Origin of the sequence: Marinobacter sp., from assembly GCF_048269445.1 — a bacterium.
Lineage (GTDB): Bacteria > Pseudomonadota > Gammaproteobacteria > Pseudomonadales > Oleiphilaceae > Marinobacter.
Genome location: NZ_JBLXIQ010000010.1, coordinates 1 through 57,671 on the forward strand (window position 1 = coordinate 1; position 57,671 = coordinate 57,671).

Sequence of the window (57,671 nt, forward strand, 5' to 3'; positions counted from 1 at the left end):
GTCCTGATATTTCATATCCGAAATACCTCGGCCAGCGCCCACACGAATTACTTGGTTAACTTTTTAAAGAGCGTTTGAGCCGTGGCTCAATCAAGGAGGCGTATTCTACATCGTTTCGCCACCTTGTCAACCGTTTGTTTTTCTCTGTTTTCCGTCTCCGGAAATCGCCGAAAAACACATCGGCTTACTGCTTAATCGAGGCGTGCATTCTACACTGAACCGCCTGACTGTCAACCGCTTTCCGAAGAAATTTAAAACCAGATTTCTTCAGTACTTTCAAACAGTTGCTATCTTTGGGAAGTCGCCGTAAATGGCTTGTCCCTCAGAAGTGGTGCGCATTCTACAGACGTCAGGAAAACTGTCAACGAGGTTTTTCAATTAATTGTCAGCGGTTTCGGTTTCCACCTACGCAATCGATCAGCCACTGACCAACCTGCCCAAAAAACACCCGAAAATCACCCTCTGACAAACGGAATCATTTGCCTGGAGCCAGCCCGCTTCCAGCGCACCGCGAGAAGAACCAGGATTACCAGGCCGTAAAACACCATTTCCCCCACATCGCTGCGAGCCTGCCAGATAAAATGCACCCAGGCGACAAATACCGTCGGATAAACCAGTTTGTGCAGTTGCTTCCAGTTCTTGCCCAGTCGCCGCATCATTCCCTTGGTTGATGTCAGCGCAAGAGGGATCATCATCAGGAAGGACAAGGCACCCATCACTATATAGGGCCGCTTGGTAAAGGTTGCCCACAAGTCAGTCCAGCCCAGAATAAACTGGAGAAAAGCCAGAACGTGAAGCGTCGCGTAAAAGAACGCGAACAGCCCCAGCATCCGCCGAATCCGGATCCAGCCAACCCACCCCGTCCAGCGTTTGAGCGGCGTCATACATAACGTAGCTATAAGCAGCTGAAATGCAGCAAGCCCCAGAGACTCCGTCACTTCCTGACCAGGGTCCGGCCCGAGAGATTGCACTGCAATACCGGACACCAGAAACAAAAGGGGCACACTGGCACATAAGGCAGCCAGGAGCCGGAAAGCCAGGAGGAATCGGGGATGCCCAAGCCAACGTGAAGCCAACATCTAATAGAACTTCCGGAGATCCATGCCTTTATAGAGATGGGCGACCTGCTCGCCATAACCGTTAAATTTGGCAGTTTCCATCCAGTTGGGAGAAAGCAGGCCTGACGGAAGCCGCCTTTCCTTCTTCTGGCTCCACCTGGGATGATCCACTTCGGGGTTAACATTGGCGTAAAAACCGTATTCCTGTGGGGCGATCATCTCCCAGGTTGTTTTTGGCCTCTCCTCCTCGAACCGGATCTTCACAATGGACTTGATGCTTTTAAAACCATACTTCCAGGGGACAACCAGTCGAATGGGCGCGCCATTCTGTTTCGGGAGGGTCTTTCCATAAAGGCCGACAGCCAGAAAGCTCAGCTCATTCATGGCCTCGTCCATCCGCAACCCTTCCTGGTAAGGCCAGTCGATTGTACTGAAGAGGGAGCGCTGCCCGCGCATCTGATCCGGATCATACAGAGTTTCGAAGTACACATACTTGGCGCGGGAGGTGGGCTGCAACCGCTTGAGGATGTCCGCCAGCGGCACACCAATCCAGGGTATGACCATCGACCAGGCCTCGACGCAGCGAAGACGGTAAACGCGCTCCTGGTAATTATGGGGCTTTAACAGATCCTCCAGGGCGTACTCACCCGGCTGCTCGCACTCTCCTTCAACAACCACTGACCAGGGATCGACAGACAGTTCGTCAGCATACCTAGCCGGATCCCCCTTACCCGTTCCGAACTCGTAGAAGTTATTGTATTGAGCGACATCCTTAAAGGGCGTCTTTTCTTCGCCTGTGGAATAGTCGGGCATCGGGACGAAGTTCAGCGACTCACCCTGGACAGGTAACTCGGCGGCAGACAGGAGTCCTGGCATCGAGAGCCCGGCCGCCACCGCAACGGTGCCAGACATGAACCGTCTTCGATTCAGATAAACCGGTTCGGGTGTAATCTCGGAATCAGGCAAAGCCCAGGTTGGGCGCTTCTTGATAAACATATTCAGTCTCCACTGGAGCGTCAGCCGTGTGAGGCGTTGACCGGAGACCGAGGTGGGAATTCCCCGGGCTTTCCCTTGAAAGCCCGGGAAGTCGAACTTTAGTCGTCAGCACCTTCTGCTTTTCGGGGTTTTCCACGAAACAGGGCGCGAACGGGGCCGGACAACGCGTATATCAGGAACCCGGTAAAGAGTACGGTGGCAGGATCAAGCGCGATCACCACAAGAATTAGCACTACCAAAAGAATAGCCGCAAACGGGACCCGGCCACGGAGATCCAGATCCTTGAAGCTACGAAAAAGAATATTGCTGACCATCATCAAACCAGCGCCTCCAACTACTACAATCGTCAGAAACGTGAGCCAGGCCGAAGGCTCGAACAGATGGAAACACCAGACAAGCCCGGCAACACAGGCTGCCGCAGCGGGACTAGGCAAGCCAACAAAGAACTTCTTGTCGACAGAGCCGATCTGGGTATTAAAACGCGCCAGGCGCAGCGCGGCGCCAGCCACATAAATAAAGGTAATGGCCCAGCCAACCTTATCGAGCCCATTCAGCGACCAGAAAAAAGCTACCAGACCCGGGGCGACACCGAAGGCCACCATGTCGGCCAGGCTATCGTACTCTTCTCCAAACTTGCTCTGAGTGTTGGTCATCCGGGCCACGCGACCATCCAGACCATCCAGAATCATCGAAACAAAAATGGCAATCGCGGCGTTATCAAAGACGCCGTTTGCAGCGGACACAATAGCGTAAAAGCCAGAAAACAGGGAAGCTGTCGTCAGCGCATTGGGAAGAAGGTAGATACCTTTACGCCGGACCGGCGCACCTTCCACAAGTTCTTCCTCTACCACTTCTCCGGCTTCAACTTCATAGTCCGGGTTCTGCTTATCGTCGGCAGATGTTCTTTCTTCAGTCATTCCCACTACTCCGGAAAGCATTTGGGCGAAGTATATACGAAAAACGCGGCCACCCGGGCCGCGTTTTCCAAACCAGGCGAGATTCTGCTCAGTTTTTGTCCTTGTCCACAATCTTGTTCGCGGAGATCCACGGCATCATGCCACGCAGCTTCTCACCGACAATCTCGATTTCGTGAGCAGCGTTCTGGCGACGACGTGCCGTCATGGACGGGTAGTTCAGAGCACCTTCTGAGATGAACATCTTGGCGTACTCACCGCTCTGAATGCGCTTCAGTGCGTTGCGCATGGCTTCGCGGGATTGCTCGTTGATGATTTCCGGGCCTGTTACATACTCACCATACTCCGCGTTATTGGAGATGGAGTAGTTCATGTTGGCGATGCCGCCTTCGTACATGAGATCAACGATCAGCTTAAGCTCGTGCAAACACTCGAAGTACGCCATTTCCGGCTCGTAGCCGCCATCCACAAGCGTTTCGAAAGCCGCTTTAACCAGCTCTACAGTACCGCCACACAGAACGGCCTGTTCGCCGAACAGATCGGTTTCGGTCTCGTCCTTGAACGTGGTTTCAATAATGCCGGTACGACCGCCACCAATGCCGCTGGCGTAGGACAAGGCCAGGTTCTTGGCATTGCCGGAGGAGTCCTGGAATATGGCGATCAGGTCAGGGATACCACCACCACGGGTGAACTCGGTACGGACCGTGTGGCCCGGAGCCTTCGGGGCGACCATAATGACATCCAGATCCTTGCGCGGCACGATCTGGTTGTAGTGAATGGCAAAGCCGTGAGCAAAGGCCAGGGTCGCGCCCTGCTTCAAGTTGGGCTCAATTTCAGCCTGGTACAGCTGGGACTGGAACTCATCCGGGGTCAGAACCATGACAACGTCGGCCGCCGCAACGGCGGAGGGCACATCGCTGGTCTTTAGACCGTAAGCTTCCGCCTTCGCAATGGAGGAAGAGCCCGGGCGCAAACCAACGGTCACATCAACACCGGACTCCTTCAGGTTGCACGCGTGGGCGTGGCCCTGCGAACCGAAACCGATGACGGCAACTTTCTTGCCCTGGATGATGGAAAGATCACAATCCTTATCGTAATAAACCTGCATAAGAAACCTCTGTTATATGTGATGGCCGCGAAGGGCCATGATGTTCAAACTCTGTTTGAAATTGTTAAAGGCTGAGCACCTTCTCGCCCCGGGCAATACCGGATACACCGGTACGCACCACTTCTAGAACACCCGAGGTGCCAATGGCCTGGATAAAGCCATCGAGCTTTTCGCTGTCGCCGGCCAGCTGGACAGTGTAAACGGAGCTGGTCACATCCACGATCTGGCCGCGGAAGATGTCCACCGTACGCTTGATTTCAGCACGCTGGGAACCGGTGGCCTTCAGCTTCACCAGCATCAGCTCACGTTCGATGTGGGCGCCCTCGGTCAGGTCGACCAGCTTTACTACCTCGATCAGCTTGTTCAGCTGCTTGGTAATCTGCTCAATCACCTTGTCCGAACCGGTGGTTGTCACCGTCAGACGGGACAGGGTCTCGTCCTCGGTCGGCGCCACGGTAAGGCTTTCGATGTTGTAGTTACGCTGGGAAAACAGGCCGACCACCCTTGAAAGTGCACCCGGCTCGTTTTCGAGCAAAACAGAAATGATTCGACGCATGATCACACCCTCTCCGTCTTGCTGAGCCACATATCCTTCATGGCGCCACGGGCAACCTGCATCGGGTACACGTGCTCAAACCGGTCAACATAGATATCCACAAACACCAGTTTGTCCTTCATGGCCAGCACTTCCTTGAGCTTGGCTTCCAGATCTTCCTTTTTGTCGATCCGAACGCCGACGTGGCCATAGGCTTCCGCCAGCTTGATGAAGTCTGGCAGGGATTCCATGTAGGACTGGGAGTGGCGGGACTCATAGTTCATATCCTGCCACTGTTTGACCATACCCAGGGCCTGATTGTTCAGGTTGATGATCTTGACTGGCAAATTGTACTGCTTGCAGGTCGACAGCTCCTGGATGTTCATCTGGATGCTGCCTTCACCGGTGATGCAGAGGACCTCATCGTCCGGGTGGGTCAGCTTGATACCCATGGCCGCAGGCAAGCCGAAGCCCATGGTGCCCAGGCCACCGGAATTGATCCAGCGGTTGGGCTTGTCGAACTTGTAATACTGGGCCGCAAACATCTGGTGCTGGCCGACGTCGGACGTGACAAAGGCCTCGCCGTTGGTCAGGCGACACAGCATTTCAATCACTTCCTGGGGCTTGATGACATCCGGGCTGGTCTCATAGCGCATACCATGGAAAGCCCGCCACTCATCGATCTGTTTCCACCAGGAAGCAATCGCATCGGCATCCGGCTTTTCCTTGCTCTCCTTGACCAGAGACAGCATTTCCTTGAGCACCGCATCCACCGGGCCAACGATTGGCACATCCGCATCAATGGTCTTGGAGATGGAAGCCGGGTCTATATCAACGTGGATAATCCGCGCACCCGGACAGAACTTCTCGGTAGCATTGGTGACACGGTCATCAAAGCGCGCGCCCACACAGAGAATCAGATCCGAATGGTGCATGGCCATATTCGCTTCGTAGGTGCCGTGCATGCCAAGCCAGCCAAGATGCTGCTTGTCGCTGGCCGGGTAGCAGCCGATGCCCATCAGCGTGTTGGTGATCGGATAGCCCAGCATTCTGACAAGCTCGGTTATCTGATCGGACGCTTTGCCAAGCACAACCCCACCGCCTGCGTAGATGATCGGACGCTTGGCGGCCAGCATCATATCGACGGCTTTCTTGATCTGGCCCGCATGGCCGCGAATGGCCGGATTGTACGAGCGCAGCTTGACCTTCTTGGGGTAAGAGTACTCATAACGCTCGTTCGGCGTGGTCATATCCTTCGGTATATCCACGACAACCGGCCCGGGGCGACCAGTAGCAGCAATGTAATACGCCTTGCGAATAATTTCCGGAATTTCCTCGGGATGACGAACGCTGAAGTTGTGCTTCACCACGGGGCGGGAAACGCCCATCATATCGGTTTCCTGGAAGGCGTCCTCGCCAATGAGGGTTGACGCAACCTGGCCGCACAAAACCACCATAGGGATGGAGTCCATGAATGCGGTGGCAATGCCGGTGATGGTGTTGGTGGCTCCAGGACCCGAGGTCACCAGGACAGTGCCCGGTTTTCCGGTCGCCCGCGCATAACCGTCGGCCATATGGACCGCCGCCTGCTCGTGCCTTACCAGAATGTGTTTGACTTCGTCCTGCCTGAACAGCGCATCATAAATATGAAGGGCTGCACCACCCGGATAGCCGTATATGTACTCGATACCCTCGTCTTTGAGAGACCGGATCAGCATATCGGCGCCAGACAATAACTCCACGATTTTCTACCCTCTTCTACGAGTGAATGAGCCGGGATTCATCCCGGTTGCCTGGATTCACGGTGTCCATGCTTCTTTTGAAAGCGGACCCGGCTCCTCCTCCACACCTTGAAAAGAGGTTGTCTCCTGGCCAGCCGCCCTCCTGAGGGTTGCGGAGAACGGCCAACAACGGGTTGCACGTAAGCAACAACCATCCCGCGACCAATGCGCGGCGCGTTCAGTGTGGTGTTTAACGGGGGATACTCGCTCGGGATTGCCTGCCGTATTGACCCCAGTCTTCAGGCAATCGGTAATTCTGACAGCGCTAAACTCCCTGTCAATAGCCGCTGCGGGTTTCTGTGCCTATACTGGCCGCAGGTCTGCCATACTTGGCGCAATTCCAGTGCAAAGATTTGAACCAGACAGAAGAAAATCCACAGCACTGATGGCATGATAGGCCCTGATCGAAAGTAAAAAACGGGCCCGGTTTATCCAGGTTGTCTGCCTGCCCGGGAGCAGTGAACATACGCGAGTAGAACCATGAACAGAAAAATCCTGACGCTGACCTTATTGCTGGCCGTAGTACCAGGAATCGCCATGAGCGCCTCTGTCTATAAATGGACCGACGAAAACGGGGTTACCCACTTTGGTGACCGGCAGCCCACAGGCGCCAAGTCCGAACGCGTGAATGTTCGTTCCGGCACCTCCTCGAATGCTTCCGGAAACAGACAGAGCCCGCAGGAGCGACTGCAGAACATGCAGGAACAGCAGGCGGGTGAAGCGGAACAGCGCCAGGAAACGGCCGTAGAGGAAGCCCGCCGGAAACAACGGGAGGCGAATTGCGCAACAGCCCGCTCAAACCTGGACGTGATCGACCGCAACGCCCGCATCCGGGTTGAGGATAATGGCGAGCAGCGCTACCTGTCCCAGGAAGAGATCGCCGAAAAACGGACAGAATTCGAGCGGATTGCGGAAGAAAACTGCGGCCCGAAAGCACAATAGGATCAAAAAAGGGTCAGATGAAAGCTTTCATCTGACCCTTTTCATTTACGCCTTGGTGAAATCCAGATGGTGATCATTCACCGTTCCAAGAATGACATCACCGGACACGAAGTCTCCTCTTAGCAGTCGCTGGGACAGCGGGTTCTCGATCATCCGCTGGATTGCCCGCTTAAGCGGCCGGGCGCCATAAACGGGGTCGTAACCAACTTCCGCGAGCAATTCCATGGCCGCCTCGTCCAGCTCCAATTTCATATTCTGCTCTTTCAGGCGGTTGCTCAGTGTCTCGATCTGAATCTTGGCTATGCCCTGGATCTGGCTTTCCGCCAGCGGATGGAACACCACCACTTCATCCACCCGGTTAATGAACTCAGGGCGGAAGTGCGTGCCAACAACTTCCAAGACTGCGGCCTTCATGGATTCGTAGTTCTCTTCCCCGGCCTTCTGCTGAATTATGTCCGATCCGAGGTTTGAGGTCATCACGATGACAGTGTTACGGAAATCCACTGTACGACCCTGGCCATCCGTCAGGCGCCCGTCGTCCAGAACCTGCAACAGGATATTGAAAACATCCGGGTGAGCTTTTTCCACCTCATCCAGTAGCAGCACTGAATAGGGACGACGGCGAACCGCCTCGGTCAGGTAGCCGCCTTCCTCATAACCCACATACCCCGGGGGCGCACCAATCAGGCGAGCTACGGAATGCTTCTCCATGAATTCGGACATATCAATCCGCACCATGGCTTCCTCGGTGTCAAAGAGAAACGATGCCAAGGCTTTACAAAGCTCGGTTTTACCCACACCGGTCGGGCCAAGAAACAGGAATGAGCCGTTGGGCCGGTTCGGGTCGGACAACCCCGCACGGGAGCGACGCACTGCGTTGGAAACCGACTCCACGGCTTCATCCTGGCCGATGACCCGACCGTGAAGCGCTTCTTCCATGCGCATCAGCTTATCCCGCTCACCCTCAAGCATCTTGGAGACTGGAATTCCGGTCCACTTGGACACGATCTCGGCGATCTCTTCCTCTGTGACCCGGTTCCGAAGCAGCGTCATTTCCATCATCTCGGCCTGGCTGGCCATATCCAGTTGACGCTCAAGCTCCGGAATCTGTCCGTACTGAAGCTCGGACATCTTGCCAAGATCCCCTGCCCGACGGGCGTTTTCCAGATCGATCCGGGCCTGCTCCAGGCGGCTCTTGATCTTTTGGGAGCCGTGGAGAGCCGCTTTTTCCGTATTCCAGACTTCTTCCAGGTCCGCGTACTCGCGCTCCACTCCTGTGATCACATCCGACAGCTCCGACAGGCGCTTTTTCGACGCCGGGTCAGTTTCCTTTTTGAGGGCCTCCCGCTCAATTTTCAGCTGAATCAAGCGCCGTTCAAGGCGATCCAGGGGCTCAGGCTTGGAATCCATTTCCATGCGAATCTGGGAAGCTGCTTCGTCAACCAGATCAATGGCCTTGTCCGGCAGCTGCCGGTCAGCAATGTAGCGGTGAGACAGTTTTGCGGCGGCAATAATGGCGCTATCAGTGACTTCAACACCGTGATGCACCTCGTAGCGCTCTTTCAGCCCCCGCAGTATTGCGATGGTGTCTTCCTCACTGGGCTCATTCACCAGTACCTTCTGGAACCGGCGCTCAAGCGCCGCGTCTTTCTCGATGTTCTCACGGTATTCGTTAAGGGTGGTGGCGCCCACGCAATGCAGCTCGCCCCTTGCCAAGGCAGGCTTGAGCATATTACCAGCGTCCATGGAGCCTTCGGCCTTACCGGCACCCACCACGGTGTGAATTTCGTCAATAAACAGGATGATCTGCCCTTCCTGTTTGGACAGCTCATTCAGCACAGCTTTTAACCGCTCTTCAAATTCGCCCCGGAATTTGGCACCGGCAATCAGCGAGCCCATATCCAGGGACAGGACTTTCTTGTCCTTGAGACCATCGGGCACCTCGCCATTAACGATGCGCTGGGCCAAACCCTCCACAATGGCGGTCTTACCCACGCCGGGCTCACCAATCAATACCGGGTTGTTCTTGCGGCGACGCTGCAGCACCTGAATTGTGCGGCGGATCTCATCATCACGGCCAATTACCGGATCCAGTTTGCCCGCTTCAGCACGCTCGGTCAGGTCGATGGTGTACTTGGACAACGCCTGGCGATTTTCTTCCGCGCCGGCATCGTTTACGGCTTCCCCGCCACGAACCTCGTTGATGGCCTTCTCCAGGGCAGCCTTGTCGACGCCCTGCTCTCGAAGGACCCGGCCCAGGGTTCCGCGGTCTTCCAGCGCCGCCAGCAACATCAGCTCACTGGAGATGAACTGGTCCTTGCGTTTCTGGGCCAGTTTGTCAGCAATATTGAACAGGCGCCCCATATCATTGGACATCGAGACATCACCCGCCGATCCCTGTACTTCCGGCAGGTTCTCAATTTCACGGGCAATCGCCTGGCGAACGCGTCCGGGCTCAGCACCCGCCTGTTTCAGTAGCGGCTTGATGGCGCTGCTGTCCTGGTCGAGGAGCGCCTGCATCAGGTGCACCGGTTCGATAAAGTTATGATCCTTGCCCACAGCCAGCGATTGGGCGTCCGCTAGAGCGGTTTGAAGCCGACTGGTCAGCTTGTCGATTCTCATGGTTTCAGTTCCCCGATTCGTCTTGCGAATGCTCTGGCGAGCCATGGTGGCTCAGTCAACACTCGAATTGCTTTGACCTTAAATGTAGGGGCAGACTGAGGGACTTCAAGCAGGCTAGCCAACAAACTGTCAGGAATTTGACGAGAGTCAGTCGGGGGACCGGTTGGCACAATTTCAGAGACGAACGATCAGCTCAGCCAGACCAGCGTTGCCATCCGACCGGTCTGGCGATCACGGCGGTAAGAGTAAAAGCGGGCGGCGTCCGTCACTGTGCAGAAGCCTCCTCCGTGTACCGCGTTTACGCCAGCGTTCTGAAGTCTCTGATAGGCCAATTGATAGATGTCGGCCATGAAATGACCAGGCCGCGCGCCGGCTTCCGCAAAGGCACTGCTGGCTCTCGGATCAACCGCCAGAAAAGCATCCCGCACTTCCGGGCCGACCTCAAACTGCCCAGGGCCAATCGCCGGGCCCATCCAGGCCAGCAGTTCCTCTGGCTGGACCGCCATGGCCTCGACCAGGTTTTCCAGAACCCCACCACACAAACTTCGCCAGCCCGCATGTGCGGCGCCTACAACCCGGCCATTCCGATCGGCCAGGATAACCGGCAGGCAGTCCGCCGTCAGAATAACGCAGGCGATGCCCAACTCCCGAGTAAAGCTGGCGTCGGCTTCGGGCAGGCGGTTGAGATTCCCGCGGGCGACTTCCACGACCCGGGTGCCATGAATCTGGCTTAACCAGGCAAGACTTCCCGGCCCCAACCCTGCTTGCCGCGCTAATTGCGATCGGTTTTCAAGAACATCGCCGCGCCTGTCCCCAACGTGATCACCCAGATTCAGGGAATCCCAGGGGGGCAGGCTTACGCCACCAATCCGGGTCGTACAGAATGCCCTGACACCGGCCTGTACCGGCCAGATCGGTTCAATCAAAGGCAACTCAGAATTCATTGCTTTGCATGTCTTTCACATGCTTTCTGAGTGCTGCCAGCAATTGCACCATATCCTCCGGCAGGGGCACTTCCCAACTCAGGATTTCTCCGGTCTGCGGGTGCTCCAGCGTAAGTTTCTGGGCATGGAGTGCCTGGCGGTTGAATGCTGAGAGTGCACCGCGCAATTCTTCGGTTGTTCCTTTGGGGAGCCGCAGGCGGCCACCATACATCGGATCACCAACCAGCGGGTGTTTGACATGGGCCATGTGTACCCTGATCTGGTGAGTACGGCCGCTTTCAAGTTTGCACCGGATAAGCGTGTGGGCGGCAAAGCGCTCGACCAGGCGATAATGGGTAACCGCAGGCTTGCCCGAAGCAACCACTGCCATTTTTTTGCGCTCCTGGGGGTGCCTGCCGATAGGCGCATCCACCGTTGAACCACCGGTCAGTGTGCCAACAACGACCGCTTCGTATTCCCGCCCCATGGTTCGGGTTTGCAACTGGTCCACCAGAGAGGTGTGGGCAATCAGACTGCGGGCAACAACCATGATGCCCGAGGTATCTTTATCGAGCCGATGCACGATACCTGCCCTGGGAAGGTTCTCCACCTCGGGGGCATAATTCAGTAGCGCATTGACCAGAGTGCCATCCGCGTGGCCGGCTGCGGGATGCACCACGAGTCCGGCGGGCTTGTTGATGACCAGAAGATGCTCGTCCTGGTAGACGATATCCAGGGAGATTTCCTCGGCCTGCCAGCTGACCTGAGCTTCCGGCTCGGCATCCAGCTCCAGGCGATCATCCAGCATCACCTTATCCCGAGGCTTTCGCGTCTCGCCATTCACGGTCAAGGCACCGCTTTTTATCCATGATTGCAGCCGCGAACGGGAGTGCTCGGGCATCAGCTCTGCCGCTGCCTGATCCAGGCGCCGGTCACTCAACGCCGGTGGTACAACAAAGCTGGCGACAATTCGATTTTCAGATGACATTAAGCCCCCAGGGCCTGTGTGTGTTACGTTTCGGTCAGATTCTTTGAAACAGCGGGGCGTTCCCTCTGCACACGGGGCAACTTCCCCGTTACAATGGCTGCCCTTGAATTAATCGACATTATACGGGATTCCGGCATGAGATCAGGTCTTCGTTTACTGCTACTTTCCACACTGGTTATTCTGATCAGTGCCTGCGCTTCCAACAAGCAGGAAGAAGTGCTTCCGGAGAAGACCTACTACGAGAATGCCCGCCAGGCGATGAACTCCGGGAATTTCAATGAAGCGGAGCAAAACCTGGACTCGTTAGAAACCTACTATCCGTTTGGCCGCTATGCCGAGCAGGCTCAGCTTGATCTTATCTATGCCCGTTACCAGAACCTGGACCTAGAGGGCGCCCGCGCAGCGGCCGACCGTTTTCTGCGCCTGAATCCGCAGAGCGACCACGCGGATTATGCCCTGTACATGCGCGGCCTTGCCTCCTATAACCTGGACCTCGGGCTTGCGGCCCGATACTTTCCGATCGACGTGGCGGCCCGGGATCCGGGTGAACAACTGCAGTCCTTCAGGGACTTCTCAGAGCTGCTCAACCGCTATCCGAACAGCCAATACGTGGCTGATGCCCGCCAGCGCATGATCGCGATTCGCAATCGCATGGCCGAACTGGAAATCAATGCAGCCCGTTACTATATCAAGCGCCAGGCCTTTGTAGCCGCCAACAACCGCGGTCGCTATGTGGTGGAGAACTATCCGTCATCACCCTCTGTGGAAGAAGCCTTGATCATCATGGCTGAAACCTATCAGTTCTTGGAGCTGAAAAAGGGCGCCCAGGACGCCATCGCACTGCTTCGCACCAACTTCCCGAACAGTGAAGCGTTTAACGCCAATGGCGAGTTTGAGGCAGGCCTGTTGAAGGGAGAGAATCGCTCACTCACCAATGTCGTCACCTTTGGCCTGATGGGCGACGAGTAACAGACTACTTACCGCTCTTCCAGCCATTGGTGATGGGGTAGCGACGGTCCTTACCAAATCCACGCTCGGTAATCCGCACGCCGATTGGCGCCTGACGCCGCTTGTATTCATTGATGTCCACCAGGCGGATAACGCGATCCACATCGGCCCGCGCAAAGCCCTCCGCAACGATGGCATCGGCACTGAAATCCCGCTCGACGTAAAGATTCAGGATCTGATCCAGTACATCGTAACCGGGCAAACTGTCCTCATCTTTCTGGTCTGGTGCCAGTTCTGCAGAGGGTGGCCGGGTGATAACCCGCTCCGGAATTGCGTGGGAGACAGTATTCCGGTATTTGGCCAACCGGAACACCAGGGTTTTCGGCACATCCTTGAGCACGTCAAAACCACCGGCCATATCGCCATAAAGGGTTGAATAGCCTACCGCCATCTCACTCTTGTTGCCGGTCGTCAGCACCAGCGACCCAAATTTGTTGGACAGGGACATCAGCAGCACACCGCGCAGGCGGGCCTGGAGATTTTCCTCGGTCGTATCCGGACGAGTACCTTCAAAGGGCCCCGCCAGGGTTTCCATAAAGGCCTCGTACATGGGCTCGATGGAGAACACGTCGTACTGCACTCCCAGCGCCACCGCCTCAGCCTCAGCATCTTCAAGACTCATGCTGGAGGTATAGCGAAAAGGCATCATCACCGCCCGGACCCGGTCCTTACCCAGGGCATCAACCGCCACCGCCAGAGTAACCGCTGAGTCAATGCCGCCAGACAACCCTAGGACCACCGATTTGAAGCCGTTCTTGTTCACGTAATCCCGTACGCCCGTCACCAGAGCGCCATACACATTAGCTTCCAGCGAGGGCTCTTCGGGTAAAGGCTGGGAAACCGGCTGGCAGTGGTGCTCACACAGAAAATCGACCGGATAAAGTCCTTCACCAAACTGGGGCGCTTCTGCCATCAGCACACCGGAGTGATCAAACACCATGGAGCCACCGTCGAAGACCAGCTCGTCCTGGCCACCTACCAGATTCACATACACGATGCTGACCAGGTTCTCCCGGGCCTTGCGCTCCAGCAACGACTTCCGGCGGGCCTGTTTGTCGATGTCGTAGGGCGATGCGTTCAGGTTCAGGATCATCCGGGCTCCGGCCGAGGCGCAATCTTCTACCGGCCCTTCTTTCCAGATGTCTTCACAAACGGTGATGCCAACCTGAGCGCCACGGATATTCAGGGTCAGAACCTCCGTACCTTCCGCGAAATACCGCTTTTCATCGAACACCTGGTAGTTGGGCGGGAACCGCTTGAAATACCGACCGGTGATTTCGCCACCATCGATAACCAGAGCCGCGTTGTACAGGAGTGCACCATGGCGCAGGGGCGCGCCAATAACAATCGCCGCCTCCAGATTTTCTGCCTGGAGGCGCTCAAGGGCTTCGTTAACCCGGACCTCAAGGCTCGGCCGCAACAGCAGATCCTCTGGTGGATACCCCGTCAGACAAAGTTCGGGAAAAACCACAATGTCCGCCTGGTGGTCCGATGCGGCTCGCCGAGCCGCATCAATCACAAGCTCCGTATTACCCGGTATATCACCGACCAGAAAATCCAGCTGGGCCATCACTACCCGCAATTTTCTGGCCGACACTCCGGTGGCGGATAGCTTTCCCGAAACGGACATAAATGGGCTCCTGTAACTCATTGCCATGAAAAGGCTATTATAACCCCGCAAGCGCGAGGATTTCTCCCGACCAACAGCGGATTCCTTTAAATCATGGCAGTAGATACACCGTTACGTTCAACCGACACTCTCAGCCCGGCACCCACCACGCCGTCCGGACTGCAGCAGGCCAAGCTGTTCAGGATCTACAACCACTATCGTCTTGTGGTCAGCCTGATGCTGGTGGCGCTGCTGTTTGTCGACCCGATCAATTTTGATATGCGGTTCCGACTACTCGACTACTATCAGGCCAGCGTTTCCGCATACCTTGCCCTGAATGCCTTTATTGCCCTGCTTCTGATAGCCGGCTTTCACCCCAGCCAACGGCACATCACGCTCTCGATTCTGCTGGACATCCTGATCATGCACGGACTGTTGCTCACCAGCACCGGCATAACCAACGGCCTGGCTAACCTCGTTATTGTTTCCGTGGCCGCGGGCAACATACTTACACCCAGCCGCATGGGAACCTTCTATGCCGCACTGGCCGCCATCTGCTCCCTTGGCATTTCGGGGTGGGCGGTTCTGGCACTGGGCGAATCCGCCGACGACATTGTCCGTGCCGGCTCTCTCGGAATTCTCTACTTTGCAGCGGCTATCGTGTTGCAGTACATCTCCCGACGGATGATGCGAAGTGAAGCCCTGGCCACCAGCCGGGCCCGCAGCATTGCCGAGCTTGAACAGATCAACCAGCAGATCATCCAGCGCATGCGCACCGGCATACTCGTATTGGACCGGTTCGGCCAGATCCGACTGGCCAACGCGGCGGCCGAGGAGCTCTTATACGGTATGCCCAAAGTCTCGGGCGCGGCGCATCAGTACACAACTGTGCTGCCCAAGGCACTCAAACTTGGCCTGGACGTCTGGCTGAAGGACCCCACACACCGTATCGAACCCTTTCAGCCCTCCCCCACATCTCCACTGTTGCAGGCAAACTTCACCCAGCTGGACCAGGAGCGAGGTGACCAGATTCTGGTTTTCATTGAGGATATGAGCAAAGTCACGCAACAGGCACAGCAGATGAAGCTGGCCTCGCTGGGACGATTAACAGCAGGTATCGCACACGAAATCCGCAACCCTCTGGGTGCGATCAGCCATGCGGCACAGCTGATGGAAGAAGCCCCGAACCTGGAGCCCGGCGACCGCCAGATGCTTGGAATCATAAGACGCCATTCACGCCGTGTGAATGGCATCATCGAGAATGTTCTGGACCTGTCCCGGCGCCGGGTAGCCAATGCGGATCTTATTGAGCTGGCGCCGTGGCTCCAGGAATTCAGGGAAGACTTCCTTCAGACACAGGACGACGACTGCACAGCTGCAAATATCATTCTGAAAATCGATCCGCAGCTGCCTCCGGCGCGGTTCGACAAGAGTCAGATTGAACAGGTGATGGTGAACCTTTGCGACAATGGTTTACGCTACAGTGAACAGCACTCTGGGCAGCGACAGATAGGAATACATGCTGGCGCAACCAATGATGGCAAGCGGGCCTATATCGATGTCCGTGACTTAGGCCCCGGAATTGCTCCGGAAAACCGAAGCTCGGTTTTCGAGCCGTTTTTCACGACAGACAAGGCCGGAACCGGGCTCGGACTTTATCTGGCCCGGGAACTGTGCGAGGCTAATCAGGCGCATCTTTCCCTCGTAGAAGATAACAAGCCCGGCTGCTGTTTCCGCATTACGTTCGCCCACCCGGGGCGAATGATCTGACCCGACGCCAGCGGATATCGGGCGTATGAATAACGACATGGAACCGACAACACAAGATGACCACATACACAGCGCTGATCGTTGACGACGAGCCGGACATTCGGGAACTGCTTGAAATCACCCTAACCCGGATGGGAATAAAAACAGTCACGGCACCCGATCTCACCAGCGCCCTGGCGTCGCTGGAACACAACAAACCGAACCTCTGCCTCACAGACATGAACCTGCCCGACGGCAATGGTATTGAATTGGTTCAATGGATACAGCAGCATGCTCCGGCCACCCCCGTGGCGGTCATTACTGCGTACGGCAATATGGATACCGCCATTGAGTCCCTTAAAGCCGGCGCCTTTGATTTCGTGTCCAAGCCGGTTGAACTTCCGCGCCTCCGGGAACTGGTCAACAGTGCCCTGAAACTGTCGGAACCCAAGGCAGATAAAGAAGACGCCGCAGACGAGCCCGGCCTGCTGCTCGGACAATCTCCCGAAATCCGAAAGCTGCGAAACCAGACCCGGAAACTGGCCCGGAGTCAGGCCCCGGTCTTTATCAGTGGTGAGTCCGGCAGTGGTAAGGAACTGGTCGCCCGCATGATCCACCTGCAAGGCCCTCGCCGCGAGGGGCCGTTCGTTGCTGTTAACTGCGGTGCGATTCCCTCGGAACTGATGGAAAGCGAATTCTTCGGACACAAGAAAGGCAGTTTTACCGGTGCGGTAGAAAACAAGGACGGCTTGTTCCGCTCTGCCAATGGAGGGACGCTGTTTCTCGATGAAGTCGCAGACCTACCGCTGGCCATGCAGGTGAAGCTGCTCCGTGCCATCCAGGAAAAAGCTGTCCGGCCCGTGGGCGATACCAAGGAAGTACCGGTGGATATCCGGGTGCTCAGCGCCACCCACAAAAACCTGCCAGAGCTGGTTCAGGAAGGCAGCTTCCGCCAGGATCTGTTCTACCGGATCAACGTTATCGAACTGGCTGTTCCGCCCTTGAGGGAGCGCGAGGACGACATTCCCCTGCTGGCCGGCCACATCCTTGACCGAATTGCAAAGGAGTATGAGTGTGATCCAGCCAGGTTAACTCCCGCTGCGATAGAGCGCCTCAAGAGCTATGACTTCCCCGGAAACGTTCGGGAACTGGAGAATGTTCTGGAGCGCGCCTTCACCCTGTGCGATGCCGACCAGATTGATGCCGATGACCTGCATCTCGGCAATGGTGTGCAGCACGCAGCATCACCCTCCCAGATCATTGCTGAGGGCCAGGCCGGCGAAGGTGAGAACTTCACCGTTCCGGATGGGGAGATCGATCTGGAGGGGTACCTGGAGAACATTGAGCGGCACGCCATAGAGAAGGCGCTGGAAGCGACCCGATGGAACAAGACGGCAGCGGCAAAGCGGTTGGGGATCAGTTTTCGGGCGTTGCGGTATCGGTTGAAGAAGTTGGAGATGGAGTAAAGTTAGCAGACATATAAAAAGACTGGTTCACAGAATATAAGTTCCATCCCTTTAAGATAATCTTACCGGATATCGCAGGACGTGAATCCGGTACTTCCCAAAAAGATAGAACATGGATGTTAACGATGAGTACTGCCAAATCACCTGCAGGTTTTACACTGCCGGAGCTTGTTATTACGGTCGCCGTGCTGGCCATTGCCACCGGTTTTGCTGTTCAGTCGTTCGGAGGTTGGATCGAGCGATCAAAGCACAGAACCCTTATTGAACACTATCACTCAATCTTCGCATTCGCCCGCTGGTCGGCGGCAAGTCAGCGTCAGCTGATCACCGTCTGTCCCCTCTCGTCACAGAACAAATGCATAGACGACTGGGAAAACACCATTTCGGTATTTGTTGATTCAGACAATAACAAACAACCTGACGAAGACACGGTAATCCGGGAATTCACGCCAGACTTCGGGGGTTTCCGGATACGCTCTCGCACAGCCGGGCGAGGCTACTTTCAGTTTAATCCCAGGGGTATGACTCATGGCGCAATGGGAAGCCTGATACTTTGTCCTTCGAATCCGGCAAGCGGCAACATGAGCTACATGGCGGTCAACATTGCCGGTCGTTTCCGGGCCGAGCACGACAAGGACGCGGATGGCATGATTAAGCTTTCATGGGGAGCGAAGGTTTTCTGCCCTGGTTAATTGTCGGACATAGACGAAAAAGCCGACCCTGAAGGCCGGCGTTTCAATCATTGCTGCAAGCATTACTGGAAGTTAGTTTTCCCAGGTATTATCACCAGCGCCAAAACCATCATTGTCGCGATCCCAGCGTCGCGCACCGGTGGAGTCAAGCTCCAGGTTTCCATCCCCCGCTTGCACTCCTTTCGGAGTGGCCCGCAGGGTGTAAGAGTTTGCATCCGCAGCCTCGATAGTCAGGTCATAATACTTCTGCCCCCCATCCAGTGGCGCCTCGTCCGGGTATATGGCCGGAGCGCCGGTATCCGAACCACCGACGGCTGCACTCTCATACGTGTTGTTGGAAGCATAATATCGCTCCATAGCACCCGAGAGCCCGGTTAACGCTCCTTGAGCATCAGAACGGCGAGTACGATCCGTGTACTCTACGTAACTGGGATAAGCGATTGCAGCGATGATTCCGATAATCGCCACCACAATCATCAGTTCGATAAGCGTAAAACCTGCCTGGGAACTCCTTGCCTTAACCAAGACTTACTCCTCGTACCAATAGGTTTCAACGACACCCTTAAGGGAGTCTACCGTCACACATTCCGCACCAACACACACCACATCGGTATCATCGACACGCATGCGCTGCGGGTCAGCCGGCAGACCAATCGTATTGAGTTCCACTTCCCGGTCGGGGCGGGTCAGCTCGTCGGCTGCGCCCACTCCGTCGTAATTGACGACAGCACGTCCATCAAGCACCGACAGGTGATACAGACGCGATGTACCGGCCGACGGAATACAGATGTTTGTACTTGGAGTTGGCTCGTACGTGGTGACAAACACCTCATTATTGATGGTCTGGCTTGTCGAGAGCACTTTTTCGCCACTGTTCGTCAGGCGGATATACCAGCCATCCTTCAAACCAATAGCCGCAGCAGCGTCGTTCTGCTCTTGCGATGTTCCCTGTTGAACCAGGTTGTCAGTGGCATCATAGAGATCCGCCTCGGTAATGGGCGTGTACAGCACGTTGCCTTGGTCGTCGACTGGCGGCGCGCTGACCTCAGGAATCCGCATCATGTAAATGCGGTCATCAATATTTTCGTCCAGAGGGTGAGCCTGAAAGCCCGACCCGATGACCAGACCAAGGAACCGCGTTCCGCCAAACTTTAAACCGAACAGGTCCGGCGCATGGTAGAAACGCCGATTGTTTGCGGTACTGTTATCCTCCGCCAGATCGGCGATTACACCACCGGTAACCAGGTCATCGGCAGCGTTGGAATTGGTAACATCAAACCGGAAAATCTGTCCGCCCATATCACCCACGTATATCTGGTTAATCTTACCATCACCGGTCAGGTCCAGAGCCTTGGGGGCAGAGGGGATACTGTATTTCAGATCAGCAAGCTCAAGGTTCGCGCCACTGCCTGTGGGGCCAGCCCACCAGAGACGGTCACCGGTTTCAGCATCCACGATGTACAAAGCCCGGCCGATATCGTCAACGGTGCGCGTTGTTGCATCGTCCTGGTCAGCATCGTATCCGCCGCCGAAGATCAACACATCGTGGATCTGGTTGCCAATTTCCACCTTGGTCTTGGAAGGTCTCGACCAGGTTTGGCCCAGCTCAGCAAAATCGGTATTGGCTTGCCCACCCTGAATCGACCAGAGAAAGTCTGGCTGATCAGGGTTGGTTACATCCAGTGCGTAGTAGTTGGAACCACCACGGCGCATACCCGAGTAGATATAAGCGAAATCGCCGTCGCCAGCACTGATACTGCCGTCATTGTTGTCATCGTGAACCCAGCTGAGGATAGACGAGTCCATGCCATACACTTTATTAGCGGTCTCGCTGTTTTCTTTTAAACCTGCCTGATTTTTCAGAAGGTCTCTGGGCATGAATGAGAAGTGCGTTTCCCCGGTCTCACCATCGATACCGTGGATAAAGCCCTGATTATCCCCAAAGAACACTGCGGTATCCGGTGAAGACTCACTGCCACCATAGACGATCAGGTGCGGTACGGAGTGGAGCGGGTCCGCGATAAACTTCCGTGAGTCGGTTGTTGATGCATCACCGTCCGAATCATTGAGGTCCTGACCCCGGGTCCAGTTAACCAAGGCGGAGAAATCTGCGTCGGACATGTTTGTGTCCCCGAAGAGAGCCTTGGTCAGATTATTATTACCTGTTGCGAGCGCATTGGCGCTATTCGTCAGCCCCCTGTTTGTGGCGAGATTCGAATAAACCTTGCGATCGGAGTTGGGGTCTGCATGCTGTGACGAGGCTCCGCCGTCGGTAACAACCTTGCCATCCTGGATATTGCCCCACCAGCTCTGGGCACTATCCTTGAAGAAACCGCTGTTCGGGTCGACGGCTGGCTGCCCGTCCTCGCCGACAATGACGGCCTCACTTTGCCCGGTAGTGGAATTCTCCTGGATAGCGAGTTTATACCGCTTAAGATTGCCCGGCCAACGGGCTCCTTTCGCCGGCTGGAACAGAGCAAAGTAGAGCGCATCAAGGTGGTTCAAGCGGTCAAAGGTGTTTACCGCAATGCCCGGAGCCACATAGGTTGCAGACGTCGCAAGGATGTCGTTAAAGGCAGTCTCAAACGCGGTTGCCAATGAAGCGGCGTCGTTAGCCTGAAAGTACTGTCCGCCGCCATTGGAAGCAGCGTCAGAAAGCAGCGTCTGATTGCTCTGGAAGCCCACAGTGTATGTGCGGATGGACTGCGGACCGTCCTGTTCCGTGCTCATGTCGTTATCAAACATGTACTCCGCAATTTCGTCGAGGCAGTTGCCGGAACACGAGCCGACGGTGCTCTCCATGGTGCTTTGATAGTTGGTATCCTGAGTGGGCTGGCCGTCCGTTAACAGAATGATGTTGTTTGGCTGGCACTGGTACTCGATCGGGCTGTCGTATTTGTTTCCATCCATAACATCGGCAACGCTGGAATGACGGATGAACGTATCACCTCCCTGAAAATACCTCATTGCCTCAAAAGTTGTCTCAGAAAGCGGCGTATTTCCGCCCGGCGAGAGCTCATTGATTGCGGTTTTCAATGGTGACCTGACGTCAGCAATCGGTTTGATTGCCGAGAGGAAATAACCACCATCGTTGCCACCAAAATACATCGCCCCGACATTGACGTCTTCCATATCATCCAGAAGATTGCCCATTACCGCCTGAACAACCTCCAGGCGATTGGAAGTTCCTTCCGCGATATTGCTCATGCTTCCGGACTTATCGAGAATAAACAGAATGTTGGGCTTGACGATCTTGTCAGCGTCTGTAAAGAAAATCTCGGTATCGTCAGCAACCGCTGTAGAGGTGCCAACCGTCAGGGACATGGAAAGCAGGCCCCACGCGAATCGTTTCATGAAGACCTTCATTGCAGCTCTCCTTCTTGCTGGACAGGATAAATGACCATCAACGCCATCCCACTATCCGAATCCACGAGTACGGTACCAGCCTGGCCAGAAACGCGCCGGTATCCATCTGCACCTACTTCACGCTTGCCAACCTGAACCTTGAATCCACGAGCTGGAAGCAGGCGTGGTTCAGGGCAGAGCTCGCAGCCTTCGGTAACCACACTGAATACGCGTGACGATGAATCTACCATCAACTCGACGGAAGCGGCCTCATAGGCCTCAATAGGGCTATCAATTAACCGCGCATCCTCAAGACTCGCCGCACTGACCGGAGTGATCGCCAAAACGAACACCACCAGTGGCAAACAAAGCATTTTCTTGATCATTTTTTCCTCCAGAGCTGGTCCCAAAACCAACTATCAGTAATATTCGATTCCCTTGAAGACCGTTGAAGTCGCACCTGTCCCCGCCATGGTTGCAGTGCCACTTAACTCATATCGATAACCATCCAGTGCCGTGGAGCTCTCGTTAGCATCCAGCGAGCTGCCGCTACCGGCTATGATTTCGCCGAGGTAACGGGCCTGGTAGGTACCAGCAACGCCGTTCCCGGCATCAACCGTGAAGTTAACCGAACTGCTCATATTGTCCGCGGATTGCATCGATTCTCTTAGCAAGCTCAAATCATTCCCGATTAACCGTTCCGTCAGCGCACTGGCGGAACTCTCGGCAGCCTGAAATGTCCGATTGGAGTTCTGGGCATTGACGGCCATACGCTCCTGCATCACTGACGTATTCATCCCCGCGACACCGATGAGCGTCAAGACCAACAAAACCACAAGACTTACGATCAGAACCGCGCCACGCTCCTGGCGACCTGTCTTCAATTCAGTCATAGCTTCTATCCTCTGGCATTCTATGCACCTAGCTTAATCCCTGTTTCTCAGCGTTACCGTACTGATGAAAGTCCGCCTCAATCGGGTGTCTTCCGGATGCGTCACCGGGCCGGCACCACTTGCTTCAGTAATCACCTCGCCTGGTAGCGCATAGCTCGATGTATCGTCCGTGTCCCGAACCTGGTCGGCGTCACTGATCAGCAAGCCGATTCTCAGCGCGACCACGCGAGACATATCGGTGACGTTGTCAGCGGTTTCGTAACGGATATTGTTGGTGGGCAGTATCTCGCCATACTGGATTTGCATGCTCTCGACCCCCTCCACCAGTTCGTCAACCTGGAAGCTGGGCCCGCCGGCAGCGAGCATGTTATTTGCTCCCCTATAAAGGGCCATTATGTCGTTACCCTGAATGTCATCACGCCCGGTATCGGCGACAAAATAAACGTTGGATGAGAACCTCATAATCCGGGCGCTTTCGTTGTACGCCTGCCCCAGATTGTTGCTGGAGTTCACGTTTTGGGCGTGCGCCCAGGTGCCGCTAGTTGGGTCGCTCGATATTCGAAAAAGATCCGCGTTCTCGCAATCCGAAATCAGAACAATGTCATTCTGGGTGAACGAATTAATCGCAGTGCCTGCCACCTGAATGTTGGCGTTTACCACGTTCATGTTTCCGGTCACCTCGACGTCAATGGTCTGGCCGCGCTGTATCGAAATCACATCGCTTCCAACGAGGGCATTGGCCTCAATCGGGGTCCCGTCAAACTCGGTGCCATTGGCCCAGTTGCCGTCGGCGACTTCCCAGCCTCTAAGGGTGGTGGAGAAAAAATCTGCCGTAGGGGCGTTATCCGCGATAATCCTCATGGTCACGTCTGCAGGGTCCGCACACCCCTGAAAACCAATCATCCGCATGTCTCGTGCGACAATATCTGTCGCGATCCGACCGGATTCCTGAATCCGCGCAAGAGACGTACTGAGGCGAGCGGTCTGGCTTGAATCCACATAGACCGTGAAAATGCCAAGAATCAGCGTTGCACTCAGGGCAAGCGCGACCATCAATTCAACCAGCGATAAACCGGCCTGCCCTTTTGGGCTATGGGTAATGAACCCCTGAACTTTTTTGGCTCCCATCAAGCACCTCATAATGAGAAATTCAGGAAAAAGGAATTATCACCGGCGATTTGTTCGTTAGCATCGCCTTCTCTGACAACTTCATCCCACTGGACAGAGATCGTAAACATCTCGGTGCCGGCATCGAACTGAATCGAGCCTTGCCCGCCAGGCAAGAGTGTCATGTCGCTTCCGACTCCCTGAATCTGGCGCGCCCACTGAGCCAAATCCACCGTTACCTGTTGCGCCGGCGAACATCCGCCGTTCTGCGTCGCACAAACCGGGAGGTTTGTGGATGCGCCAACGGTCGTGAAGCCGTCATAGGCTCCACCGCCTACAGCCTGGGCCCGATTGGCCCGTATGCGGTCAGCCATGTCATAGGCCAGAATGCTCGCCTGGGTCCGCAGATACGCACCCTGATTGTTTCGCATTCCGTCTACCAGCAACCCGGCGAGGCCCAGAAGCCCTATCGCCAGGATGAACACGGTCACCAGAATTTCAATCAGCGTAAAGCCCTGACTTTTCAAGCCTTTCATTTCGCTTCTGTTGGCTCCGCGCTTCGGAATAAACGACGTTTTCATCATTGCGCCACTCTCACGGACAGGTGATATTTGCGTTGTTGTGATCGTTCAGTACGCCGTTACCCGAGGTATCTCGCGCCAGACGTGTCTGACCGGACACGCTGACAACAATTGCCCTCGCTGCCCCCGCACCGCGGGAATCACATACTGTAATTGTGCCTGCAGCCGATAGACCAATTCCCGGAGGAATCGGGAAGCCATTGCCTGAAAACTGCACAAATGAGCCTCCACCACTGGTAAGGCCAGCGATTCTCATGGTGTTGCCACCTTCCAGGGCCTGGCTGATCCGGAGGAGCTGGTCGTCTCCGGCATCGAGCACGCGATCACCGTCAAGGTCGCGCATCACAATCCAGCCGGTCTCCCACGTGTTTGCACCACTGCATGAAGCGCTGTCAGCACTGGCGCAGACAGTAATCACGCCATCCTGCATTTTGGATGCTTCACTGCGGGCATAGCTCATAAGGCTGGACGCTTCATTTATTTGAGACGTCAGCCGATTATTAAGTACGGTCTCGCGAAAAGACGGAACTGCAAACGATGCAACGATTGCCAGAATGACGATCGTTATAATCAGTTCAAGCAACGTAAAGCCAGAGCTTCGCTGGAATCCGGACATAATTCTTCCCTATTTCTGATTGGTTACAGATTATTGTGAGTCAGGGTGCGAAACCACCCACCTGCGATAAGCGGGAGTCTTAGCGTGATAAACGGTCGCTACTTAAGAGGTGATGTGTAACGGTTCACAAAAAAGGGGGGAATAGGGCAGGATATTGATATTCGGGTAAGCTTCCCGAATGAAGCAAGGCCCCATCCGGCAAAGCTCACCTGCTATACGAGGGCAAACAAAGGTCAGGAAACCTCTACCACATCAATCCTGAGCTCTTTGGGCATCGAAAACACAATATTCTCCTCACGCCCGGCAATTTCCTCCGGAACACTACCCCCCAATTCCCTGAGGCGATTGATCACATCGTTCACCAATACTTCGGGCGCAGAGGCACCAGCGGTTACGCCAACTGAGGACTTTCCCTCAAGCCAGGCAGGATCAATCTGAGATGCCTCATCAATCAGGTAGGCCGGCGTACCCATCCGCTCAGCCAGTTCTCGCAACCGGTTGGAATTGGAACTGTTCGGGGAGCCAACCACCAGCATCAGGTCGCAGCCTCCGGCGAGCTGCTTCACGGCATCCTGGCGGTTCTGAGTGGCGTAGCAGATGTCGTCTTTGCGGGGGCCCTGGATTTCGGGGAATTTGGCACGCAGGGCGTCGATAACACGAGCGGTGTCGTCCATGGATAGAGTCGTCTGGGTGACGTAGGAAAGCCTTCCGGAGTCGTTCACTTCCAGCTTTGCCACATCTTCCTCGTTCTCCACGAGGTAAATCTCGCCACCATTGCTGTGATCATACTGCCCCATGGTGCCCTCCACTTCCGGGTGGCCGTGGTGGCCGATCAGAACACATTCCCGGCCGTCGCGGCTGTAGCGCATGACTTCCAGGTGGACCTTGGTGACCAGCGGGCAGGTGGCATCGAAGACTTTCAGGCCGCGGCGGGCGGCTTCGTTTTGTACTGCTTGGGAGACGCCATGGGCGCTGAAGATCACCAGTTTGTCATCCGGCACTTCCTCCAGCTCGTCAACAAAGATTGCGCCGCGGTTGCGGAGGTTATCCACCACGAATTTGTTGTGGACGACTTCGTGGCGCACGTAGATCGGTGCACCAAAGACATCCAGGGCGCGGTTGACGATCTCAATGGCTCGGTCAACACCGGCACAGAAACCCCGGGGATTTGCTAGTCGGATCTGCATAACAACCTGCTGCCTTGGTTAGTGGGCCGGTCCGACCGGCTCCACATCAATAATCTGAACTTCAAACGTCAGTGTACGCCCTGCCAGGGGGTGATTAAAATCCACCTCCACCTCATCGCCTTCCACGCGGCTGACAACGCCGGGTAACTCACTCTGGCGGGCATCGGCAAACGAGATCATTACACCTGGCTCCAACACCATATCCGGACTGAACTCATGGCGTTTGAACGTCTGAACGTTATTGGGGTTGTGCTGGCCAAAGGCTTTTTCCGGCGGCACCTGAAAGCTGTCCTGATCACCGGCCTTCATGCCCATCAAGTAGGCCTCGAAATTCTCAGGCAGATTTTCATCCCCGATTTCGAGGGTGGCCGGCTCTTTTTCGAAGGTGGAATCGATCACTTCACCATCGGGGAACTTCAGAGAGAAATGCAGCTTGACCCGGGTACCCTTGTCTACAGGCAGTTCAGTCATAAGAGTTACTCACTCCTTTTCGCATCGCCATTGGAATCAATGGGTTTGCGAAACATATCGAGAATCATGATGCCGGCACCAATAGTTATCGCTGTGTCGGCCAGGTTAAAGGCTGGAAAATGCCAGTCCTGCCAGTAAAAGTGCAGGAAGTCGACCACATAGCCATGCACCACCCGGTCGTAAACGTTACCCAGGGCGCCACCGAGAATGAGTACGATGGCAACGGCGGTCCAGGTTTCATGGCGCTGCAGGTTTTTCAGCCAATAGATCAGCACAGCACTGACCACCAGGGCCAGAGTGACGAAGAACCAGCGTTGCCAGCCCGCCGCTTCGGCCAGGAAGCTGAAAGCGGCTCCGGTATTGTGGAGTAGCGTCAGATTGAACATGGGGATGACCGGAACCGGATCTCCATAGGTCAGCATGGCTGTGGCCATGGCTTTGGTGCCGAGATCAAGAATGATCACCAGCGCCGCCAGCCACAGCCACTTCAACTTGTTTCCGGTGTCCTGCTGTTCAGACATGGCTGCGTCCATCAGGCGTAGGATCGGGCTTCACCAGCCCCTTCCACGTTGGTGACGCAGCGGCCACAGAGGTCGACGTACTTCGCGTTACGGCCGACATCTTCCCTGTGATGCCAGCAGCGCTCGCACTTGGTATTGGCAGCCGGAGTCACCTTGACCCGAAGGCCTTCGTGGGAAGTCATCTCGGCATCGCCCGCCTCAGAGACCGGCTTCACGGTGGCCTCAGAAGTGATCAGGACGAAGCGCAACTCCTCACCGAGGTGTTTCAGATCTGCTGCCAGGTCACCTTCGCAGTACAGGGTGACTTCGGCACTCAGGGAGCCTTTGATTTCACCGCGAGCCCGAGCCTCTTCCAGCCGCTTGTTAACAGCTTCCTTGACGCTATAAATCTCGCGCCAGTAGTTGCGGTCAAGCTCGGTATTTTCCGGGAGCGCAGTCAGGCCCTCGTACCAGGTTTCATAGAACACGGTATCGCCCCGTTTGCCGGGCAGATGTTGCCAGATTTCGTCAGCGGTGAAGCTGAGAATCGGCGCAATCCAGCGAACCATGGCCTCGGCCACGTGGTAAAGAGCGGTCTGGCAGGAACGGCGGGCCAAGCTGTCTGCCTGGGTGGTGTACTGGCGGTCCTTGATGATATCGAGGTAAAAGCCTCCCAGGGTCGCTTCGCAGAAGTTGTAAACCTTCTGGTAGATCCTCAGGAACGCATAATTGCCGTAGTCCTCATGAAGCTCTTCCTGCAACTGCAGGGCACGGTCCACCATCCAGCGGTCCAGGGCGATCATATCCTCCGGAGCCACCATGTGCTGCTCTGGATCAAAACCGGTCAGGTTACTCAGCAGGAAACGGGAAGTGTTGCGGATTCGGCGGTAGCCGTCGGCCGTCTGGCGCAGGATGTCCTTGGAGACGGTCATTTCACCGCTGTAGTCAGTCGCCGCAACCCACAGCCGCAGGATATCGGCACCCAGCTCGTTCATCACCTCCTGAGGCGCGATTACGTTACCCAGGGATTTGGACATCTTGTGGCCCTTGCCATCAACGGTGAAGCCGTGGGTCAGAACCTGCTTGTACGGGGCCACGCCGTTCATGGCGATGGAGGTTTTCAGGGAGGACTGGAACCAGCCGCGGTGCTGGTCAGAACCTTCCAGGTACATATCGGCCGGGAACTGGCCCAGTTCCTCGCGAACCCGCAGGACCGATTCGTGGGTTACCCCGGAATCAAACCAGACGTCCAGCGTGTCAGTCACCTTATCGTACTGATCAGCACCGGCGCCCAGCAGCGCGGACGCATCCAGCTCGTACCAGGCATCGATACCACCTTCTTCGATTTGCTCTGCCACCTTTTCAATCAGGTTCTGGGTGTCCGGGTGCAGCTCCTGGGTTTCCTTATGGATAAACAGCGTGATGGGCACCCCCCAGGTCCGCTGACGGGAGATACACCAATCCGGTGACTGGTTGAACATGGCTTCAATGCGATTCTGGCCCCAGGAAGGCACCCAGCGCACCCCCTTGATGGCTTCCAGGGCATCGGCACGGAGGTTTTCCTTGTCCATGCTGATAAACCACTGGGGCGTGGCCCGGTAGATCAGCGGCGTCTTGGTGCGCCAGCAATGAGGATAGCTGTGACGGAACTTCTCCGAGCGAACCAGCTTGCCTTCGCGCTCCAGCGCGCTGCAAACGGGTTCATCGGCCTTGTAAACGTGCACGCCGGCGAGCTCACCGGCCGCCGAGGTGTAGGTACCGTCGGCCTGAACCAGGTTGATGGTGCCGATGTTGTAGGCCTTGCCCACTTCAAAGTCTTCCACACCGTGATCCGGAGCGGTATGGACAGCACCGGTGCCAGCGTCGGTGGAAACGTGGTCCCCCAGGATAACCGGCACCTGCTTGTCGTAAATCGGGTGCTGCAGTGTCAGATGCTCAAGCGCGGCGCCAGAACAGGTGGCCAGCACCTCATACCGCTCAACCTGCCAGCGCGCCATGATGCCTTCGACCATATCGGCGGCCAGGATCATCCGTTCAGGCCCCTGCCCCACATCGGTCTGGACCAGCGCATACTCCAACTCGGCATTCAGGGAAACCGCCTGGTTGGCCGGGATCGTCCAGGGTGTGGTGGTCCAGATGACAACAGAGACATCGCCCTCGCCCGTGTCTGTGCCAAAGAGAGCAAGAGCTCTTGCCTGATCAACCGCCGTGAAGCGAACGTCGATCTGGGTAGAGGTTTTATCCTGGTACTCAACCTCAGCCTCTGCCAGTGCGGACTGACCCACCACACTCCAGTACACCGGCTTGTAACCACGAACCAGGTGACCTTTGGCAACGATCTTGCCCAGGGCGCGCACGATCCCGGCTTCCACCTTGGGGTCCATGGTGAGATAGGGTTTGTCCCACTCACCCATCACGCCCAGGCGAATGAAGTCTTCCTTCTGGCCGGCGATCTGTTTGGTAGCGTAGTCACGACAAGCCTGGCGGAAGGTTTTGTAATCCACCTTCACGCCTGCTTTGCCAATCTCCTGCTCCACCTTGTGCTCGATGGGCAGGCCATGGCAGTCCCAGCCCGGCACATAGGGTGCGTCATAGCCCATGAATCCGTGGGATTTGACGATCATATCCTTGAGAATCTTGTTAACCGCATGACCAATGTGAATGCTGCCGTTGGCGTAGGGAGGCCCATCATGAAGAATGAACTTGTCCCGCCCCTCACGCTGCTTGCGCAGGTTGCCGTAGACGTCGAGATCCTGCCAGCGCTTTAGCATTTCCGGCTCGCGCTTGGCCAGGTTACCGCGCATGGGAAAGGCGGTTTCCGGCAGATTCAGGGTATGCTTGTAGTCGCTCATGGTTTGTGTGCGTGCTCTCTTGGTCGGTGTTGGCTTGGTCAGTATTGGTCAGTCTTTTATTCGTTGGGGCGCCGCCAGGCGTTTCAATGCGTGTTTCGTTCGGAGCCGTTTGCGGAAATCCACGAACGGGCATCCTCGAAATCCCGGGCGATCTGTTCTTTCAATTCATCGACAGAAGCGAACTTTTCCTCGTCCCGCAGGCCATGCCGGAACACGACTTCCAGGTGCTGGCCATAAAGTGTGCCAGCAAAGTCAAACAGGTGCACTTCCAGGGATGGCTGCTTGCCATCCACGGTTGGCCGCAGACCTATGTTGGCAACGCCATCGTAAACGGCGCCATCATCCAATGTGGCTGCAACCACATACACACCTCGTAGCGCAGACAAACGGTGCAAAAGAATATTCGCCGTGGGCGCGCCGATCTGACGTCCTAGTTGTCTGCCGTAAACCACCCTGCCCCGGATGCGATAGGGGTGCCCGAGCAGAGCTTCAGCCTGCTCCAGCCCGTTCACCGTGAGCAGATCCCGCACCCGGCTACTGCTCACACGCTCGCCTCTCACCGTGACCGTTCGGGTGTTCTCAACAGTGAAGCCCGCGCCCGGACCGAACTTCTCCAGCAATGCAAAATCTCCGGCCCGATCACAGCCAAACCGGAAATCGTCGCCCACCACCAGGTGTTTGACGGCCAGCCCCTCGATCAGGATGTCTTCAATAAAGCCCATGGCAGAATAGCTACGAAAGGCCTGGTTAAAGCGAATGCACAGAACAATGTCGACACCCTCAGCCAGCAGTGCCTCGAATTTCTGACGGAAACCCATCAATCGCGGCGGAGCCTCACGACCCTGAAAAAACTCCCTGGGCTGGGGCTCGAAAATCATCACCACGGAAGGCACACCCAAGGCGTTGGCCTTGCTTCTGACCTGGTCAATGATGGTCTTGTGGCCCAGATGCACACCATCAAAATTACCGATGGTGGCGACACACCCATTGGCGAGTGGAGAATCCTCCCGCCGGGACAGCTTTTTAAGGTTGGTCAGGCCCCGGATCAGACGCATGTAATGCGAACCTTCAATTGCCAGCTAGCTTTCAGCGTTTGCCTTTTCCGCAACGCTGGTGAGAAAACGCGCGATTATACCTTACCTCTGGCGGAAATGTCTTACCCGAACCCCGGCCAGCGCCAGGGCAACAAAGTAAACAGCCACTCCAGCCCCCACCAACACCGCCATATCCGCCGCACGCTGGTAGCCACCGTTCGCCAGCCATACCGCCACCGGCGACTTCAGCCAGAAGATAACCGCGGCCAACGCACCATTGGCGAACAAAACCTGCAGCAGGAATCGGGGCCAGCCGGGCTGGCTCCGCCAGGCACCTTCCTTGCGCAGACCTCGCCACAGGAGATACCCATTCAGCCAGGCTGACAGGGAGGTCGCCAAAGCCAGCCCGGCATGGGCGAGGGGAAAAATCAGAATCAGGTTGAATACCATGTTCGCCACCATGGCAATGACACCGATCTTTACCGGCGTCTTGGTATCCTCGCGGGCAAAGAAACCCGGGGCCAGCACTTTAATCAACATGAACGCCAGCAACCCTGCGGAATAGGCCCGCAGACTCTGAGCCGACATCGCTACATCCCGGTCGGTCACCTCGCCGTAATGGAACAGGGTGGCAATCAGCGGCTCGGCCAGCAAGGCAAGGGCCAGTGCTGCCGGCAAACCAATCAGCAGGACAGCACGAACAGCCCAGTCCAGCGTTGCTGCAAACTGATCCGCCGAAGCCGCTGTGTGTTTGCGGGACAGGCTGGGAAGAATTACCGTGGCGATGGCAATGCCAAATACACCCAAGGGCAACTCCGCAAGGCGGTCGGAGTAGTACAGCCAGGAAACGCTGCCGGTCTGGAGAAACGACGCAAGCACGGTGTCCAGGAGAAGATTGATCTGACTGACCGACACCCCGAACAGGGCCGGGACCATCAATTTCAGGATTCGGCTGACGCCTTCGTGGCGATAATCCACCCTCGGCCTGGGTAGCAGGCCCAGGCGCATGAGAAACGGCAGCTGGAAGAACAACTGCAAAGCACCGGCAATAAAGACACCCCAGGCCAGTGCCATGATGGGCTCATCCATCAGAGGCGTCAGCCAGATCGCCGCTGCGATCATGGCCAGATTCAACAGAACCGGAGTAAAGGCCGGCACCGCAAAGCGGTCGTAGCTATTGAGAATGCCGCCGGCAAACGCCGTCAGGGAGATCAGCAGTAAATAGGGAAAGGTGATGCGCAGCATGTCGCTGGTCAGGGCAAACTTCACATCATCATCAAGAAACCCCGGCGCAAAAACCGCCGTCAATACCGGAGCTCCCAAGATCGCAACGAGTGTTACTCCCAGCAACACCAGACCCAGCGAACCGGACACTGCATTAACCAGCCGCCGTACATCCGACTGGGACTGGCTCTCCCGATAGGACGACAACACGGGCACGAAGGCTTGGGAAAAGGCGCCCTCAGCAAAAAGCCTGCGCAAAAAATTCGGAATCTTGAAGGCAACAAAAAAGGCGTCCGCGCCGGCGCCAGCGCCGAAATAGCGCGCAATCACCATGTCCCGAACCAGACCAAGCACCCTGGAGAACATGGTCATAATGCCCACAAGCCCAGAGGACCTGAGCAGGCCGGGTGCTTTGGGTAATCGCTTCTGTTCCAGGGGTAATTCAGGTTCCGAAGACATGCAGGCTCTGGTCTGGCAATGTGGACATGGATAGATTGCGGCGAGTTTACCACAGGCCTTCTGTGTCAGGGCATGAAATGGGTTTTAGCCTTGACATTTCGAGGTTTGAGCGGCATAGTTCCGCGTCATTAATTTCGACGCGCTGGTTTTGGCGCGCCCGCGATGTAACGAATCATTCAGCAACGAATTTGAGATTTTCAGGAGTTTTACGGTGGCAAATTCCCCGCAAGCCAAGAAGCGCGCACGTCAGAACGAGAAGAACCGCAAGCACAATGCAAGCCTGCGTTCCATGGCTCGTACTTACATGAAAAAAATCCAGTCCAAGATTGAAGCCGGCAACTACGAAGAAGCTCAGGCTGCTTTCCAGCAGGCCCAGCCGATTCTGGACAGCATGGTTAACAAAGGTATCTTCGCGAAGAACAAGGTTGCTCGTCACAAGAGCCGCCTGAGCGCCAAGATCAAGTCTCTGAAGAGCGCATAATTCGCCCGATTTCAGAAGCAAAAAAACCGGCCAGATGGCCGGTTTTTTTATGCTTCAGAAATAAGCATCACACAATAACCAGGTTATCCCGGTGAATCATTTCCTCGCCCGAGATATAGCCCAGAACCTCGGCAATCCGGTCACTCGATCTGCCGGCAATGGCCCTAGCCTCGTCGGCACTGTAATTCACAAGCCCCCGAGCAATCTCCTTGCCTGCCTGATCAACGCACGACACCATCTCGCCTCGGCGAAACTGCCCGACCACACCCTTTACGCCCACGGGAAGCAGACTGCGCCCACCAAGACACACCACCTTCACCGCACCATCATCCAGGGTTAACTTGCCCCGGGTCTGCAGATGGCTGGCCAGCCACTGCTTGCGGGCAGCGATCCGGCCCTGCTCCGGGAGTAGCAAGGTGCCGATCACATCACCCTGTCGCAACCGGCCGATCACACCCTCGATACGACCACCAACGATAACGGTAAACGCCCCAGACCGGGCGGCCAGGCGGGCAGCCCGCAACTTGGTCAGCATGCCACCGCGCCCCAGCGCACCGGCACCACCTCCGGCCATAGCGTCCAGCTCATGGTCACCAGCCTTACGCTCAGTGACCAGCCGGGCATCGGCGCTCTTCCTGGGATCCTTGTCAAACAGACCAAGCTGATCGGTCAGGATAATCAGCCCGTCCGCCTCAATCAGGTTTGCCACCAGCGCGCCCAGGGTGTCGTTGTCACCGAACCGGATTTCGTCGGTCACCACGGTGTCGTTCTCGTTGACGATCGGCACTACGCCAAAATCAAGCAACGCCCTGAGCGTACTGCGACCATTGAGGTATCGCTTGCGGTCTGAGAGGTCATCGTGGGTCAGAAGAATCTGGGCAGTGTGGATATTGTGCCGCTTGAACTGGGCCTCCCAGGTTTGAACCAACCCCATTTGCCCAACCGCAGCGGCGGCCTGCAGTTCATGCAATTGCTCCGGCCTTACCGTCCAGCCAAGACGACTCATCCCCTCGGCCACCGAACCGGAGGAGACCACCACCACCTCCACACCTTCTTCAACCAGTTCTGCAATCTGGTCCACCCACAAGCCCAAAGCAGCCACATCCAACCCCCTGCCATCGTTGGTCAGCAGGGCGCTTCCGATCTTGATAACCAGGCGACGAGCCTGGCGCAACTGTAGGCGTTCAGTCATGGTGCGTAAGGGGTCTCTCTGGTGTCAGCCCTGCTTTACTCGGGCGCGTAAACCACTTCGACATCGTAGTCATCATCGTCGAAGTCATCGTCATCGTCGCTGTTCTCGCGGGCAGCACGGCGGGCTTGACGCTCTGCCTCGATACGGACCCGGGCCTCATCATCCATCTGCCGACGACGCCGGGCTTCGCGTTCCGCAACCTCAGGGTTCTGAGCCTCTTCTTCGGCCTGCTCTTCAATCCAGCGCATAACGGCCTGAACCAAAGGCCTGGTGCCCTCGCCACTGAGCGCGGAAATCCGGAACACCGGGCCCTCCCAGCCAAGCTCATCAACAATAGCCTGGCAATGGGCATCGCGGTCCTCATCAGCCACCATATCCACTTTATTCAGCACCAGCCATCTGGGCCGACTGGCGAGGGTTTCACTGAACTTCTCAAGCTCGTGCGCAATAGCTCGGACTGCATCCGCCGGCGAAGAGCCGTCGTAAGGCGCCACATCGACAAGGTGCAGCAAGAGCCGGGTGCGGACCAAATGCTTGAGGAACCGGATACCCAGCCCCGCACCTTCAGCGGCCCCCTCAATCAGACCGGGAATGTCGGCAATCACAAAACTCTGATGCGCCTGCACACTGACGACCCCGAGGTTAGGCACCAGGGTGGTAAAAGGATAATCCGCCACTTTCGGACGGGCCGCCGACACCGAACGGATAAAGGTGGACTTGCCGGCATTGGGCATACCCAGCAGTCCGACATCCGCCAACACCTTCAGCTCTAGCCGCAGGTTGCGCAGTTCGCCCTCAGAACCCTTGGTAGTCTGCCGGGGCGCGCGGTTAACCGAGGACTTGAAGCGGGTGTTACCAAGGCCATGAAAACCGCACTGGGCAACCTTCAGACGCTGCCCTGCATGGGTCAGATCCCCGAGCACCTCATGAGTATCCATATCCACAACGGTAGTGCCCACCGGCACAGGCAGAACAAGATCCTCACCCTTGGTACCGGTGCAGTTGCGGCCGGAGCCCGGCTCACCATTCTGAGCCTTGTGTTTACGCTGAAAACGGTAATCGACCAATGTATTGAGCGACTCGTCCGCTTCCAGAAATACGGAACCACCATCACCCCCGTCGCCGCCGTCCGGGCCACCCTTGGGAACGTATTTTTCACGCCGGAAGCTCAGGCAGCCATGACCGCCCTTGCCGGCCTCCACAATGATGGTGGCTTCGTCTACGAATTTCATGAATCAACCCTTTGCGCAATGCGCATAAACTAAAAAGCCCCGCAGCCTCAAGGAAGCTTTGCGGGGCTCCGGATCGCTCTGACTCTCCTATTCTACCAGGAAATCAGCGCCACCCAAGGTTCGACAGAACCGGATCGCCGCTGCTTACGCAGCAGGAACGATGCTCACGAACTTGCGGCTCTGCGGGCCTTTGACTTCGAACTTCACCTGGCCGCCTGCTTTCGCAAACAGGGTGTGGTCCTTGCCAATGCCAACGTTGCTACCAGCGTGAAAACGGGTTCCACGCTGACGAATGATGATGCTGCCTGCAGAAACAGTCTCACCGCCAAAGCGCTTCACACCAAGTCGTTTCGACTCAGAATCGCGACCATTACGGGTACTACCTGCTGCTTTTTTATGAGCCATTACAAGCCTCCTTATATAAGGGGTTACGCGAGGGTCTTAACCCTGGATACCCGTGATCTTGACTTCAGTAAACCACTGACGGTGGCCCTGACGTTTCATGGAATGCTTACGACGACGGAACTTGATGATATTAATCTTGTCGTGACGGCCGTGGCTAACCACTTCCGCAGTCACTTTGGCACCATCAACAACCGGCGCACCAACCTGAACCTTGTCGCCATCGGCGATCAGCAGAACGCGATCAAACTCAATGTTACCGCCGGTTTCAACTTCCAGCTTTTCAAGCTTCAGGGTTTCGCCTTCTTTTACACGGTGTTGCTTACCACCGCTAACAATAACTGCGTACATTTACTCGTTCTCCACGATTGACCCATCCCTGCTCTTATCCACCTGGTTCTAAGGGAAGCGCTCTGGCGACCCTATAGCAGGGAGCGCAGGTTGGGATGAGTTGGGCGCGTGATTGTACGAAAAGACGCCTCGTAACACAAGCCAAGTTGACACTACCGGCTGCAATACCTAGCATTGCCGCGACCTGCCTTTATTATCAACGAATGCAACGACGATACCACCAGCAAGGGATCCACAAGCCGCATGACAGCCCAGCGCATCTACGACACCGTGGCCGACGACTTCAGCCGCGTTAATGACCTGATCATCCAGCGGCTTTCCTCAGACGTTCCCCTGGTGGAAAAAATCGCCCAGTACATTATCGAAAGCGGTGGTAAGCGACTGAGACCACTGCTGGTTTTACTTTCCAGCCAAGCCGCGGGCTACGAAAAAAACGATCATCTAAAGCTAGCTGCCGTCATTGAATTCCTGCACACCGCCACTCTGCTCCACGACGATGTGGTAGACACGTCAGACATGCGCCGGGGCCGAAGCACCGCCAATGCTCGCTGGGGCAATGCCCCAAGCGTATTGGTAGGTGATTTCCTCTACGCCCGGGCCTTCGAGATGATGGTGGAGCTCAAAAGCCTGCCTATTATGGAAGTTTTATCCCGCGCCACAGCCGTGATTGCCGAAGGCGAAGTCATGCAGCTGATAAACGTGAAAAACCCGGACCTGACCGAAGACCAGTACATGAAGGTCATCCATAACAAGACCGCCATGCTTTTTGAAGCTGCCTCCCATACTGGCGCCCTACTGGCCGAAGCCAATGACGACCAGGAACGGAATCTGAAAGACTACGGCAAATACCTGGGCCTGGCGTTCCAGCTGGTGGACGATGTTCTGGATTACCGCGGCGATGCCGAAGCCATGGGCAAGAACGTGGGAGATGACCTGGCCGAAGGCAAGACCACCCTGCCCCTGATCTACGCCATGGCCCACGGCACCGACGACGAGCGCCAGTTGATTCGCCAGGCCATTCGCAAAGGTGGGCTGGACGAGCTACCCCGGATTCTGGAGATTGTTGAGCGCTCCGGCGCCATTGAATACACCATGACCAAAGCCCGGGAACAAGCCAACCTGGCCAAAGAATGCCTGAAATTCCTGCCCGCTTCCGGACACAAAGCCGCCATGGAACTGCTCACCGAAGTTGCAGTCGCCCGGGTCAGCTGATTTGAGCATCGGGTCAGATGAACGCATTCAACTGACCCTGGCCCCGGTTTCAGTCCAGGTGTTCACGGCCATGAGGTGCATCGAAGTCCAGCTTGGGGCCAACCGGCACAATCTGGGTCGGGTTGATGGTCCGCTGGCTGACATAGTAGTGGCGCTTGATCTGCTCGATATCCACTGTTTCCGCCACACCCGGCACCTGATACAGATCGCGAACGTAAGCAGAAAGCGCCGGGAAGTCGCTGATCCGCTGGCGATTACATTTGAAATGGCTGTAATACACCGCATCAAACCGGATTAACGTTGTGAATAGCCGCCAATCCGCCTCCGTTAACTGTCCGCCCACCAGATACCTCTGGCCCGCCAATCGATCCTCCAACCAGTCCAGAGACTCGAAAAGCGCCCTGTAAGCTTCCTCGTATTTGTCCTGCGCAGTGGCAAAGCCCGCTTTATAGACACCGTTATTCACTGTGTTGTAAACCCGGGCATTCACCTCAGCGATTTCACCCTGCAATGCCTCGGGATAAAAATCGAGATCGGTGCGAACGCCATCGAGCCCATTAAATGCCGAGTTGAACATCCGGATAACCTCGGCCGACTCATTACTGGCAATCGTCTGCTTTTCCTTATCCCACAACGTCGGCACGGTCACCCGCCCGGAATACTCAGGCGCAGCTTTGGTGTAGACCTCGTGCAGAAACCGGAAACCGTGCAAATGATCCCGATGCTGTTCACTGTCCGGCCGGAACTCCCAGCCGTTCTCCACCATGTCCGGATGCACCACCGACACCGAAACATGCTTTTCCAAACCCTTCAGCTTCCGAAAAATCAGCGTCCGATGCGCCCAGGGGCACGCCATGGACACATAAAGGTGATAACGCCCAGACTCGGCCTTGAAACCACCCTCACCATCCGGCCCGGGCGAACCGTCGGGTGTTACCCAGTTCCGAAACCGTGCCGCCTCACGCTCAAACTTGCCGCCGGTCTTGTCAGTGTCATACCACTGGTCGTGCCACTTGCCATCGATTAACAGGCCCATAAGAAGGCTCCTCAGAAATTCTGAATCATGGAAATCTGGCCTTTCCCCTAGGCCAACTATTTAACAGGCAGAATAACGGCGACCCTGCTACCCTCTCAAACAAGCATTTCTGGCCAACAACCTCAGATAATTCGAACATGCACACAGCCATCACCATAGACGCCCTCAAAGTCCTCGATGCCATCGACCGCAAAGGCAGCTTTGCCGGCGCCGCCGGCGAACTCTTCCGGGTGCCCTCAGCCATCAGCTACACCGTCCAGAAACTGGAAGAAGACCTGAATGTTGCCATCTACGACCGCACGGGGCACCGCGCCAGGCTAACCCCTGCTGGCCGTTACCTCCTGGAGGAGGGGCGCACCCTGCTTGAGGCAGCCGAAAACCTCGCCCACACGACCCGACAAGTGGCCCAGGGCTGGGAGACCAGACTCAGAATCGGATTCAACTCCTTGCTGCCGGCAGACTGCCTGTTCCCGGCAATCAGGGACTTCTATGAGCTCGGCGTACCGGTGGACGTGCAAATCGTAGAGGAAGTCTTCGCTGGCACCTGGGACGCATTGCAAAGCCGCCGGGTTGATCTGATCATCGGCGCCGACAATTTCAGCAAACCGGCGGGGAACTTCACGACCAAAGCCCTTGGCGAAATGCCATTCGTGTTTGCTGTCGCCACCGGGCACCCTCTGGCAATCGCGGAAGAGCCTCTTTCAGAAGAGGATATCTCGCGATACCCCGCAGCCGTGGCGGCAGACACATCGCGCTCATTGCCCGCGGGACATGCCGGCATTTTTCGCCGGCAACGAACCCTGACTGTCGCCAACATTGACCAGAAAATTGCCATTCAGACTGCAGGACTTGGGGTTGGGTGGCTACCCGAGTCGAGGATCAACCAGCAGCTCAAAGACGGCACCCTGGTCGCCAAGCAGGTGCACGAGCCTCGCCAGCCCATCATGCTGCACCTCGCCAGACATGCGGAAGACCAGGGCAAGGCTCTTATGTGGTTCTGGGAGCGGCTAGGCCGGGAAGAAGTTATACCACCAATGCCGAAAGGAGCACTCTGATGCGGCAGCTGTCCGAACTGGACGCCTCATTTCTGTACCTGGAATCGGAAACGACCCCGATGCATATCGGCGGAGTCTATCTCTTTGATGCCAGCGAACGCGAAACACCTCTGGCCTTCAGCACATTTGTTGCCTACCTTCGCAGCCGGCTCCACGTGGTGCCAGTGTTCCGCCAACGCCTCAAGGAAATCCCCCTGCGCCTGGGCCGCCCCTACTGGATCGACGACCCGGGCTTCAGCATCGAGCGCCACCTCGCCTACGTCAACCTCGGCGAACACGGCCGCAAGGCCAGCCTGATGACGCTGGCCTCCAAGATTCTGGAAGAGCCCCTGAAAAGAGACCGCCCCCTTTGGCATATAACCTTCGTGGACGGTTTCAAGCTGGATGAGGAGGATGCCGGCAGTGCGGGTTTTGCGCTGATCGTGAAGTTACACCACGCGGCTATCGATGCCTTCAGCGGCGAAGAAATCATCGGCAAGTTACTCGAGTACTCCCCGGAGCCTCACCCAATTACTCCACCCCGGCCCTGGCACCCCCGCCCAGAGCCGTCAGAGGAACGAGTCATGTTGCAGGCAGGCGCGAATATCCTTCGGACGCCGCTGCAGTTCACCGCACTCGCGGTCAATGCCGCCGAAGCCACTGCACGGGGACTGATTCAGAAACAACTGCGCAAGCTGCCGTTGCCACTGCCACTATTTTCCGCGCCACACAGCCCGTTTAACCGGCAGATTACCGCAAACCGGCAGATAATCGCAGCCAGCGTTCAGCTCTCGCGACTAAAAGCGATCAAGGCATCCCTCGGCGATGTTACGCTGAACGACGTGGTTCTCGGCTTGTGCGCCGAGACCCTCCGACGCTACCTGACCAGCGAAGGGGCGGATGCCAGCAAATCCCTGGTGGCAATGACTCCAATTTCTGTTCGCTCAAACAGCTTGCGCAGGGCAACCGGAAACCAGATGTCCGCCATGCTGCTGGACCTTGCCACCAGCGAGCCAAATCCTGCCCAACGGATTCGCCGGATTCATTGGAACGCGGTCGCTTCAGAGCCCTATCGGGAGGCCATAGCTGCTGACCGACTCACGGAACTCCTGCCTTCGACCATGCTTGCCCTATCCGCCAGGCTATATTCGGAATTGCAGATTGCCCAGCGCTATCAGCCCGTATTTAATCTGCCAATCACTAACGTTCCAGGGCCACAGGTACCACTGTATTTACAAGGCGCACGACTGGTTCAGCAGTACAACACGGCGCCGCTGTTCGACAGTATGGGCCTGGTGATAGTCGCGGTAAGCTACGAAGGCAGGCTGACACTGAACTTTACCACCTGCCCCGATGTAGTCGCGAACGGGGATTCATTGCAGGCCCATGTCGCTGAAAGCCTGGATGCGATTGAGGAGGCGATACACCGGTTCGGGGCAGATGACAACCATGAACCTATACTCGCAAGTACAACCCAAACCCTGGCTGATGATGCGATGACGGCGCTGGAGGGGCTGCTAAAAAAAGCCTTGAGCCGTTTCCGGGACTGAATCCCGTCCGGAAACGGCTGGCGTAGAATCAGGCCTTACTCAAACGCCCACCGGAGAAATGCTTTCTTCTCCTCATCGCTGGCGGTTTCCCAGACATCCTTGAGCTGCTCCAGGGCGTTACCAGCGTTGGCGGAGGCGCCACCAGGCTGCGGCTCAGGGATGGGAGTTCGGGACGCGGCGATCCCTTCAGCCGGATCCCAGACGCTCGAGCTTGCCACTGACCGCCCCGACGAAGAAACAATGGCCGCGGAAAACTCCGGCATCATACGCTCTGCTTCCTGCCGGGTGGTCGGCCGATCAAACTCAAAACGGTAGGTCTCACCAGCCAAAGCTTCGAAACGCGCCACCTGAGGCTCACTTTCGATAACGTGAACTTTCGATTCCCCGTTGCTGACCACTCCGGTTTTCGCCCAAATGGTTTTGTAAACAAAGACCACCTCGTTGTCACCGGGGAGCAAAGCGTAGTCCAGCGCCAGATCGTCCATCAGGAAATTGGTCATATTTCGGTCGTTAACCCGGACCACCCGGATTTCACCCGGCGTCTTGAGTGTAGCCGCGCGCTCTGCACCCTCCGGATTACCATCCCAGGTTTCGACGACACTGATACTGGAAGCACAACCCACCAGAGACAACGCAATCAATGCTGCCAGCCCGGCACGAAGGCTGACGCCGTGTTTGTGCCAGCCTTTCATCATCGATTCGAAAACACGGTTAACATGACAGATGCTCATTTAATCTCCTTGGCTATGAGGAACAAAACAGATTCAGGCTCGCGCCGGCCCCGTAGCATTCTGACGAGTGCATCTGACAAGGGCAAGACAAGGGCACAGCTTTTGGCGACCCGTCTCGAGCCGGAGCTCTTTATCCCGTTTGAGACGCAACCCGTAAAAATGTAAAAAAATGTTGAATTTGCCCGGTATTGGTTTAATTTTAAACAGATCGGCAAACATTAACGCGGCGCCCCAAAAACAGAACGAAAAAGCGGGCACAGGAGACACCATGGATACCCAATGCAGAACCGGAGAACAAGAGCCGGTTCCCTTTCGCAGTAGTCGATTCTTTTGTGTGGGGAGCAAATGGTACTTCACTACCCGGGAAGGCTTTGACAGTGGCCCTTTTGCTTCACGGGAACGGGCCGAGACAGGCTTAAAGCGGTTTTTACACGTTGTTCGATTGTTACCTGAAGAACAACAACTCCATTAAACAGGGGCCTCGTTGAGGCCCCTGAATCATTACAGGCATCCTGGAGGGGCACTTCCGGTTCAGACGTCCCGCCTCTCAGGCTCAGCGCCTGCTCCTGAAATGATCGAACCCGGTATCTCCACCACACGGCTTACCATCGAGAAACAGCCCGGGCCGCGATTCAACAGTACCGATCACCGACAGTTGTTTCCGGATCTCGTCCGGAGCATTTTTCCAGCGCTCTGCGGGGATTGTCAGGCACAGCTCATAGTCATCACCGGACCGCAGCGCAAAATCCAGCGCTGCATCGCCTTTCAGGCGTTTCAGAGGCATTGATACTGGCAGTCGGGCGCTGTCGATTCTCGCGCCGACCTCAGAGGCTTCAAGAATATGTCCCAGGTCCGCAAGTAGGCCGTCGGAGATATCGACAGCGGCACTCGCAATGCCGCGGACAGCGCTGCCAAGTGCGAGCCTGGGCCGCGGAGAATGATAACGATCCAACACAGCTGCAACATGTGGCGAAGGGCTCGCCTCGTTAAGGTAATCCAGGGCCGCACCGGCGTCTCCTAGTGTTCCGGAGACCGCAACAAGGTCGCCCGAGCGCGCGCCCGAACGTCGAATGGCGGTTCCCTGCTCAACCGTTCCATGCACCTGAAGCGTCAGCGTCAGTGGGCCAGAGGTTGTATCACCGCCAGCCAGCGCCATCCCGAACGCTTTGCTGGCTCTGCTCAGCCCCCGAGCAAAACCTGCAAGCCATTGCTCATCTGCCTCGGGCATGGTCACCGCCAGGGTGAAACACTCCGCGTCTGCCCCCATGGCGGCCAAATCGCTCGCCGCTACAGCCAAAGCACGCCAACCAAGGTAATCCGGACGATAATTTCTGGGAAAGTGGACACCCTCCACGAGGGTGTCCACGGAGAAGACCAGATCCCGGCCCGCGGGAATCCGCTGAATCGCGCAGTCATCCCCCGGCCCCAGAATCAGGGAACGGGATTTCTGCTGCCCCGCGAGCGGCAAAAAATACCGCTGAATTAACTCAAACTCCCCCATCAGCTATCGGGAACGGGAGCGAGTCTCGGCGAGCCGAAGTCGACCACTCAGCTTGTCGAGGATGCTGTTGACGAACTTATGGCCCTCGGTGCCACCAAAACGCTTTGCCATTTCAATGCCTTCGTTGATGACAACTTTGTAGGGCACATCCAGGCGATGTTTCAATTCATAGGCTCCAAGCCGGACAATGGCCAACTCCACCGGATCCACCTCATTGATCGGGCGGTCCAGAAACGGCTCAATCAGTTTGTCCAGTTCACCCTGCTCCCGATGCACGCCACGGAGCAGGTCGCGGAAGTACAGCAGGTCGACCTTACTCGTGTCATTGTCGACCATGAACTCGGCCTCAATGTCAGAAATGGCCGTTTTGCTGAAATGGCGCTGATAAAGCCCCTGCATGGCCAATGCCCTGGCGCGACGTCGATCACCGGCTTTTGGCTGGCCAGCCGGCATCGGCTGTGGTGATGTACCTTCAGTTTCGCTCATTACTCACCCAGTTTCTTGAACAGGCTGACCATTTCAAGGGCCGTGATGGCCGCTTCGGCGCCTTTGTTACCCGCTTTGGTGCCCGAACGCTCGATAGCCTGTTCGATTGAATCCACCGTCAGTACACCAAAGGTCACCGGTACGTCCGTATCAAGGCTTACCGCGCCGATACCACTTGAGGCTTCACCGGCAACGTATTCGAAATGCGGTGTTCCGCCGCGAATGACGGCACCCAGCGCAATGATGGCATCGTACTCACCCGTTTCCGCTACGCGTTTGACGGCCAGTGGCATCTCATAGGCGCCAGGCACCCGCACAATGGTGACATCATCATCTGAAATCCCGTGGCGGCGCAAAGTATCCAGCGCGCCTTCAACCAGACTTTCAACAACAAATCCGTTAAAACGGCCTACCACCAGGGCATAACGCCCAGTGCACTCGGTAAAATCACCTTCAATTACTCTGATATCTGCCATCGATGGCTCCTTCACGTGTCGCGGCACCAAAGCCGCGACCGGGTTTATCATTCAGGGGTATACGGAACGTACTCAACAACTTCCAGATCAAAACCGGAAATTGCCGAGAATTTGATCGGCGGACTCAGCAGGCGCATCTTGCCCACACCGATATCCCGGAGAATCTGGGAACCAGTGCCCACGGTGAAATAAACACCGGAGCTGCCCTTACCGGAGGACCCTTGCCCTTCGTCAAAAAATTCGTGGATGCGGTCTTCCAGATTGTAGCTGTCCTCGGCGCTGTTCAGCAGGACAACCACACCCTTCCCCTCGGCTGCCACCTTTTCAAGGGCGTGGTGCAGTGGCCAGCTCCGGGAATCCTTGCGACGGGCACCCAGCAGGTCTCGCAGAGTATCGGTAATGTGAACGCGCACAAAGGCCGGCTCTTCCGGGGAAATATCCCCCATCACCATGGCCAGATGAGTAGCACCCTGGATATTGTCGCGGTATGTACGAAGGCTGAAAACGCCGTATTCGGTATCCAGATCGTTCTCTTCCACACACTCAACGGTACGCTCGTTCATGGTGCGGTAATGAATCAGATCTGCAATGGTGCCAATCTTGAGATCGTGTTTTTCGGCAAATCGTTCCAGATCTTCCCTACGAGCCATGGAACCGTCGTCATTCATAATCTCGCAGATAACACCTGAGGGCTCACAGCCCGCCAGTGCAGCAAGATCGCAGGACGCCTCGGTATGGCCTGCACGACTCAGAACACCGCCCGGATCTGACATCAAGGGGAAGATGTGACCAGGCTGAACGAGGTCACTGGCCTTGGCGTTGCGGGCCACGGCAGCCTGAACCGTTCGGGCACGGTCGGCGGCAGAGATACCGGTAGTCACACCCACGGCCGCTTCAATGGACAGAGTGAACTTGGTACCGAAACCGGATGCGTTCTGCTGAACCATCAACGGAAGACCCAGCTGCTCACAGCGATCCCGGGTCATGGGCATGCAGATGAGGCCGCGGCCAAATCGGGCCATGAAGTTAATGGCTTCGGCCGTGCAATGCTCTGCCGCCATTACCAGATCGCCCTCATTCTCGCGATCCTCGTCGTCCATCAGAATGACCATCTTGCCCTGACGGATATCTTCAATGATGTCTTCAATACTGTTCAGTGCCATATGGTTTTGCACCCTTGCGAAGTTCCGGCAGCCGCTTGCTGATGGAATCTCCTGAATGTATGGATTACCGGCGAACGAGAATCAGGCGCTGATCCTCCCCCACCTGACGTCGGTCCAGCACCTCCCATTGTACTTTATCGGCCATGGTTTCCAGCGGAAGGTGCGCGGTCGGACGCCCTGTACTACCCAGGAACACTGGCGCCTGATAAAGCCAGAGTTCGTCTACCAGACCTTCGCTGATGAACGTGCCGGCCAGTGTGGGGCCCGCTTCGACCAGCAGCTCGTTGATGCCGAGCTCCCCCAGGGAGTCCAGCAGTTCGGCAAGATCAATGCCGTTGTCTTTCCAGGCGACGCCAGTCAGGCTGATGCCGAGTGCTGCCAGATCCTGGGCCGGTGCCGTCGCCAGTGTTGATGACGCACAGAACACCTGCACATTACCGCCCCGCAGAATCTTCGCCGAACAGGGCGTGCGCGCGTCCCGGTCTGCGATAACTCTCAGGGGCTGCCTAGATGGCTCCGTGGCATCACCGATATCGCCCAGCTCTTCACGGCGAACCGTCAACGATGGATCATCAGCCAGAACGGTACCGACTCCCGTGAGGATGGCATCGCTGATGGCTCTGAGGCGCTGAACATCCCGCCGGGCATCGCTGCCGGTTATCCACTGGCTCTCGCCGGAGGCCATTGCCGTGCGGCCGTCCAGGCTGGCCGCCATTTTCAGGCGCACCCAGGGACGGCCGGTATTCATACGCTTCATGAACCCCGGATTCAGGCGCACCGCCTCGTCCGCCAGCAGCCCTTCGGTAACACGAACTCCGGCTTCCCGGAGCATATCCAGTCCACGCCCGGACACCGAAGGGTTTGGGTCCTTTGTCGCCGCATAGACATGGGCCACCCCCGCATCAATCAGAGCCCTGGCGCAGGGCGGTGTGCGGCCAAAATGGCTGCATGGCTCCAGAGTTACATAAGCCGTGGCACCCCGGGCATCCGGTCCAGCCTGGCTCAGCGCACGGATTTCGGCATGGGCTTCGCCGGCACGTTCATGCCAGCCTTCCCCGAGCACCAGATCGCCCCGGGCAATGACACAGCCAACCCGGGGGTTGGGATGCGTCGAGTACCGACCGCGCCAGGCAAGCTGGACAGCCCGCGCCATCATGGCCCTGTCGCGGTTTTCGATCATGCCTTTCCTTCGGGAGAGTGGTTATCCGCCAGCGCCTTGGCAACATCAACGGCCGCATCTCCGTTACTGGCCGACAGGCGCTCAATTTCTTCCTTGAACTCGTTGATATCCTGAAAGCTGCGGTATACCGACGCGAAACGGACGTAAGCCACCTTATCCAGCTGGCGCAATTCGGTCATTACCTCTTCGCCCAGCTGCATTGATTTCACTTCCCGCTCGCCCGTTGCCCGCAGACGATACTTGATACGGTTCAGGGCCGCATCAATCTGCTCAATGCTGACAGGCCGCTTTTCCAGCGCTTTCATGAGGCCCGAGCGCAGCTTTTCCTCATCAAAGGGCTGCCGTGTGCCGTCTTGCTTGACCACCCGAGGCATCACCAGCTCGGCGGTCTCGAAGGTGGTAAACCGCTCCCGGCACGACAGGCACTCCCTGCGGCGGCGCACCTGGTCACCCTCGGCCACCAACCGGGAGTCAATCACCTTGGTATCTGCTTCACCACAGAAAGGACAATGCATAGTCAGGAGCTCCGGAGAGGGTGCCGGGCTGATCGTTCATCAATCAACCCGGCGGATCTGGCCTGTAGTCCAGCTATAAAAAGATCAGCCGTAAACAGGGAAACGGGCACACAGAGCGCTAACCTGCTCACGAACCCGGCTGTTTACTGCCTCATCGTCCAGATTTTCAAGGATGTCGCAGATCCAACCAGCCAGATCACGACACTCGGCCTCGCCGAATCCTCGGGTGGTAATGGCCGGAGTGCCGATCCGCAGCCCGGAGGTTACGAACGGAGAGCGCGGGTCATTGGGAACCGCGTTCTTGTTAACGGTGATGTGGGCACGGCCCAGCGCTGCATCAGCGTCCTTACCAGTAATGTCCTGTTTGATAAGGCTCAGCAGAAACAGGTGATTCTTGGTACCACCGGACACCACATCAAAACCACGTTCAACAAACACCTCGGCCATGGCCGAGGCGTTTTTGACCACCTGCTTCTGGTAGGTTTTGAACTCATCGCTCATGGCTTCCTTGAAGCACACGGCCTTGGCGGCAATCACGTGCATCAGCGGGCCGCCCTGACCGCCCGGGAACACCGCGGAGTTCAGCTTCTTCTGAAGATCTGCGTCGTCACAGGCCAGGATCAGGCCGCCGCGGGGACCGCGAAGGGTCTTGTGGGTGGTGGTCGCAACCACATGAGCGTGGGGAATCGGATCTGGGTACACACCAGCGGCTACTAGGCCGGCAACGTGCGCCATATCGACAAACAGAAAGGCACCAACCTTGTCTGCGATTTCACGGAATCGGGCAAAATCCAGCTCCTGGGAATAGGCAGAGAAGCCGGCAATGATCATTTTTGGCTTGTGCTCAACCGCCAGCGCTTCCACTTCGTCGTAATCAATCAGCCCGGTTTCCGGGTTCAGGCCATACTGCACGGCGTGATAGATCTTGCCCGAGAAGTTGACGCTGGCGCCATGGGTCAGGTGGCCGCCGTGGGCCAAGCTCATACCGAGAACGGTATCGCCGGGCTTCAGAAGCGCCATAAACACAGCTGAGTTGGCCTGGGAGCCCGAATGCGGCTGCACGTTGGCGTAGGCCGCACCAAACAACTCTTTGGCGCGATCAATGGCCAGCTGCTCGGCAATATCCACAAACTCACAGCCGCCGTAGTAGCGCTTGCCCGGATAGCCTTCAGCGTACTTGTTGGTCAGCACGCTGCCCTGGGCTTCCATAACCCGGGGGCTGGTGTAATTCTCGGACGCAATCAGCTCGATGTGAGCTTCCTGACGCTTCTCTTCTGCCTGCATGGCGTTCCAGAGCTCGTCGTCAAAGCCGGCGATTTTCATTTCACGATTAAACATGGATGCGCTGCCCCTGTGTGCTTGGCTGGCCCGGAGAGCTTTGGAAATCTCCGCAGGCTCCCTGAAAAATTGGGCCGCTATTCTATCGTACAAACGGGTGAAAAATCATCCTTTATACCGTCCGCAGATACCGGCATGCGGCCAGCTCCGGTTTCCGCTCAATTGCTATCACTGATAGGTTTCGATACCTTACCGGATCAATAGCACGCAGTCCGACCAGCAGCGGCGGGAATACCCCGCCGCGCGCGCGATCAACCTTTGAATTCACGAACCTGTTTTGTAAAGAGGTTTAAGCCAACATGGCCCAATACGTATATACCATGAACCGCGTGGGCAAAGTGGTTCCACCCAAGCGGGAGATTCTGAAAGACATCTCGTTGAGCTTCTTCCCCGGCGCCAAAATTGGCGTACTCGGCCTCAACGGTTCCGGTAAATCCACACTGCTACGCATTATGGCGGGTGTTGACCAGGATTACATCGGCGAAGCCCGGCCCCAGCCCGGCATTAACGTGGGCTACCTGCCCCAGGAGCCGGAACTGGACGAAGAGAAAACCGTGAAGGAAATCGTCGATGAGTCGGTCTCAGGTGTTCATAACGCCCTGGCCGAACTAGATAACGTCTACGCGGCTTATGCCGAACCGGATGCGGATTTCGACGCCCTGGCCAAGAAACAGGGTGAACTGGAAGCCTACATCCAGGCCACTGACGGCCACGACATTGAACGCAAGATGGAAGTCGCCGCCGACGCGTTGCGCCTCCCGCCCTGGGATCAAAAGGTAAGCGTTCTGTCTGGTGGTGAGCGCCGCAGGGTGGCCCTGTGCCGCCTGCTGCTGTCCGGCCCGGACATGTTGCTGCTGGACGAGCCTACCAACCACCTGGATGCCGAATCCGTCGCCTGGCTTGAGCGCTTCCTGCACGATTACGACGGCACCGTGGTTGCCATCACCCACGACCGCTACTTCCTCGACAATGTCGCCGGCTGGATTCTGGAACTGGACCGAGGCCATGGCATTCCGTTCGAAGGTAACTACAGCCAGTGGCTTGAGAACAAGGAAAAGCGTCTGGAGATGGAGTCCAAGCAGGAAGCCTATCACCAGAAAGCTATCAAGGAGGAACTCGAATGGGTTCGCAGCAACGCCAAAGGCCGCCAGTCCAAGAGCAAAGCCCGTCTAGCCCGCTTTGAGGAGATGAGCTCCCAGGAATTCCAGAAGCGCAATGAAACCAATGAGCTGTACATCCCACCTGGACCGCGCCTGGGCAACAAGGTGATCGAAGTGGAGGGTATCAGCAAGTCCTTCGGTGACCGTCTGCTCTACGACAACGTGTCTTTCAGCGTACCGCCTGGTGCCATTGTGGGCATCATCGGTGGTAACGGTGCCGGCAAATCCACCCTGTTCAAGATGATCGCGGGCTACGACAAACCCGATTCCGGTGACATTACCGTTGGTGAAACCGTGGAGCTGGCCTACGTCGACCAGATGCGTGACCTGGATGGCAGCAAAACTGTCTGGGAAGAGCTCTCCGACGGCAACGATATTATCAAGGTAGGCAACTACGAGACCCCGTCCCGGGCCTACGTCGGACGCTTCAACTTCAAAGGCAGCGACCAACAGAAACGGGTTGGCGACCTGTCCGGGGGTGAGCGTAACCGCCTGCATCTGGCCAAGCTGCTCAAGGAAGGCGGCAACGTCCTGCTGCTGGACGAACCGACCAACGATCTGGACGTGGAAACCCTGCGCGCCCTGGAAGAAGCGCTGCTCAACTTCCCAGGCTCCGCCCTGGTGATCTCGCACGATCGCTGGTTCCTGGACCGAGTAGCCAGTCACATCCTGGCGTTTGAGGACGATGGCGAAGTGGTCTATTTCGAAGGTAACTTCACCGAATACGACGCAGACTTCAAGAAGCGTAAAGGCGATTCTGCCATGCAGCCCAAGCGCATGAAGTTCAAGAAACTTGCCTGAGGGTGACTGAAAAGGGGTCAGATGAAAGCTTTCATCTGACCCCGTCTTTACCGCGCCCCATCCCCAATCTTCCAGGAACTCTCCATGGCCAAAGCCAAAACCGCGTATGTCTGCACTGACTGTGGTGCAGACTATTCCAAATGGCAGGGCCAATGCACCGCCTGCCAGACCTGGAATACCATCAGCGAAGTCCGCGGCCTCAGCAGCAATGCCAAGGGCGGCCGCGGAACCCGCTTTGACGGCTTCGCTGGCAGCCTGTCGGAAGTTCAGAGCCTCGACGACGTAAGCCTCGCTGAGCAGCCTCGCATCAGCTCCGGCATGCAGGAGTTCGACCGGGTTTTGGGCGGCGGCCTGGTGGAGGGCTCGGCCGTCTTGATGGGCGGCCATCCCGGCGCCGGCAAGAGCACCCTGCTGCTTCAGGCGGTGTGCCACCTCGCCGCCAGCGTCCCCGCGCTTTATGTCACCGGAGAAGAATCCCTGCAGCAGGTCGCCATGCGCGCCAAGCGGCTGGGATTGCCAACCAAGGACCTGAAAATGCTGTCTGAAACCAGCGTTGAGCGGGTGATGCAGGTCGCGGAAGCGGAAAAGCCGCGAATTCTGGTGGTAGATAGTATTCAGGTTATGCACGTGGCCGATACCGAGTCGGCTCCTGGCAGCGTGTCACAGGTGCGTGAAAGCGCCGCCTTCCTGACCCGCTTTGCCAAGCAGACCGGCACCATATTGTTCCTTGTCGGCCACGTCACCAAAGACGGCAGCCTGGCCGGCCCGAAAGTGCTCGAGCACATGATCGACTGCTCCATCCTGCTGGAAGGCTCCAGCGACAGTCGCTACCGCACATTGCGCGGCATCAAGAACCGCTTCGGCGCGGTGAATGAGCTGGGCGTGTTTGCCATGCTGGAGCAGGGCCTTAAGGAAGTGAAAAACCCCAGTGCCATTTTCCTTAACCGAGGCGAGGAAGCGGCGCCCGGCAGTGTGGTAATGGTGGTGTGGGAAGGCACCCGGCCAATGCTGGTGGAAATCCAGGCCCTGGTGGACATGGCCCAGGGTGGCTACCCAAGGCGCGTGGCGGTTGGCCTGGACCAGAACCGGCTGGCAATGCTTCTCGCCGTGCTGCACCGTCACGGAGGCATGCATATATCTGATCAGGACGTGTTCGTGAACGTGGTCGGTGGCGTCAAGGTGAACGAAACCAGTGCCGACCTGGCGCTGCTGGCCGCCATTGTCTCCTCATTCCGTGACCGCGCCCTGCCCCAGGACCTGGTCATTTTCGGGGAAGTGGGCCTGTCGGGCGAAATTCGGCCGGTACCGAGCGGACAGGAACGCATCAACGAGGCCGCCAAGCATGGCTTCACCCGGGCCCTGGTGCCCAAATCCAATGCCCCGCGCAAGGCCATAGAGGGCATGAAGGTGATTCCGGTGACCAAGCTTAGTGATGCGCTTTCTGCCCTTGAAGACCTTTAGGCAGACCTAATCAATCAGATGGGCAAACTCCCTGTCCAACAACGCCTGGTCACCAAGGTTAAGTTCAACAAGACGCTTGAGATGGGTAGCGCTGTCGAGATCGATATACTGGCATTTGAAACCAAGCCTATGCGGCTCCACATGCCGGAGCTCCACCGCCATAACAATGCCCGCCTCATGATCGTTCAGGTGAACAATTACTTCGCAGGGCTGCTTTAACGGCACATTCCACCCGTCTGGCCGCTTTACCAGGACGCCTCTCAATGAAATATCGAGCACCTCCGTTGTCCAGACAGATTCCTGGCAGTGAAGTTCACAGGGCGCATCGAATTCGATGCGGTGAAAACGGCGTTTATCAGGGCTCTTGGCGGGCAAGTGGTTACTCCTGTTTACCAGTTTCATTTTACCTGACTATAGACCGGACAGAAGGGTGCTTCCAGAGGAGTTTGAGGTAGACCGCAAAGGTTGTCGGATTACGGCACGCGTTGCGCGCCTAATCCGACCTACGGGGCTGGGAGACACCTAACTCCCAGCTCAGCGGTGATACTCCGGACTCAATTCAACAACAGCTTCAATAAACGCCTTGGCATGCTCGGGATCAACATCCGGTGTAATTCCGTGGCCAAGATTAAAAATATGCCCGGTGCCGGTGCCATAGCGGCGCAAGATATCAGCCACTTCCTGGCGAATTCGCCCAGGCGGTGCGTACAGCATGGCCGGATCCATATTGCCCTGAAGGGCTACCCGGTCGCCAATTCGTGCACGCGCGTTGCCGATGTCTGTGGTCCAGTCCAGACCAACTGCGTCTGCGCCTGAATCGGCAATCGACTCCAGCCACTGGCCGCCATTCTTGGTAAACAGAATGACCGGTACACGGCGACCCTCGCTCTGGTGAATCAGACCGTCGACAATTTTCTTCATGTAATGCAGCGAGAACTCTTCATAGGCCCAGCTGCTGAGCACACCACCCCAGGTATCAAAAATCTGGACTGCCTGGGCGCCAGCCTTGATCTGACCATTCAGGTAGTCGATAACCGCATCCGCCAGGTGGTCCAGCAAACGGTGCATCACCTCTGGCTGGCCGTACATCAGCTTCTTGGCTTCCCGGAAATCCTTGGAAGAGCCACCTTCGATCATGTAAGTCGCGAGAGTCCAGGGGCTGCCGGAGAAACCAATCAGAGGTACGCTACCGTTTAGGGCACCGCGAATGGTCGAAACCGCGTTCATGACGTAGTCCAGATCCACCTCAGCATTAATTTTCGGCAGTGCCGCAACGTCAGCCTCGGAACGAATCGTGTTCCGGAATTTGGGACCTTCCCCAGCTTCAAAGTACAGGCCCAGCCCCAGCGCATCCGGAATAGTCAAGATGTCCGAGAACAAGATGGCCGCATCCAGGGGGTAACGCTCCAGAGGCTGCAGGGTGACCTCGCAGGCCAGCGGGGTATTCTTGCACAAGCTGAGAAAATCTCCGGCCTTCGCCCGTGTCGCGCGGTATTCAGGCAGATATCGCCCTGCCTGTCGCATCATCCATACAGGAGTGCGGTCAACGGGCTGGCGCATGAGGGCCCGAAGGAAACGGTCATTTTTCAGCTCGGTCATAGGGAATCCAGTATTGTCTGTACAAAAGGGTCAAATCAGATGGGGAGCAATGATACCCCGATTGCGGCAATAAAAAAGGGCGGCTTTCCCTTAGGAAGCCGCCCTTCTGATCAGGATCAAACCTGCACTTAGATATCCAGGTAATCCATGATACCTTCGGCAGCCTGGCGGCCTTCCCAAATAGCGGTTACGACCAGATCCGAACCACGGACCATGTCACCACCAGCAAAGATTTTTGGGTTGCTGGTCTGGAAGGCAAACTCGGCTTCCTCAGGCGCAGTCACACGACCTGAATCGTCGGTGCTCACCTTCAGTTCATCGAACCACTCGGCAGGACTGGGACGGAATCCGAAAGCCACCAGAACCGCGTCAGCCGGAATAACCTCCTCACTGCCCGGCACCACTTCCGGACGGCGGCGGCCATTTTCATCAGGCTCGCCCAATCGGGTCTGTATCACTTTGACACCTTCAACCCGGTCTTCACCGAGAATGGCAATTGGCTGCCGATTAAAGAGGAACTTCACGCCCTCTTCCTTGGCATTGGCCACTTCCTTGCGAGAGCCCGGCATATTTGCCTCGTCCCGACGATAGGCACAGGTGACGCTTTCGGCCTGCTGACGGATGGAGGTTCGATTGCAGTCCATCGCGGTGTCACCACCACCGAGAACAACGACACGCTTGCCTTTCATGTCGATGAAGTCTGCCTCATCTTGCTCAAAGCCCAGGCGCCGATTGACATTGGACACCAGGAACGGCAGCGCGTCATATACTCCCGGCAGGTCCTCACCCGGGAAACCACCCTTCATGTAGGTGTAGGTGCCCATGCCCATGAAGACGGCATCGTATTCGTCAAGGATGGCCTGCAACTGGACATCTTTTCCAACCTCGGTCGACAGGCGGAATTCCACGCCCATTTCCTCGAACACCTTGCGGCGACGGGTCATGACCGACTTCTCCAGCTTGAACTCGGGGATACCGAAGGTCAGCAGGCCGCCAATTTCAGGATAGATATCGAACACAACCGGCTTTACGCCGTTGCGGACCAGGACATCGGCGCACCCAAGACCGGCAGGGCCCGCACCAATAACTGCAACCTTCTTGTCTGTCCACTTGACCGCGGACATATCCGGCTTCCAGCCGAGCGCAAAGGCGGTATCCGTGATGTATTTTTCGACCGAGCCGATGGTAACCGCGCCATAGCCATCATTCAGGGTACAGGCGCCTTCACACAGGCGGTCCTGGGGGCATACACGGCCACAGACCTCGGGCAGCGAGTTGGTCTGGTGACACAACTCCACCGCCCGCATGATATTGCCCTCGGATACCAGTTTGAGCCAGTTCGGGATATAGTTGTGAACCGGACACTTCCACTCGCAATACGGGTTACCACACTCCAGGCAACGGTGGGACTGGGAGGCGGCATGGTCCGCCGTGAACGGGTGATAAATCTCGCCAAACTCTTTCTTCCGCTTCCTGGCCGGTACCTTCTTCGGGTCAATCCGTCCAACTTCGACAAACTGGAAGTCGTTACTCAGTCGCTCTTTCATTTTGATGCTCTCATCAACTCGATTTCGACAGGGGTGGCAGTCAGGCCGCACACCCCGAACCCTGTATGACCCGTCGCCCTATTCCGGACGCGCCCGGGTGCTGGCCAGCAGACTGCGGAGGTTGGCAGCCTTGGGTTTCACCAACCAGAAACGGCCAATGTAGTCGTCGAAATTCTCTAGAATGTGCTCAGCCCACTCACTGCCGGTTTCCGAGATGTGCTCCCGGACAACGCCACGCAGATGATTACGGTATGATTCCATGTCTTCGCTGGAAATCCGCTGAATCTCCACCAACTCATGGTTGTACTTGTCCACGAAGGTGTTGTGGATATCCAGGACGTAGGCAAAGCCACCGGTCATGCCGGCACCGAAGTTGTGCCCTGTAGAACCAAGAACGGTGACCAGACCGCCTGTCATGTACTCACAACAGTGATCCCCGGTACCTTCAACAACAGCATGAGCGCCGGAGTTACGAACCGCGAAACGCTCACCCGCCGTTCCCGCCGCAAACAGTTTGCCGCCAGTAGCGCCATACAGGCAGGTGTTTCCAACAATCGAGGTTTCCTGGGTCTTGAAGGTGCTGCCACGGGGAGGCTTCACAACCAGCTTACCGCCGGTCATACCCTTTCCGACATAGTCGTTGGCATCGCCCTCGAGGATCAGGTTGAGGCCTCCTACGTTCCAGACACCAAAGCTCTGACCGGCGGTACCGGTAAGATCGAGTGTGATCGGCGCATCGACCATACCCTGATTACCATGCAGCTCGGCAATTTCACCGGACAGACGGGCACCGATGGACCGATCGCAGTTGGTTACCCGGTAGGACCAGGCACCGCCGCTCTTTTCCTTGATCGCCGCAGCGGTATCCTTAACCATCTGCTCCGCCAGCGTACCTTTGTCGAACGGATGATTCCGCTCCACCTGGCAGGTCTGTGGCTTGTCCGCCGGAATATGATCATTAGACAAGAGACGAGTAAGATCCAACTTCTTCTGGCGCTCGGTGTCACCCGGCAGCCGCTCCAGCAGATCGACACGTCCGACCAGCTCTTCGAGAGTGCGCACGCCAAGCTTCGCCATCCACTCACGGGTTTCCTCGGCAACGAAACGGAAGAAATTCATCGCCATTTCCACCGTGCCTTTGAAATGCTCTTCGCGGAGGTAGTCATTCTGGGTCGCAACACCAGTTGCACAGTTGTTCAGGTGACAGATGCGCAGATATTTGCAGCCCAGTGCCACCATGGGTGTGGTACCAAAGCCAAAACTCTCGGCGCCAAGGATTGCACCTTTTACAACATCCAGGCCGGTCTTGATGCCGCCATCGGTCTGCAGGCGGATCTTGCCCCGTAGATCGTTGGCCCGAAGGGCCTGCTGGGTCTCGGTCAGGCCCAACTCCCACGGAGAGCCCGCATAGCGGATCGACGTCAGCGGGCTTGCCGCAGTGCCGCCGTCATAGCCGGAAACCGTGATCAGATCTGCATATGCCTTGGCAACACCGGCCGCAATGGTGCCGACACCTGGCTCGGATACCAGCTTCACCGACACCAAAGCCTGAGGATTGACCTGCTTTAGGTCAAAGATCAACTGAGCCAGATCCTCAATGGAGTAGATATCGTGATGCGGTGGCGGCGAAATCAGCGTGACGCCGGGCACCGAGTAGCGCAGGCGCGCGATCAGGTCGTTGACCTTGCCACCCGGCAGCTGGCCGCCCTCACCGGGCTTGGCGCCTTGGGCCACCTTGATCTGCATGACATCGGCGCTGCGCAGGTATTCCGCCGTTACACCGAAACGACCGGAAGCCACCTGCTTTATCTTGGAGCGCTTTTCGGTGCCGTACCGGGCAGGATCTTCGCCACCCTCGCCAGAGTTGGAGCGGCCGCCCAGAGTGTTCATGGCCACAGCGAGAGCTTCGTGAGCCTCCGGAGACAGCGCCCCGAGGGACATGGCCGCGGAGTCAAAGCGCGGGAAGATATTCTCGACCGGCTCCACCTCGGAAATATCGATCTGCTTGATATCTTTGCGGAAGCCCAGCAGGTCACGCAGGGTTGCCACCGGGCGTTCGTTGACCAATCCGGCGTATTCCTTGTAATGGCCGTAATCGCCGCTGGTTACCGCTTCCTGGAGCTTTCCTACCACATCCGGGTTGAAAGCATGGTACTCCTGACCATGGATGTATTTCAGCAGGCCACCCTGGGAAATCGGTTTGCGGGGCTTCCAGGCAACGGCGGCCAGTTGCTCCTGATCCTGCTGGAAATCATAGAAACCAGCGCCCTGGATACGACTGGGCACACCAAGGAAACACAGATCAACAACATCATCCGCGAGACCGATCGCTTCGAACAATTGGGCGCCACGGTAAGATGTGATGGTGGAGATACCCATCTTGGACAGGATCTTCAACAGCCCTTTGTTGATGCCCTTACGATAGTTGTTCTTCGCATCAATCGGATCCATTAGCAATTCGCCGGTGCGGATCAGATCGTTGAGAACCTGATAGGCAAGGTACGGATAGACCGCCGTGGCGCCAAAGCCGAAGAGCACGGCGAAGTGATGAGGGTCCCGGGCC

52 protein-coding genes and 1 pseudogene (1 of these 53 running past the window's edge) are annotated in these 57,671 nt (G+C 56.7%); 12 read left to right on the forward strand and 41 right to left on the reverse strand.

The genetic code is table 11. The features are described 5' to 3' along the window. Positions 1–455: 455 nt before the first annotated feature. The 6 genes from ACN0XM_RS17870 to ACN0XM_RS17895 form a co-directional block, all read right to left on the reverse strand. Positions 456–1,079, reverse strand: coding sequence for a sulfite oxidase heme-binding subunit YedZ (locus tag ACN0XM_RS17870; protein ID WP_417568298.1), 624 nt, complete (start codon positions 1,077–1,079; stop codon positions 456–458). After that, complete coding sequence (gene msrP, locus ACN0XM_RS17875) at positions 1,080–2,054, reverse strand: protein-methionine-sulfoxide reductase catalytic subunit MsrP (protein WP_417568299.1); 975 nt, start codon at positions 2,052–2,054, stop codon at positions 1,080–1,082. It abuts the gene before it with no gap. 98 nt (positions 2,055–2,152) lie between these two features. Beyond that, entirely contained in the window at positions 2,153–2,971 is an 819-nt protein-coding gene (pssA, locus tag ACN0XM_RS17880; RefSeq protein WP_417568300.1) for a CDP-diacylglycerol--serine O-phosphatidyltransferase, read from the reverse strand. A gap of 88 nt (positions 2,972–3,059) precedes the next feature. After that, positions 3,060–4,076: a ketol-acid reductoisomerase gene (gene ilvC / locus ACN0XM_RS17885; protein WP_099619866.1), complete on the reverse strand. Its 1,017-nt coding sequence runs from the start codon at positions 4,074–4,076 to the stop codon at positions 3,060–3,062. A gap of 64 nt (positions 4,077–4,140) precedes the next feature. Continuing rightward, positions 4,141–4,632 (reverse strand): acetolactate synthase small subunit, encoded by a 492-nt coding sequence (gene ilvN / locus ACN0XM_RS17890; protein ID WP_048497877.1) that lies wholly within the window; start codon positions 4,630–4,632, stop codon positions 4,141–4,143. 2 nt (positions 4,633–4,634) lie between these two features. Continuing rightward, positions 4,635–6,353: an acetolactate synthase 3 large subunit gene (locus ACN0XM_RS17895; RefSeq protein ID WP_417568301.1), complete on the reverse strand. Its 1,719-nt coding sequence runs from the start codon at positions 6,351–6,353 to the stop codon at positions 4,635–4,637. A 519-nt stretch (positions 6,354–6,872) separates the two neighbouring features. Here ACN0XM_RS17895 and ACN0XM_RS17900 point away from each other — a divergent pair. Beyond that, a complete protein-coding gene (locus tag ACN0XM_RS17900) occupies positions 6,873–7,334 on the forward strand; it encodes a DUF4124 domain-containing protein (RefSeq protein WP_417568302.1) in 462 nt (153 codons plus the stop codon). A 45-nt stretch (positions 7,335–7,379) separates the two neighbouring features. Here ACN0XM_RS17900 and clpB read toward each other — a convergent pair whose 3' ends face one another. The 3 genes from clpB to rluD form a co-directional block, all read right to left on the reverse strand. Beyond that, positions 7,380–9,956, reverse strand: coding sequence for an ATP-dependent chaperone ClpB (clpB, locus tag ACN0XM_RS17905; protein ID WP_417568414.1), 2,577 nt, complete (start codon positions 9,954–9,956; stop codon positions 7,380–7,382). Between the two features lie 188 nt (positions 9,957–10,144). Further along, entirely contained in the window at positions 10,145–10,900 is a 756-nt protein-coding gene (gene pgeF / locus ACN0XM_RS17910) for a peptidoglycan editing factor PgeF (protein ID WP_417568303.1), read from the reverse strand. Beyond that, a complete protein-coding gene (gene rluD, locus ACN0XM_RS17915; RefSeq protein WP_417568304.1) occupies positions 10,890–11,867 on the reverse strand; it encodes a 23S rRNA pseudouridine(1911/1915/1917) synthase RluD in 978 nt (325 codons plus the stop codon). Before rluD ends, pgeF begins: the two co-directional genes overlap by 11 nt. 135 nt (positions 11,868–12,002) lie before the next feature. Between rluD and ACN0XM_RS17920 the strand changes: the two genes are divergently transcribed. After that, positions 12,003–12,836, forward strand: a complete 834-nt coding sequence (locus ACN0XM_RS17920) for an outer membrane protein assembly factor BamD (protein WP_417568305.1) — start codon at positions 12,003–12,005, stop codon at positions 12,834–12,836. Positions 12,837–12,840: 4 nt separating this feature from the next. Here ACN0XM_RS17920 and ACN0XM_RS17925 read toward each other — a convergent pair whose 3' ends face one another. Next, positions 12,841–14,505 carry an NAD+ synthase gene (locus tag ACN0XM_RS17925; RefSeq protein ID WP_417568306.1) on the reverse strand — a complete coding sequence of 555 codons (1,665 nt, stop codon included), beginning with the start codon at positions 14,503–14,505 and terminating at the stop codon, positions 12,841–12,843. Between the two features lie 634 nt (positions 14,506–15,139). Next, positions 15,140–15,208, reverse strand: a pseudogene (locus ACN0XM_RS17930) (hypothetical protein); the annotation flags it as partial. A 356-nt stretch (positions 15,209–15,564) separates the two neighbouring features. On the opposite strand from ACN0XM_RS17930, the gene ACN0XM_RS17935 reads away from it, so the two are divergent. From ACN0XM_RS17935 to ACN0XM_RS17945, 3 genes are all read left to right on the forward strand, one after another. Then, positions 15,565–16,254 carry a sensor histidine kinase gene (locus tag ACN0XM_RS17935; RefSeq protein WP_417568415.1) on the forward strand — a complete coding sequence of 230 codons (690 nt, stop codon included), beginning with the start codon at positions 15,565–15,567 and terminating at the stop codon, positions 16,252–16,254. A 56-nt stretch (positions 16,255–16,310) separates the two neighbouring features. Then, the gene (locus tag ACN0XM_RS17940) at positions 16,311–17,699 is read left to right on the forward strand and encodes a sigma-54-dependent transcriptional regulator (RefSeq protein WP_417568307.1); all 1,389 of its coding nucleotides are present in this window, start codon (positions 16,311–16,313) and stop codon (positions 17,697–17,699) included. Between the two features lie 125 nt (positions 17,700–17,824). Further along, positions 17,825–18,391: a GspH/FimT family pseudopilin gene (locus ACN0XM_RS17945; RefSeq protein WP_417568308.1), complete on the forward strand. Its 567-nt coding sequence runs from the start codon at positions 17,825–17,827 to the stop codon at positions 18,389–18,391. A gap of 72 nt (positions 18,392–18,463) precedes the next feature. Here ACN0XM_RS17945 and ACN0XM_RS17950 read toward each other — a convergent pair whose 3' ends face one another. The 13 genes from ACN0XM_RS17950 to murJ form a co-directional block, all read right to left on the reverse strand. Beyond that, positions 18,464–18,916, reverse strand: a complete 453-nt coding sequence (locus tag ACN0XM_RS17950; RefSeq protein WP_417568309.1) for a type IV pilin protein — start codon at positions 18,914–18,916, stop codon at positions 18,464–18,466. Between the two features lie 3 nt (positions 18,917–18,919). After that, positions 18,920–21,757, reverse strand: a complete 2,838-nt coding sequence (locus ACN0XM_RS17955; RefSeq protein WP_417568310.1) for a pilus assembly protein — start codon at positions 21,755–21,757, stop codon at positions 18,920–18,922. Beyond that, positions 21,754–22,122, reverse strand: coding sequence for a hypothetical protein (locus tag ACN0XM_RS17960; protein ID WP_417568311.1), 369 nt, complete (start codon positions 22,120–22,122; stop codon positions 21,754–21,756). Before ACN0XM_RS17960 ends, ACN0XM_RS17955 begins: the two co-directional genes overlap by 4 nt. A gap of 33 nt (positions 22,123–22,155) precedes the next feature. After that, complete coding sequence (locus tag ACN0XM_RS17965; RefSeq protein ID WP_117619585.1) at positions 22,156–22,629, reverse strand: PilX N-terminal domain-containing pilus assembly protein; 474 nt, start codon at positions 22,627–22,629, stop codon at positions 22,156–22,158. Positions 22,630–22,662: 33 nt separating this feature from the next. Further along, positions 22,663–23,757, reverse strand: coding sequence for a PilW family protein (locus tag ACN0XM_RS17970; protein WP_070970191.1), 1,095 nt, complete (start codon positions 23,755–23,757; stop codon positions 22,663–22,665). Positions 23,758–23,765: 8 nt separating this feature from the next. Next, on the reverse strand, positions 23,766–24,272 hold the full coding sequence (gene pilV, locus ACN0XM_RS17975; RefSeq protein WP_227515377.1) for a type IV pilus modification protein PilV: 507 nt from the start codon (positions 24,270–24,272) through the stop codon (positions 23,766–23,768). A 58-nt stretch (positions 24,273–24,330) separates the two neighbouring features. Continuing rightward, positions 24,331–24,933, reverse strand: a complete 603-nt coding sequence (locus ACN0XM_RS17980; RefSeq protein WP_417568312.1) for a GspH/FimT family pseudopilin — start codon at positions 24,931–24,933, stop codon at positions 24,331–24,333. A 233-nt stretch (positions 24,934–25,166) separates the two neighbouring features. After that, a complete protein-coding gene (gene ispH, locus ACN0XM_RS17985) occupies positions 25,167–26,120 on the reverse strand; it encodes a 4-hydroxy-3-methylbut-2-enyl diphosphate reductase (RefSeq protein WP_417568313.1) in 954 nt (317 codons plus the stop codon). Positions 26,121–26,138: 18 nt separating this feature from the next. Continuing rightward, entirely contained in the window at positions 26,139–26,591 is a 453-nt protein-coding gene (gene fkpB / locus ACN0XM_RS17990) for an FKBP-type peptidyl-prolyl cis-trans isomerase (RefSeq protein WP_417568314.1), read from the reverse strand. Positions 26,592–26,596: 5 nt separating this feature from the next. Further along, positions 26,597–27,124, reverse strand: coding sequence for a signal peptidase II (gene lspA / locus ACN0XM_RS17995; protein ID WP_417568315.1), 528 nt, complete (start codon positions 27,122–27,124; stop codon positions 26,597–26,599). Beyond that, positions 27,124–29,943 carry an isoleucine--tRNA ligase gene (gene ileS / locus ACN0XM_RS18000; RefSeq protein ID WP_417568316.1) on the reverse strand — a complete coding sequence of 940 codons (2,820 nt, stop codon included), beginning with the start codon at positions 29,941–29,943 and terminating at the stop codon, positions 27,124–27,126. The genes lspA and ileS overlap by 1 nt, the downstream gene beginning before the upstream one ends. Positions 29,944–30,026: 83 nt before the next feature. Continuing rightward, complete coding sequence (ribF, locus tag ACN0XM_RS18005; protein ID WP_417568317.1) at positions 30,027–30,998, reverse strand: bifunctional riboflavin kinase/FAD synthetase; 972 nt, start codon at positions 30,996–30,998, stop codon at positions 30,027–30,029. An 81-nt stretch (positions 30,999–31,079) separates the two neighbouring features. Then, positions 31,080–32,660, reverse strand: coding sequence for a murein biosynthesis integral membrane protein MurJ (gene murJ, locus ACN0XM_RS18010; RefSeq protein ID WP_417568318.1), 1,581 nt, complete (start codon positions 32,658–32,660; stop codon positions 31,080–31,082). Between the two features lie 211 nt (positions 32,661–32,871). Between murJ and rpsT the strand changes: the two genes are divergently transcribed. After that, entirely contained in the window at positions 32,872–33,141 is a 270-nt protein-coding gene (rpsT, locus tag ACN0XM_RS18015; RefSeq protein ID WP_099619844.1) for a 30S ribosomal protein S20, read from the forward strand. Positions 33,142–33,208: 67 nt separating this feature from the next. On the opposite strand, the gene proB is transcribed toward rpsT, so the two are convergent. The 4 genes from proB to rplU all read right to left on the reverse strand — a co-directional run bounded on the left by proB (position 33,209) and on the right by rplU (position 36,318). After that, the gene (gene proB / locus ACN0XM_RS18020; protein WP_417568319.1) at positions 33,209–34,333 is read right to left on the reverse strand and encodes a glutamate 5-kinase; all 1,125 of its coding nucleotides are present in this window, start codon (positions 34,331–34,333) and stop codon (positions 33,209–33,211) included. Positions 34,334–34,368: 35 nt separating this feature from the next. After that, positions 34,369–35,565 carry an Obg family GTPase CgtA gene (gene cgtA, locus ACN0XM_RS18025; protein ID WP_417568320.1) on the reverse strand — a complete coding sequence of 399 codons (1,197 nt, stop codon included), beginning with the start codon at positions 35,563–35,565 and terminating at the stop codon, positions 34,369–34,371. A 144-nt stretch (positions 35,566–35,709) separates the two neighbouring features. Continuing rightward, positions 35,710–35,970 (reverse strand): 50S ribosomal protein L27, encoded by a 261-nt coding sequence (rpmA, locus tag ACN0XM_RS18030; protein WP_417568321.1) that lies wholly within the window; start codon positions 35,968–35,970, stop codon positions 35,710–35,712. Between the two features lie 36 nt (positions 35,971–36,006). Beyond that, positions 36,007–36,318 carry a 50S ribosomal protein L21 gene (rplU, locus tag ACN0XM_RS18035; RefSeq protein WP_417568322.1) on the reverse strand — a complete coding sequence of 104 codons (312 nt, stop codon included), beginning with the start codon at positions 36,316–36,318 and terminating at the stop codon, positions 36,007–36,009. Positions 36,319–36,561: 243 nt separating this feature from the next. Between rplU and ispB the strand changes: the two genes are divergently transcribed. Further along, positions 36,562–37,530, forward strand: coding sequence for an octaprenyl diphosphate synthase (gene ispB, locus ACN0XM_RS18040; RefSeq protein ID WP_417568323.1), 969 nt, complete (start codon positions 36,562–36,564; stop codon positions 37,528–37,530). 49 nt (positions 37,531–37,579) lie between these two features. On the opposite strand, the gene ACN0XM_RS18045 is transcribed toward ispB, so the two are convergent. Beyond that, positions 37,580–38,566, reverse strand: a complete 987-nt coding sequence (locus ACN0XM_RS18045) for a glutathione S-transferase family protein (RefSeq protein WP_417568324.1) — start codon at positions 38,564–38,566, stop codon at positions 37,580–37,582. A 137-nt stretch (positions 38,567–38,703) separates the two neighbouring features. Here ACN0XM_RS18045 and ACN0XM_RS18050 point away from each other — a divergent pair, with 137 nt between their 5' ends. Both ACN0XM_RS18050 and ACN0XM_RS18055 read left to right on the forward strand, forming a co-directional pair. After that, entirely contained in the window at positions 38,704–39,621 is a 918-nt protein-coding gene (locus tag ACN0XM_RS18050) for a LysR substrate-binding domain-containing protein (RefSeq protein WP_417568325.1), read from the forward strand. Further along, a complete protein-coding gene (locus ACN0XM_RS18055; protein WP_417568326.1) occupies positions 39,621–41,150 on the forward strand; it encodes a WS/DGAT/MGAT family O-acyltransferase in 1,530 nt (509 codons plus the stop codon). Before ACN0XM_RS18050 ends, ACN0XM_RS18055 begins: the two co-directional genes overlap by 1 nt. Before the next feature lie 35 nt (positions 41,151–41,185). On the opposite strand, the gene ACN0XM_RS18060 is transcribed toward ACN0XM_RS18055, so the two are convergent. Next, on the reverse strand, positions 41,186–41,881 hold the full coding sequence (locus ACN0XM_RS18060; protein WP_417568327.1) for a DUF2057 family protein: 696 nt from the start codon (positions 41,879–41,881) through the stop codon (positions 41,186–41,188). A 268-nt stretch (positions 41,882–42,149) separates the two neighbouring features. On the opposite strand from ACN0XM_RS18060, the gene ACN0XM_RS18065 reads away from it, so the two are divergent. Then, a complete protein-coding gene (locus tag ACN0XM_RS18065) occupies positions 42,150–42,353 on the forward strand; it encodes a DUF6316 family protein (RefSeq protein WP_417568416.1) in 204 nt (67 codons plus the stop codon). A gap of 81 nt (positions 42,354–42,434) precedes the next feature. Here ACN0XM_RS18065 and thiL read toward each other — a convergent pair whose 3' ends face one another. The 7 genes from thiL to glyA form a co-directional block, all read right to left on the reverse strand. Then, complete coding sequence (thiL, locus tag ACN0XM_RS18070) at positions 42,435–43,382, reverse strand: thiamine-phosphate kinase (protein WP_417568328.1); 948 nt, start codon at positions 43,380–43,382, stop codon at positions 42,435–42,437. Positions 43,383–43,385: 3 nt separating this feature from the next. Further along, positions 43,386–43,868 carry a transcription antitermination factor NusB gene (gene nusB / locus ACN0XM_RS18075; protein ID WP_417568329.1) on the reverse strand — a complete coding sequence of 161 codons (483 nt, stop codon included), beginning with the start codon at positions 43,866–43,868 and terminating at the stop codon, positions 43,386–43,388. Continuing rightward, on the reverse strand, positions 43,868–44,344 hold the full coding sequence (gene ribE / locus ACN0XM_RS18080) for a 6,7-dimethyl-8-ribityllumazine synthase (protein WP_417568330.1): 477 nt from the start codon (positions 44,342–44,344) through the stop codon (positions 43,868–43,870). Before ribE ends, nusB begins: the two co-directional genes overlap by 1 nt. A 47-nt stretch (positions 44,345–44,391) precedes the next feature. Then, positions 44,392–45,507 carry a bifunctional 3,4-dihydroxy-2-butanone-4-phosphate synthase/GTP cyclohydrolase II gene (ribBA, locus tag ACN0XM_RS18085; RefSeq protein WP_417568331.1) on the reverse strand — a complete coding sequence of 372 codons (1,116 nt, stop codon included), beginning with the start codon at positions 45,505–45,507 and terminating at the stop codon, positions 44,392–44,394. A 64-nt stretch (positions 45,508–45,571) separates the two neighbouring features. After that, positions 45,572–46,687 (reverse strand): bifunctional diaminohydroxyphosphoribosylaminopyrimidine deaminase/5-amino-6-(5-phosphoribosylamino)uracil reductase RibD, encoded by a 1,116-nt coding sequence (gene ribD, locus ACN0XM_RS18090; RefSeq protein WP_417568332.1) that lies wholly within the window; start codon positions 46,685–46,687, stop codon positions 45,572–45,574. Further along, positions 46,684–47,202, reverse strand: a complete 519-nt coding sequence (gene nrdR / locus ACN0XM_RS18095; protein ID WP_417568333.1) for a transcriptional regulator NrdR — start codon at positions 47,200–47,202, stop codon at positions 46,684–46,686. The genes ribD and nrdR overlap by 4 nt, the downstream gene beginning before the upstream one ends. A gap of 84 nt (positions 47,203–47,286) precedes the next feature. Beyond that, positions 47,287–48,540, reverse strand: coding sequence for a serine hydroxymethyltransferase (gene glyA / locus ACN0XM_RS18100; protein WP_417568334.1), 1,254 nt, complete (start codon positions 48,538–48,540; stop codon positions 47,287–47,289). Positions 48,541–48,839: 299 nt separating this feature from the next. On the opposite strand from glyA, the gene ettA reads away from it, so the two are divergent. Together ettA and radA are read left to right on the forward strand one after the other, a co-directional pair. After that, positions 48,840–50,501: an energy-dependent translational throttle protein EttA gene (gene ettA / locus ACN0XM_RS18105; RefSeq protein WP_417568335.1), complete on the forward strand. Its 1,662-nt coding sequence runs from the start codon at positions 48,840–48,842 to the stop codon at positions 50,499–50,501. Between the two features lie 84 nt (positions 50,502–50,585). Further along, positions 50,586–51,962, forward strand: a complete 1,377-nt coding sequence (gene radA / locus ACN0XM_RS18110) for a DNA repair protein RadA (protein ID WP_417568336.1) — start codon at positions 50,586–50,588, stop codon at positions 51,960–51,962. A gap of 6 nt (positions 51,963–51,968) precedes the next feature. Here the strand turns inward: radA and ACN0XM_RS18115 are convergent, their stop codons facing one another. The 4 genes from ACN0XM_RS18115 to gltB all read right to left on the reverse strand — a co-directional run. Continuing rightward, positions 51,969–52,337, reverse strand: coding sequence for a PilZ domain-containing protein (locus ACN0XM_RS18115; RefSeq protein ID WP_417568337.1), 369 nt, complete (start codon positions 52,335–52,337; stop codon positions 51,969–51,971). 159 nt (positions 52,338–52,496) lie between these two features. Next, positions 52,497–53,561, reverse strand: coding sequence for a uroporphyrinogen decarboxylase (hemE, locus tag ACN0XM_RS18120; RefSeq protein WP_417568338.1), 1,065 nt, complete (start codon positions 53,559–53,561; stop codon positions 52,497–52,499). Positions 53,562–53,689: 128 nt separating this feature from the next. Then, positions 53,690–55,108 carry an FAD-dependent oxidoreductase gene (locus ACN0XM_RS18125; protein ID WP_417568339.1) on the reverse strand — a complete coding sequence of 473 codons (1,419 nt, stop codon included), beginning with the start codon at positions 55,106–55,108 and terminating at the stop codon, positions 53,690–53,692. A 78-nt stretch (positions 55,109–55,186) separates the two neighbouring features. Further along, positions 55,187–57,671 carry the 3' portion of a glutamate synthase large subunit gene (gene gltB, locus ACN0XM_RS18130; RefSeq protein ID WP_417568340.1) on the reverse strand. The gene runs 1,964 nt beyond the window's last position, so 2,485 of the gene's 4,449 nt are visible here — the last part of the coding sequence; the start codon falls outside the window, past its right edge — the gene reads right to left on this strand; its stop codon occupies positions 55,187–55,189.

Bases quoted from the DNA above. Each gene is read 5' to 3' on its own strand.
- ACN0XM_RS17870 (WP_417568298.1), bottom strand. From the start codon at position 1,079: ATGTTGGCTTCACGTTGGCTTGGGCATCCCCGATTCCTCCTGGCTTTC.
- msrP (WP_417568299.1), bottom strand. From the start codon at position 2,054: ATGTTTATCAAGAAGCGCCCAACCTGGGCTTTGCCTGATTCCGAGATT.
- pssA (WP_417568300.1), bottom strand. From the start codon at position 2,971: ATGACTGAAGAAAGAACATCTGCCGACGATAAGCAGAACCCGGACTAT.
- ilvC (WP_099619866.1), bottom strand. From the start codon at position 4,076: ATGCAGGTTTATTACGATAAGGATTGTGATCTTTCCATCATCCAGGGC.
- ilvN (WP_048497877.1), bottom strand. From the start codon at position 4,632: ATGCGTCGAATCATTTCTGTTTTGCTCGAAAACGAGCCGGGTGCACTT.
- ACN0XM_RS17900 (WP_417568302.1), top strand. From the start codon at position 6,873: ATGAACAGAAAAATCCTGACGCTGACCTTATTGCTGGCCGTAGTACCA.
- clpB (WP_417568414.1), bottom strand. From the start codon at position 9,956: ATGAGAATCGACAAGCTGACCAGTCGGCTTCAAACCGCTCTAGCGGAC.
- pgeF (WP_417568303.1), bottom strand. From the start codon at position 10,900: ATGAATTCTGAGTTGCCTTTGATTGAACCGATCTGGCCGGTACAGGCC.
- rluD (WP_417568304.1), bottom strand. From the start codon at position 11,867: ATGTCATCTGAAAATCGAATTGTCGCCAGCTTTGTTGTACCACCGGCG.
- ACN0XM_RS17920 (WP_417568305.1), top strand. From the start codon at position 12,003: ATGAGATCAGGTCTTCGTTTACTGCTACTTTCCACACTGGTTATTCTG.
- ACN0XM_RS17925 (WP_417568306.1), bottom strand. From the start codon at position 14,505: ATGTCCGTTTCGGGAAAGCTATCCGCCACCGGAGTGTCGGCCAGAAAA.
- ACN0XM_RS17935 (WP_417568415.1), top strand. From the start codon at position 15,565: ATGAAGCTGGCCTCGCTGGGACGATTAACAGCAGGTATCGCACACGAA.
- ACN0XM_RS17940 (WP_417568307.1), top strand. From the start codon at position 16,311: ATGACCACATACACAGCGCTGATCGTTGACGACGAGCCGGACATTCGG.
- ACN0XM_RS17945 (WP_417568308.1), top strand. From the start codon at position 17,825: ATGAGTACTGCCAAATCACCTGCAGGTTTTACACTGCCGGAGCTTGTT.
- ACN0XM_RS17955 (WP_417568310.1), bottom strand. From the start codon at position 21,757: ATGAAGGTCTTCATGAAACGATTCGCGTGGGGCCTGCTTTCCATGTCC.
- ACN0XM_RS17960 (WP_417568311.1), bottom strand. From the start codon at position 22,122: ATGATCAAGAAAATGCTTTGTTTGCCACTGGTGGTGTTCGTTTTGGCG.
- ACN0XM_RS17965 (WP_117619585.1), bottom strand. From the start codon at position 22,629: ATGACTGAATTGAAGACAGGTCGCCAGGAGCGTGGCGCGGTTCTGATC.
- ACN0XM_RS17970 (WP_070970191.1), bottom strand. From the start codon at position 23,757: ATGGGAGCCAAAAAAGTTCAGGGGTTCATTACCCATAGCCCAAAAGGG.
- pilV (WP_227515377.1), bottom strand. From the start codon at position 24,272: ATGAAAGGCTTGAAAAGTCAGGGCTTTACGCTGATTGAAATTCTGGTG.
- ACN0XM_RS17980 (WP_417568312.1), bottom strand. From the start codon at position 24,933: ATGTCCGGATTCCAGCGAAGCTCTGGCTTTACGTTGCTTGAACTGATT.
- ispH (WP_417568313.1), bottom strand. From the start codon at position 26,120: ATGCAGATCCGACTAGCAAATCCCCGGGGTTTCTGTGCCGGTGTTGAC.
- fkpB (WP_417568314.1), bottom strand. From the start codon at position 26,591: ATGACTGAACTGCCTGTAGACAAGGGTACCCGGGTCAAGCTGCATTTC.
- lspA (WP_417568315.1), bottom strand. From the start codon at position 27,124: ATGGACGCAGCCATGTCTGAACAGCAGGACACCGGAAACAAGTTGAAG.
- ileS (WP_417568316.1), bottom strand. From the start codon at position 29,943: ATGAGCGACTACAAGCATACCCTGAATCTGCCGGAAACCGCCTTTCCC.
- ribF (WP_417568317.1), bottom strand. From the start codon at position 30,998: ATGCGTCTGATCCGGGGCCTGACCAACCTTAAAAAGCTGTCCCGGCGG.
- murJ (WP_417568318.1), bottom strand. From the start codon at position 32,660: ATGTCTTCGGAACCTGAATTACCCCTGGAACAGAAGCGATTACCCAAA.
- proB (WP_417568319.1), bottom strand. From the start codon at position 34,333: ATGACTGAACGCCTACAGTTGCGCCAGGCTCGTCGCCTGGTTATCAAG.
- cgtA (WP_417568320.1), bottom strand. From the start codon at position 35,565: ATGAAATTCGTAGACGAAGCCACCATCATTGTGGAGGCCGGCAAGGGC.
- rpmA (WP_417568321.1), bottom strand. From the start codon at position 35,970: ATGGCTCATAAAAAAGCAGCAGGTAGTACCCGTAATGGTCGCGATTCT.
- rplU (WP_417568322.1), bottom strand. From the start codon at position 36,318: ATGTACGCAGTTATTGTTAGCGGTGGTAAGCAACACCGTGTAAAAGAA.
- ispB (WP_417568323.1), top strand. From the start codon at position 36,562: ATGACAGCCCAGCGCATCTACGACACCGTGGCCGACGACTTCAGCCGC.
- ACN0XM_RS18045 (WP_417568324.1), bottom strand. From the start codon at position 38,566: ATGGGCCTGTTAATCGATGGCAAGTGGCACGACCAGTGGTATGACACT.
- ACN0XM_RS18050 (WP_417568325.1), top strand. From the start codon at position 38,704: ATGCACACAGCCATCACCATAGACGCCCTCAAAGTCCTCGATGCCATC.
- ACN0XM_RS18055 (WP_417568326.1), top strand. From the start codon at position 39,621: ATGCGGCAGCTGTCCGAACTGGACGCCTCATTTCTGTACCTGGAATCG.
- ACN0XM_RS18060 (WP_417568327.1), bottom strand. From the start codon at position 41,881: ATGAGCATCTGTCATGTTAACCGTGTTTTCGAATCGATGATGAAAGGC.
- ACN0XM_RS18065 (WP_417568416.1), top strand. From the start codon at position 42,150: ATGGATACCCAATGCAGAACCGGAGAACAAGAGCCGGTTCCCTTTCGC.
- thiL (WP_417568328.1), bottom strand. From the start codon at position 43,382: ATGGGGGAGTTTGAGTTAATTCAGCGGTATTTTTTGCCGCTCGCGGGG.
- nusB (WP_417568329.1), bottom strand. From the start codon at position 43,868: ATGAGCGAAACTGAAGGTACATCACCACAGCCGATGCCGGCTGGCCAG.
- ribE (WP_417568330.1), bottom strand. From the start codon at position 44,344: ATGGCAGATATCAGAGTAATTGAAGGTGATTTTACCGAGTGCACTGGG.
- ribBA (WP_417568331.1), bottom strand. From the start codon at position 45,507: ATGGCACTGAACAGTATTGAAGACATCATTGAAGATATCCGTCAGGGC.
- ribD (WP_417568332.1), bottom strand. From the start codon at position 46,687: ATGATCGAAAACCGCGACAGGGCCATGATGGCGCGGGCTGTCCAGCTT.
- nrdR (WP_417568333.1), bottom strand. From the start codon at position 47,202: ATGCATTGTCCTTTCTGTGGTGAAGCAGATACCAAGGTGATTGACTCC.
- glyA (WP_417568334.1), bottom strand. From the start codon at position 48,540: ATGTTTAATCGTGAAATGAAAATCGCCGGCTTTGACGACGAGCTCTGG.
- ettA (WP_417568335.1), top strand. From the start codon at position 48,840: ATGGCCCAATACGTATATACCATGAACCGCGTGGGCAAAGTGGTTCCA.
- radA (WP_417568336.1), top strand. From the start codon at position 50,586: ATGGCCAAAGCCAAAACCGCGTATGTCTGCACTGACTGTGGTGCAGAC.
- hemE (WP_417568338.1), bottom strand. From the start codon at position 53,561: ATGACCGAGCTGAAAAATGACCGTTTCCTTCGGGCCCTCATGCGCCAG.
- ACN0XM_RS18125 (WP_417568339.1), bottom strand. From the start codon at position 55,108: ATGAAAGAGCGACTGAGTAACGACTTCCAGTTTGTCGAAGTTGGACGG.